The organism is Roseococcus pinisoli (assembly GCF_018413645.1).
GTDB lineage: Bacteria > Pseudomonadota > Alphaproteobacteria > Acetobacterales > Acetobacteraceae > Roseococcus > Roseococcus pinisoli.
In genome coordinates this window covers 333,185-388,521 of the sequence record NZ_JAHCDA010000001.1, presented here as the reverse complement: position 1 = coordinate 388,521, position 55,337 = coordinate 333,185, and the positions used below count along the sequence as shown (strand labels likewise).

55 protein-coding genes and 1 tRNA gene (1 of these 56 cut by a window edge) are annotated in these 55,337 nt (G+C 69.7%); 34 read left to right on the top strand and 22 right to left on the bottom strand.

Features of this window, described 5'->3' with window-relative positions; all coding sequences use genetic code 11:
* Positions 1-76 precede the first annotated feature (76 nt).
* The 3 genes from KHU32_RS01860 to KHU32_RS01850 all read right to left on the bottom strand — a co-directional run bounded on the left by KHU32_RS01860 (position 77) and on the right by KHU32_RS01850 (position 4,349).
* On the bottom strand, positions 77-1,600 hold the full coding sequence (locus tag KHU32_RS01860) for an ABC transporter substrate-binding protein (RefSeq protein WP_347265493.1): 1,524 nt from the start codon (positions 1,598-1,600) through the stop codon (positions 77-79).
* 290 nt (positions 1,601-1,890) lie between these two features.
* The gene (locus KHU32_RS01855) at positions 1,891-3,483 is read right to left on the bottom strand and encodes an ABC transporter substrate-binding protein (RefSeq protein ID WP_213669724.1); all 1,593 of its coding nucleotides are present in this window, start codon (positions 3,481-3,483) and stop codon (positions 1,891-1,893) included.
* A gap of 50 nt (positions 3,484-3,533) precedes the next feature.
* Complete coding sequence (locus tag KHU32_RS01850) at positions 3,534-4,349, bottom strand: N-acetylmuramoyl-L-alanine amidase family protein (RefSeq protein ID WP_213668340.1); 816 nt, start codon at positions 4,347-4,349, stop codon at positions 3,534-3,536.
* 619 nt (positions 4,350-4,968) lie between these two features.
* Between KHU32_RS01850 and KHU32_RS01845 the strand changes: the two genes are divergently transcribed.
* Together KHU32_RS01845 and KHU32_RS01840 are read left to right on the top strand one after the other, a co-directional pair.
* The gene (locus KHU32_RS01845) at positions 4,969-7,821 is read left to right on the top strand and encodes an Rne/Rng family ribonuclease (RefSeq protein ID WP_213668339.1); all 2,853 of its coding nucleotides are present in this window, start codon (positions 4,969-4,971) and stop codon (positions 7,819-7,821) included.
* Positions 7,818-8,612 carry an enoyl-CoA hydratase/isomerase family protein gene (locus KHU32_RS01840; protein WP_213668338.1) on the top strand — a complete coding sequence of 265 codons (795 nt, stop codon included), beginning with the start codon at positions 7,818-7,820 and terminating at the stop codon, positions 8,610-8,612. Before KHU32_RS01845 ends, KHU32_RS01840 begins: the two co-directional genes overlap by 4 nt.
* 177 nt (positions 8,613-8,789) lie before the next feature.
* Here the strand turns inward: KHU32_RS01840 and KHU32_RS01835 are convergent, their stop codons facing one another.
* From KHU32_RS01835 to KHU32_RS01820, 4 genes are all read right to left on the bottom strand, one after another.
* Positions 8,790-9,155 (bottom strand): hypothetical protein, encoded by a 366-nt coding sequence (locus tag KHU32_RS01835; protein WP_213668337.1) that lies wholly within the window; start codon positions 9,153-9,155, stop codon positions 8,790-8,792.
* A gap of 46 nt (positions 9,156-9,201) precedes the next feature.
* A complete protein-coding gene (pyk, locus tag KHU32_RS01830; protein WP_213668336.1) occupies positions 9,202-10,854 on the bottom strand; it encodes a pyruvate kinase in 1,653 nt (550 codons plus the stop codon).
* Positions 10,855-10,918: 64 nt separating this feature from the next.
* Complete coding sequence (locus KHU32_RS01825; RefSeq protein ID WP_213669625.1) at positions 10,919-12,220, bottom strand: glycerate kinase type-2 family protein; 1,302 nt, start codon at positions 12,218-12,220, stop codon at positions 10,919-10,921.
* A gap of 57 nt (positions 12,221-12,277) precedes the next feature.
* On the bottom strand, positions 12,278-12,700 hold the full coding sequence (locus KHU32_RS01820; RefSeq protein WP_347265492.1) for a winged helix-turn-helix transcriptional regulator: 423 nt from the start codon (positions 12,698-12,700) through the stop codon (positions 12,278-12,280).
* 67 nt (positions 12,701-12,767) lie between these two features.
* Between KHU32_RS01820 and KHU32_RS01815 the strand changes: the two genes are divergently transcribed.
* The 9 genes from KHU32_RS01815 (at position 12,768) to KHU32_RS01775 (ending at position 21,092) form a co-directional block, all read left to right on the top strand.
* Positions 12,768-13,670 (top strand): aromatic alcohol reductase, encoded by a 903-nt coding sequence (locus tag KHU32_RS01815; RefSeq protein ID WP_213668334.1) that lies wholly within the window; start codon positions 12,768-12,770, stop codon positions 13,668-13,670.
* 80 nt (positions 13,671-13,750) lie between these two features.
* A complete protein-coding gene (locus tag KHU32_RS01810; protein ID WP_213668333.1) occupies positions 13,751-14,824 on the top strand; it encodes a tartrate dehydrogenase in 1,074 nt (357 codons plus the stop codon).
* A gap of 41 nt (positions 14,825-14,865) precedes the next feature.
* Entirely contained in the window at positions 14,866-15,837 is a 972-nt protein-coding gene (locus tag KHU32_RS01805) for a tripartite tricarboxylate transporter substrate-binding protein (RefSeq protein WP_249680486.1), read from the top strand.
* 168 nt (positions 15,838-16,005) lie between these two features.
* A complete protein-coding gene (locus tag KHU32_RS01800; protein WP_213668332.1) occupies positions 16,006-17,088 on the top strand; it encodes a branched-chain amino acid aminotransferase in 1,083 nt (360 codons plus the stop codon).
* Between the two features lie 114 nt (positions 17,089-17,202).
* Positions 17,203-17,553 carry a DUF1244 domain-containing protein gene (locus KHU32_RS01795; RefSeq protein WP_213668331.1) on the top strand — a complete coding sequence of 117 codons (351 nt, stop codon included), beginning with the start codon at positions 17,203-17,205 and terminating at the stop codon, positions 17,551-17,553.
* 45 nt (positions 17,554-17,598) lie between these two features.
* Complete coding sequence (locus tag KHU32_RS01790) at positions 17,599-17,898, top strand: DUF2312 domain-containing protein (protein ID WP_213668330.1); 300 nt, start codon at positions 17,599-17,601, stop codon at positions 17,896-17,898.
* A gap of 169 nt (positions 17,899-18,067) precedes the next feature.
* Entirely contained in the window at positions 18,068-18,838 is a 771-nt protein-coding gene (locus KHU32_RS01785; RefSeq protein WP_213668329.1) for a TerC family protein, read from the top strand.
* Positions 18,839-18,877: 39 nt separating this feature from the next.
* Entirely contained in the window at positions 18,878-20,011 is a 1,134-nt protein-coding gene (locus KHU32_RS01780; protein ID WP_213668328.1) for a mandelate racemase/muconate lactonizing enzyme family protein, read from the top strand.
* Positions 20,012-20,090: 79 nt separating this feature from the next.
* Entirely contained in the window at positions 20,091-21,092 is a 1,002-nt protein-coding gene (locus KHU32_RS01775; RefSeq protein WP_213668327.1) for an NAD(P)H-dependent flavin oxidoreductase, read from the top strand.
* A gap of 51 nt (positions 21,093-21,143) precedes the next feature.
* Here the strand turns inward: KHU32_RS01775 and KHU32_RS01770 are convergent, their stop codons facing one another.
* The 3 genes from KHU32_RS01770 to KHU32_RS01760 all read right to left on the bottom strand — a co-directional run bounded on the left by KHU32_RS01770 (position 21,144) and on the right by KHU32_RS01760 (position 23,808).
* Complete coding sequence (locus KHU32_RS01770) at positions 21,144-21,650, bottom strand: Spy/CpxP family protein refolding chaperone (RefSeq protein WP_213668326.1); 507 nt, start codon at positions 21,648-21,650, stop codon at positions 21,144-21,146.
* Positions 21,651-21,661: 11 nt separating this feature from the next.
* A complete protein-coding gene (locus KHU32_RS01765) occupies positions 21,662-22,024 on the bottom strand; it encodes a hypothetical protein (RefSeq protein WP_213668325.1) in 363 nt (120 codons plus the stop codon).
* Positions 22,025-22,098: 74 nt separating this feature from the next.
* Positions 22,099-23,808, bottom strand: a complete 1,710-nt coding sequence (locus tag KHU32_RS01760) for an AMP-dependent synthetase/ligase (RefSeq protein ID WP_213668324.1) — start codon at positions 23,806-23,808, stop codon at positions 22,099-22,101.
* A gap of 53 nt (positions 23,809-23,861) precedes the next feature.
* Here KHU32_RS01760 and KHU32_RS01755 point away from each other — a divergent pair, with 53 nt between their 5' ends.
* The 5 genes from KHU32_RS01755 (at position 23,862) to KHU32_RS01735 (ending at position 30,168) form a co-directional block, all read left to right on the top strand.
* Positions 23,862-25,712 (top strand): M3 family oligoendopeptidase, encoded by a 1,851-nt coding sequence (locus KHU32_RS01755; protein ID WP_408887822.1) that lies wholly within the window; start codon positions 23,862-23,864, stop codon positions 25,710-25,712.
* Positions 25,709-27,064, top strand: coding sequence for an ABC1 kinase family protein (locus KHU32_RS01750; RefSeq protein WP_213668322.1), 1,356 nt, complete (start codon positions 25,709-25,711; stop codon positions 27,062-27,064). Before KHU32_RS01755 ends, KHU32_RS01750 begins: the two co-directional genes overlap by 4 nt.
* A 156-nt stretch (positions 27,065-27,220) precedes the next feature.
* Entirely contained in the window at positions 27,221-28,348 is a 1,128-nt protein-coding gene (locus KHU32_RS01745) for an NAD(P) transhydrogenase subunit alpha (protein WP_213668321.1), read from the top strand.
* Between the two features lie 10 nt (positions 28,349-28,358).
* Entirely contained in the window at positions 28,359-28,760 is a 402-nt protein-coding gene (locus KHU32_RS01740; protein WP_213668320.1) for an NAD(P) transhydrogenase subunit alpha, read from the top strand.
* A 4-nt stretch (positions 28,761-28,764) separates the two neighbouring features.
* Positions 28,765-30,168: an NAD(P)(+) transhydrogenase (Re/Si-specific) subunit beta gene (locus tag KHU32_RS01735; protein WP_213668319.1), complete on the top strand. Its 1,404-nt coding sequence runs from the start codon at positions 28,765-28,767 to the stop codon at positions 30,166-30,168.
* Between the two features lie 260 nt (positions 30,169-30,428).
* Here KHU32_RS01735 and rpsU read toward each other — a convergent pair whose 3' ends face one another.
* Entirely contained in the window at positions 30,429-30,632 is a 204-nt protein-coding gene (rpsU, locus tag KHU32_RS01730; RefSeq protein ID WP_027286066.1) for a 30S ribosomal protein S21, read from the bottom strand.
* A gap of 176 nt (positions 30,633-30,808) precedes the next feature.
* Between rpsU and def the strand changes: the two genes are divergently transcribed.
* The 3 genes from def (at position 30,809) to KHU32_RS01715 (ending at position 32,563) form a co-directional block, all read left to right on the top strand.
* Positions 30,809-31,309, top strand: a complete 501-nt coding sequence (def, locus tag KHU32_RS01725; protein ID WP_213668318.1) for a peptide deformylase — start codon at positions 30,809-30,811, stop codon at positions 31,307-31,309.
* A complete protein-coding gene (locus KHU32_RS01720; RefSeq protein WP_213668317.1) occupies positions 31,306-31,863 on the top strand; it encodes a COQ9 family protein in 558 nt (185 codons plus the stop codon). The genes def and KHU32_RS01720 overlap by 4 nt, the downstream gene beginning before the upstream one ends.
* Before the next feature lie 121 nt (positions 31,864-31,984).
* Positions 31,985-32,563, top strand: a complete 579-nt coding sequence (locus KHU32_RS01715) for a hypothetical protein (RefSeq protein ID WP_213668316.1) — start codon at positions 31,985-31,987, stop codon at positions 32,561-32,563.
* Positions 32,564-33,138: 575 nt separating this feature from the next.
* On the opposite strand, the gene KHU32_RS01710 is transcribed toward KHU32_RS01715, so the two are convergent.
* From KHU32_RS01710 to KHU32_RS01695, 4 genes are all read right to left on the bottom strand, one after another.
* Positions 33,139-34,230 (bottom strand): OmpA family protein, encoded by a 1,092-nt coding sequence (locus KHU32_RS01710; protein ID WP_213668315.1) that lies wholly within the window; start codon positions 34,228-34,230, stop codon positions 33,139-33,141.
* Positions 34,231-34,412: 182 nt separating this feature from the next.
* Entirely contained in the window at positions 34,413-35,549 is a 1,137-nt protein-coding gene (locus KHU32_RS01705; protein ID WP_249680484.1) for a 5-(carboxyamino)imidazole ribonucleotide synthase, read from the bottom strand.
* Complete coding sequence (gene purE / locus KHU32_RS01700) at positions 35,536-36,030, bottom strand: 5-(carboxyamino)imidazole ribonucleotide mutase (protein WP_213668314.1); 495 nt, start codon at positions 36,028-36,030, stop codon at positions 35,536-35,538. The genes KHU32_RS01705 and purE overlap by 14 nt, the downstream gene beginning before the upstream one ends.
* Positions 36,031-36,045: 15 nt before the next feature.
* Complete coding sequence (locus tag KHU32_RS01695) at positions 36,046-36,246, bottom strand: YdcH family protein (RefSeq protein WP_213668313.1); 201 nt, start codon at positions 36,244-36,246, stop codon at positions 36,046-36,048.
* 194 nt (positions 36,247-36,440) lie between these two features.
* On the opposite strand from KHU32_RS01695, the gene KHU32_RS01690 reads away from it, so the two are divergent.
* On the top strand, positions 36,441-36,593 hold the full coding sequence (locus tag KHU32_RS01690; RefSeq protein WP_347265521.1) for a YdcH family protein: 153 nt from the start codon (positions 36,441-36,443) through the stop codon (positions 36,591-36,593).
* Positions 36,594-36,687: 94 nt separating this feature from the next.
* Here KHU32_RS01690 and KHU32_RS01685 read toward each other — a convergent pair whose 3' ends face one another.
* The gene (locus KHU32_RS01685) at positions 36,688-37,269 is read right to left on the bottom strand and encodes a DUF1013 domain-containing protein (RefSeq protein ID WP_213668311.1); all 582 of its coding nucleotides are present in this window, start codon (positions 37,267-37,269) and stop codon (positions 36,688-36,690) included.
* 121 nt (positions 37,270-37,390) lie between these two features.
* Here KHU32_RS01685 and KHU32_RS01680 point away from each other — a divergent pair, with 121 nt between their 5' ends.
* Positions 37,391-37,582 carry a DUF1192 family protein gene (locus KHU32_RS01680; RefSeq protein WP_213668310.1) on the top strand — a complete coding sequence of 64 codons (192 nt, stop codon included), beginning with the start codon at positions 37,391-37,393 and terminating at the stop codon, positions 37,580-37,582.
* 64 nt (positions 37,583-37,646) lie between these two features.
* Here the strand turns inward: KHU32_RS01680 and KHU32_RS01675 are convergent, their stop codons facing one another.
* The gene (locus KHU32_RS01675) at positions 37,647-38,114 is read right to left on the bottom strand and encodes an Hsp20 family protein (RefSeq protein ID WP_213668309.1); all 468 of its coding nucleotides are present in this window, start codon (positions 38,112-38,114) and stop codon (positions 37,647-37,649) included.
* A 221-nt stretch (positions 38,115-38,335) separates the two neighbouring features.
* Entirely contained in the window at positions 38,336-38,563 is a 228-nt protein-coding gene (gene rpmE / locus KHU32_RS01670) for a 50S ribosomal protein L31 (protein WP_213668308.1), read from the bottom strand.
* 230 nt (positions 38,564-38,793) lie between these two features.
* Between rpmE and KHU32_RS01665 the strand changes: the two genes are divergently transcribed.
* Positions 38,794-39,714 carry a hypothetical protein gene (locus tag KHU32_RS01665; RefSeq protein WP_213668307.1) on the top strand — a complete coding sequence of 307 codons (921 nt, stop codon included), beginning with the start codon at positions 38,794-38,796 and terminating at the stop codon, positions 39,712-39,714.
* 17 nt (positions 39,715-39,731) lie between these two features.
* Here the strand turns inward: KHU32_RS01665 and KHU32_RS01660 are convergent, their stop codons facing one another.
* Positions 39,732-39,980: a hypothetical protein gene (locus KHU32_RS01660; RefSeq protein ID WP_213668306.1), complete on the bottom strand. Its 249-nt coding sequence runs from the start codon at positions 39,978-39,980 to the stop codon at positions 39,732-39,734.
* A gap of 78 nt (positions 39,981-40,058) precedes the next feature.
* Positions 40,059-40,133, bottom strand: a tRNA-Val gene (locus tag KHU32_RS01655).
* 85 nt (positions 40,134-40,218) lie between these two features.
* Here KHU32_RS01655 and KHU32_RS01650 point away from each other — a divergent pair.
* The gene (locus KHU32_RS01650) at positions 40,219-40,977 is read left to right on the top strand and encodes a DUF3108 domain-containing protein (protein WP_213668305.1); all 759 of its coding nucleotides are present in this window, start codon (positions 40,219-40,221) and stop codon (positions 40,975-40,977) included.
* A gap of 16 nt (positions 40,978-40,993) precedes the next feature.
* Here KHU32_RS01650 and gph read toward each other — a convergent pair whose 3' ends face one another.
* A complete protein-coding gene (gene gph, locus KHU32_RS01645) occupies positions 40,994-41,638 on the bottom strand; it encodes a phosphoglycolate phosphatase (protein WP_213668304.1) in 645 nt (214 codons plus the stop codon).
* A 90-nt stretch (positions 41,639-41,728) separates the two neighbouring features.
* Between gph and glmU the strand changes: the two genes are divergently transcribed.
* Positions 41,729-43,030: a bifunctional UDP-N-acetylglucosamine diphosphorylase/glucosamine-1-phosphate N-acetyltransferase GlmU gene (glmU, locus tag KHU32_RS01640; protein ID WP_213669622.1), complete on the top strand. Its 1,302-nt coding sequence runs from the start codon at positions 41,729-41,731 to the stop codon at positions 43,028-43,030.
* Positions 43,031-43,238: 208 nt separating this feature from the next.
* On the top strand, positions 43,239-45,062 hold the full coding sequence (gene glmS / locus KHU32_RS01635) for a glutamine--fructose-6-phosphate transaminase (isomerizing) (protein ID WP_213668303.1): 1,824 nt from the start codon (positions 43,239-43,241) through the stop codon (positions 45,060-45,062).
* Positions 45,063-45,089: 27 nt separating this feature from the next.
* Here glmS and KHU32_RS01630 read toward each other — a convergent pair whose 3' ends face one another.
* Positions 45,090-45,941 carry a LysR family transcriptional regulator gene (locus KHU32_RS01630; RefSeq protein ID WP_347265491.1) on the bottom strand — a complete coding sequence of 284 codons (852 nt, stop codon included), beginning with the start codon at positions 45,939-45,941 and terminating at the stop codon, positions 45,090-45,092.
* An 88-nt stretch (positions 45,942-46,029) separates the two neighbouring features.
* Between KHU32_RS01630 and KHU32_RS01625 the strand changes: the two genes are divergently transcribed.
* The 9 genes from KHU32_RS01625 to KHU32_RS01585 all read left to right on the top strand — a co-directional run.
* Positions 46,030-47,013: a bile acid:sodium symporter family protein gene (locus KHU32_RS01625; RefSeq protein WP_213668301.1), complete on the top strand. Its 984-nt coding sequence runs from the start codon at positions 46,030-46,032 to the stop codon at positions 47,011-47,013.
* 156 nt (positions 47,014-47,169) lie between these two features.
* Positions 47,170-48,642, top strand: a complete 1,473-nt coding sequence (locus tag KHU32_RS01620; protein WP_213668300.1) for an NAD-dependent succinate-semialdehyde dehydrogenase — start codon at positions 47,170-47,172, stop codon at positions 48,640-48,642.
* Entirely contained in the window at positions 48,642-49,034 is a 393-nt protein-coding gene (locus KHU32_RS01615) for a VOC family protein (RefSeq protein WP_213668299.1), read from the top strand. Before KHU32_RS01620 ends, KHU32_RS01615 begins: the two co-directional genes overlap by 1 nt.
* Positions 49,035-49,051: 17 nt before the next feature.
* Complete coding sequence (gorA, locus tag KHU32_RS01610; RefSeq protein WP_213668298.1) at positions 49,052-50,446, top strand: glutathione-disulfide reductase; 1,395 nt, start codon at positions 49,052-49,054, stop codon at positions 50,444-50,446.
* 55 nt (positions 50,447-50,501) lie between these two features.
* A complete protein-coding gene (locus tag KHU32_RS01605) occupies positions 50,502-51,887 on the top strand; it encodes a class II 3-deoxy-7-phosphoheptulonate synthase (protein ID WP_213668297.1) in 1,386 nt (461 codons plus the stop codon).
* A gap of 80 nt (positions 51,888-51,967) precedes the next feature.
* Positions 51,968-53,101: a beta/alpha barrel domain-containing protein gene (locus KHU32_RS01600; protein WP_213669621.1), complete on the top strand. Its 1,134-nt coding sequence runs from the start codon at positions 51,968-51,970 to the stop codon at positions 53,099-53,101.
* 80 nt (positions 53,102-53,181) lie between these two features.
* Positions 53,182-54,846 (top strand): NAD+ synthase, encoded by a 1,665-nt coding sequence (locus KHU32_RS01595; protein ID WP_213668296.1) that lies wholly within the window; start codon positions 53,182-53,184, stop codon positions 54,844-54,846.
* Entirely contained in the window at positions 54,843-55,259 is a 417-nt protein-coding gene (locus tag KHU32_RS01590) for a hypothetical protein (protein WP_249680481.1), read from the top strand. The genes KHU32_RS01595 and KHU32_RS01590 overlap by 4 nt, the downstream gene beginning before the upstream one ends.
* Positions 55,256-55,337 carry the 5' end (the start) of a glutamate--tRNA ligase gene (locus KHU32_RS01585; protein ID WP_213668295.1) on the top strand. It continues 1,247 nt past the right edge of the window, so only the first 82 of its 1,329 coding nucleotides appear in the window; it begins with the start codon at positions 55,256-55,258; its stop codon lies off the right edge, out of view. Before KHU32_RS01590 ends, KHU32_RS01585 begins: the two co-directional genes overlap by 4 nt.

The window sequence follows — 55,337 nt, the reverse complement described above, 5'->3', positions numbered from 1 at the left end:
TACCCGGAGGAACGTTGCGGTCCATGCGCGGACCGCAACGAAACGGGAAGGGGTCTGCGCCCCTTCCCGATCAGGCTCAGGCCGGGCGGACGTTCATCGCGACGGTCCGCTCGTCCATGCGCGCGGTATAGGTCAGGCCGCGACGCGTGGCCCAGGTGTGGTTGAGCTGGATCAGCGGCATGACCGGCACCTCGCGCGCCACCCAGCGCACCAGATCCTGCAGGCCGCGCTCCCGGGCGGCGTTGTCCACGTTCGAGGCGGCGGCGTTGGTCAGCTGGTCCAGCTCGGCGGAGGAGAAGCGGCCGGCATTGCTGGCGCCCGTCCGCTTCTCGCGGTCATAGGTCATCATGACGTTGGAGATCATGAAGCTGGCCTCGCCGGTCACGCTGCCCCAGCTGTTCAGGCGCATGGCGTAGTCCTGGCGGTTGCTGCGGGCGGAGAAGTTCGCCCAGGGCACGGCCTCGACCTGCGTCTGCACGCCGATGCGCGTCCAGAACTGCGCGACGGCCTGCGCGATGCGGCTGTCATTCGGGAAACGGTCGTTCGGCGTATGCAGGACGAGCTTGAAGCCGTTCGGATAGCCGGCCTCGGCCAGCAGGCGGCGCGAATGCTCCACATTGGGCACCGGCACGGCCACATCAGGCGTGTGGCTGAAGACGCCGGGCGGCAGCCATTGGTTGGTGGCGGTGGCCTGGCCCTCCATCACGCGCTCGGCGATGTTCTGACGGTTGATGATGCTCGTCAGCGCCTGGCGGACGCGGACATCCTTGAAGGGATTCTGCGGCAGCGGCTGGCCGTTGTTGTCGGTGACGAAAGGCAGGTTTCCGTCACGCGAGAAGTCCGCCATCAGGTAGACGCAGCGCAGGCCCACCGTCTCGTGCACGCTGGTGCGCGGCTCCCGCCTGAAGCGGGCGAGATCGCTGCTGGCGACCTGGTCGATCATGTCGACATCGCCCGAGAGCAGGGCGGCCGAGCGCGCGGCGGGGCTCGCGATGAAGCGGTAGGAGACGCGGGCCCAGGGCTCGCGCTCACCCCAATAGTCGTCGTTGCGCACGAGCTCCGTGCGGTTGTTCGGCTGGTAGCTGACGAGCTTGTAGGGGCCGGTGCCGATCGCCGCCTTGCCGCTGTTGTAGTCCTCGGTGGTGGCACCCTCGGCCGCGTGCTTGGCGACGATGAAGATCGAGGCGAGGTCGGTCGACAGGATCGGGTTGGGCGCGTGGGTATGCAGGCGCACGGTCAGCGGATCGACGATCTCGACGCGCTTGATGCTGCGGAGGTAGCCGCCGAAGCCGCCCGGGCTGTTCGGCACGTCCGGCGCGCGGGCATAGGTGAAGGCGACGTCCTCGGCGGTGAACGGCCGGCCGTCATGCCACTTCACGTTTTCGCGCAGCTTGAATTCCCACAGCGTGGGCTCGATCACGCGCCAGGAAGTGGCGAGGCCGGGGACGAACTTCACGTCCGGCGTGCGCTGGACCAGCGCCTCGAAGATATGCACCGCGAGCGCCGAGTTGGGCGTGGCGTTGAAGAAGTGCGGATCGATCGCGGTGATCGAGCCGCCGGTGGCGATCGTCAGGCTGCGTTCGGACTGCGACTGCGCCACGGCCTGAGTGGCCAGGGCGCTGGAAACGGCGGCGGCGCCGAGCGCGCGGCGGCTGAGACGGATAGGGATGGGAAATTCCTCCGGACGGACGTTTTTATGAGGTTGCCGCTCCTGCCGGGAGCGGCGGGCCGATCTGCGCCGGTCTTGATGACCGTGGACGTCCTGGATCGAGGCCTGGGCCAGCTTTGCGCGGCAAAGGGCCCGGCGCAACAGTTTCTGTCGCACGGAATTGCGGGAACGCGGGGTCCCCGCCGAAGGCGAAGGAGGGGCCCTTGGGGCCCCTCTTTTTGTCAGGCCGGGCGGACGCCCATGGCGATCGTCCGCTCGTCCATGCGCGCGGTGTAGGTCAGGCCGCGGCGCGTGGCCCAGGTGTGATTGAGCTGGATCAGCGGGATGATCGGCACTTCGCGGCTCACCCAGCGCACCAGATCCTGCAGCGCCTTCTCGCGCGCCGTATTGTCGATGATGGCGACCGCCTCGTTGGTCATCCGATCCAGCTCGGGCGAGGAGAAGCGGCCCGAATTGCTGGCGCCCGTCCGGTTCTCGCGGCTGTAGGTCATCATGATGTTGGTCAGCATGTAGCCGGCCTCGGCCGTGGTGCTGCCCCAGCTCGTCAGGCGGATGGCGAAGTCCTGGCGGTTGCTGCGGCCGGAGAAGCTGGCCCAGGGCACGGCCTCGACCTGCGTCTGCACGCCGATGCGCGTCCAGAACTGCGCGACGGCCTGCGCGATGCGGCTGTCGTTCGGGAAGCGGTCGTTCGGCGTGTGCAGCGTCAGCTTGAAGCCGTTGGGGAAGCCGGCCTCGGCCAGCAGGCGACGTGAATGCTCCACATTGGGCACGGGAACCGTCACGTCGGGCGCGTAGCCGAAGGTGCCCGGGGGCAGCCACTGGTTGGTGGCAGTGGCCTGGCCCTCCATCACGCGCTCGGCGATGTTCTGGCGGTTGATGATGCTCGTCAGCGCCTGGCGGACGCGGACATCCTTGAAGGGGTTCTGCGCCAGCGGCTGGCCATTGTTGTCGGTGACGAAGGGCACGTTTCCGTCACGCGAGAAGTCCGCCATCAGATAGGCGCAGCGCAGGCCGACGGTCTCATGCACGCTGGTGCGCGGCTCGCGCGTCAGGCGGGCGAGGTCGCTGCTGGCGACCTGGTCGATCATGTCGATGTCGCCCGAGAGCAGGGCGGCGGAACGCGCGGCGTCATTGGCGATGAAGCGGTAGGAGACCGCGGACCAGGGCTCGCGCCCGCCCCAGTAGTCGTCGTTGCGGACGAGCTCGGTGCGGTTGTTCGGCTGGTAGCTGACGAACTTGTAGGGGCCGGTGCCGATCGCGGCCTTGCCGCTGTTGTAGTCCTCGGTCCCCGCGCCCTCGCCGGCATGCTTGGACACGATGAAGATGGCCGCGAGGTCAGTCGGCAGGATCGGGTTGGGCGCGTGGGTATGGAAGCGCATAGTCAGCGGATCGACGATCTCGATCTGCTTGAGGCTGCGCAGGAAGCCGCCGAAGCCGCCCGGGCTGTTGGGCACATTGGGCGCGCGGCCATAGGTGAAGGCGACGTCCTCGGCGGTGAAGGGCCGGCCGTCATGCCACTTCACGTTCTCGCGCAGCTTGAATTCCCACAGCGTGGGCTCGATCACGCGCCAGGAGGTGGCGAGGCCGGGGACGAACTTCGCATCCGGCGTGCGCTGGACCAGCGCCTCGAAGATATGCAGCGCCAGCGAGGAATTGGGCGCCGCGTTGAAGAAATGCGGGTCGACCGAGGTGATCGAGCCGCCGGTGGCGATCGTCAGGGTGCGGTTGGTTTGCGATTGCGCCACGGCCTGGGTGGCCAGGGCGCTGGAGACGGCGGCAGCGCCCAGGGCGCGGCGGCTGAGGGATGTAGCCAATTCGGGAAGCCTCCGGATCGTATTGGGAATGATCCTCCCGTCGGGGAGGGTCAGGCCGAACTGCGCCGACCGATGAAGCCGTGGACGGCTTCGGTCAAGGCAGCGGCCACCTTCGCGCGGTGGTCGGCCCGGCGCAACAGAGCTTCGTCGCGCGGATTGGAGATGAAGCCGCATTCCACGAGGGCGGAGGGCACATCCGGCGATTTCAGCACCACGAACTGGGCGCGGCGCAGCGGGGTGTTCAGCAGCAGGACCTCGCCGTCCAGGGCGTTCACCGCCAGCCGCGCCAGCCGCTCGGACCCCGCGCGGGTCTCCTGCCGCATGAGGCTGAGCAGGATGCGCTGGACCTCGGGCGAGACGGAGGGCAGCCGCAGACCGCCGGCGCGGTCCGCCAGGTTCTCGCGCCGGGCGAGCGCGGCCGAGAGCGAATCCGTGGCGGATTCGGCCCCGGTATAGACGGAGGCCCCCCGCAGGGAGCGCGCCTGCCCGGCGGGCACGGCATCGGCATGGATGGAAAGGAGCAGCGCCGCCTCGCGGCTGCGCGCGATGTCGACCCGGCGGGCGAGCGGGACGAAGACGTCGCTGCTGCGGGTCAGCGCCACGCGGCAGCGGCCGCCCGCCTCCAGCCGGCGCTTGAGCTCCAGCGCCAGCGGCAGGGTGACGCGCTTCTCGAGCGTGCCGTTGGCGCCGATCGCGCCCGGATCCGCCCCGCCATGTCCCGGATCGAGAACCACCAGCGGCAGGCGCGCGGCCGGGCGCGGCGGCGGTGGCCGGCGCCGGTTGGCCGAAGTCTGGGCGTCAGCATCCGGTGCGGCGGCCAGGCCGGCCAGCGCCAGAAGCAACGCTCTGCGATCAATCCCCCTCATAGGCCGCAACCCCCATCGCGGTGCCCGGAACCTAGTCCCGGGAGGCCCGAAAAGCCAGAGGAAGTGCTTCCTAAATAGGCAATCCCGGGGTCGGGCGCCCCGAAATGTATCGGGATCGTGACGTCATCCTGTGGCTTTTCCACAGCATGCCTTGTGACAGCGCGCAGGGACGCTTATGCTTTTAAGGCCCCAGCGATAGGTGCTGCGGGCGGAACAGGGGCGAGCGGTGCGGCTTTAGCGCGCCACGCCCTGGTCGTGGTCCGCCGGATGGACGCCCCCCAACGGAAATTCCGGGGGAGGCGCTTCGAAGAAAGGGCCCTCCGGTTCCGCCGGCGCGCCCGCGGTGCAGGCTGGCCCTGCCGAGATGCTTGTCCAGTCTGCCGCAATATCGTCCGCCCGCGTAGGGCGCACATCCGTGGGGGTGAGCCATTGGGCGCGACGCCCCGTTGCCTGCAGACCGCCTGAGCGGCGCAGGACAAGGGCTTCCGCGCCCCCGAGTGAGGACGCAAGCGCATGTCACGGACATCGCCGCCCATCGGCCCGCACCCGGAATCCACACACCTTTTCCGCCGCCGGCCGGGTGCTCCCATGCCCCACCGCGGTGCGGAGTTTTCCTCACATGACCAAGCGCATGTTGATCGATGCGGCACACCCGGAAGAGACCCGGGTGGTCGTGATGGACGGCCATCGCGTCGATGAATTCGACCTGGAGGCCGCCAACCGGCTGCCTCTCAAGGGTAATATCTATCTCGCCCGCGTCGTCCGCGTGGAGCCGAGCCTCCAGGCCGCCTTCGTGGAATACGGCGGCAACCGCCACGGCTTCCTGGCCTTCGGCGAAATCCACCCCGATTATTACCAGATCCCCGTCGCCGACCGTCAGCGGCTGATCGAGGCCCAGGAGGCCGAGGCCCGCGAGGAAGCCGAGGCCGAGGCCCGCGACGAGGAGCGCCGGGCGCAGGCCCAGGCCGCCCGCGCCGCCGCCCAGGCCGCGCGCGTCGCCAAGGCAGAGGCCGGCGAGGAAGCCCCCGCCGAGGAGCTCCCCGAGGCCCTGCCGGAAGAGCTGACCTCCGAGCAGCCCACCGCCGAGGAGATGGAAGCCGACATCGTCGCCCAGCTCGAATCGCAGGGCCAGCCGGAAGCCGCGGAAGCCTCCGACGGGAATGACGACGAGAATGGCAGCCGGGTTGAGATTCTTCCCCCCTCCGACGCCCCGCCGCCCGAGACCATCGGCGCCAGCGAGGGCGATGCCGAGGGCGAGGCCGAGGCCGAGCGGGAAGAGGAGCGCCGCGAGCGCCGTTCCTCCCCGCGCTTCCTGCGCAACTACAAGATCCAGGAGGTCATCCGCCGCCGGCAGATCCTCCTCATCCAGGTCGTGAAGGAGGAGCGCGGCACCAAGGGCGCGGCGCTCACCACTTATATCTCGCTGGCCGGCCGCTTCTCCGTGCTGATGCCCAACAGCCCGCGCGGCGGCGGCGTCTCCCGCAAGATCACCTCCAGCTCCGACCGCCGCCGCCTGCGCGAGGTGATCGACGAGCTGGAGATGCCGTCGGGCATGTCGCTCATCGTCCGCACCGCGGGCGCGCAGCGGCCGAAGCCCGAGATCAAGCGCGACTGCGAGTACCTGCTGCGCCTCTGGGACGACATCCGCGAGCGGACGCTGGCCAGCACGGCGCCGGCGCTGATCTACGAGGAAGCCGACCTCATCAAGCGCTCCATCCGCGACGGCTATGCCCGCGACATGGACGAGATCATCGTCGAGGGCGACCAGGCCTACAGCCAGGCGCGCGAGTTCATGCGCATGCTGATGCCGGAGCACGCCCGCAAGATCCAGGCGTACCGCGACGGCACGGTGCCGCTCTTCTCGCGCTACCAGGCCGAGGCGCAGCTCGATGCCATGCACGAGCCGAACTGCCAGCTCCGCTCGGGCGGCTACCTCGTCATCAACCAGACCGAGGCGCTGGTCGCCATCGACGTGAACTCCGGCCGCTCGACGCGTGAGCGCAGCATCGAGGACACGGCGCTCCGCACCAACCTCGAGGCCGCCGACGAGATCGCCCGGCAGCTTCGCCTGCGCGACCTCGCGGGCCTGATCGTCATCGACTTCATCGACATGGACTCCAATCGCCACAACGCGATGGTGGAGAAGCGGATGAAGGACGCGCTGCGGACGGATCGCGCGCGCATCCAGGTCGGCCGCATCAGCCATTTCGGCCTGCTCGAGCTGTCGCGGCAGCGGCTGCGCCCGTCGCTGGCCGAGACGACCTTCGTCACCTGCCCGCATTGCCTGGGCCGCGGCACCGTCCGGGGCCTCGAGAGCAGCGCGCTGGCCGTGCTGCGCGCGGTCGAGGAGGAGTGCGCCAAGCGCCGCGCCGCCGAGATCACGGTGCGCGTGACCTCGCCCGTCGCCCTCTACCTGCTGAACAAGAAGCGTGACCGCCTGGCCGATATTGAAGGCCGGTGGGGCGTGACCGTCCTCTTCGATCCGGACGACACGCTGCACGGCGCCGAGACGCGCATCGAGCGCAGCAAGGCCCCGCCGCCGCCGATCGAGGAGCGCCCCGCGGCGCTGCGCATGGATTACGCCGCCGAGGAAGAGACCGAGGAAGCCGAGGAGGCCGAGACGGCCGAGAGCCCCGAGGCCGCCGCGGCGAATGTCGAGGGCGAGGGCTCACGCCGTCCGCGCCGCCGCCGTGGCCGTGGCCGCAGCCGCAACGGCACGGGCAACGGCACGTCGTCGGATGCCGAGGGCGAGGAGGGTTCGGGCGAGGCTTCCGGTGAAGCGGAGGCTCCGGCCGAGGCCGTCGCCGATTCGCCAGCCGAGGGCGAGCCCGTCGCCGCCGCCCAGGAGGAGGCCGAGGCCGAGCCGAAGCCGGCCGCCCAGTCCGAGGAAGAGGCGGCTCCCGCCGGCGCTCGCCGCCGTGGCAGCCGGGGCGGCAACCGCCGCCGTGGCACGCCCGCCGAGGCGGCGGTTGCCGCCCAGGCCGCCGCGCCGGCCTATGCCGGGCCCACGCCGGCGGATCCCTTCTCCAACACGGGCGACAGCCTGCTCGCGGTGATGGAGGCGGCCGAGGCCGCCGCCGAGGCCGCGCTCGCGCCGCGCCGCGCCGTGGAGGCCCCGGTGGTCTCCGAGGCACCGGTCGCGTCGGAGGCCGTCGTGGCCCCTGCCGAGGCCGTGGCTGCCGAGCCGGTGCCGGTTGAGGCCGCGCCTGTCGAAGCGCCGGCCGTCGAGGCCGCGCCCGTCGCCATCGTCGAGGCTGCGGCCCCCGAGGCCGCGCCGGAAACGGCACCGGTCCCCGAGCCGGTCGCGGCTGCGCCGGAGCCCGTGGCCGCCGCGCCCGAGCCTGCGCCGGTCGTTGCCGCGCCGCAGCCCGAGCCGGTCGCCGAGGTGGTGATCGGACCGGCCATCCTGCCCAAGACGGTTGAGGAAGTGGCCGCGGCCGCGCCCCGCCGTGGTGGCTGGTGGAAGCGGTGAGCGGCGCCGAACCGCCGGTCCTCGTTCGCCGCGAAGGGCCGGTCGTCCATGTGACGCTCAATCGCCCCGCCCGCCGCAACGCCATCGGCGGCGGCATGGGCGAGGCGCTCGACGAGCTCATCGCCGGTCTGCGGACCGATCCGGAGGCCCGCGTGGTGGTGCTGCGCGGGGCCGGCGGGCATTTCTGCGCCGGCCTCGACCTCTCGGAGATGGCGCAGGGCACGCCGGAGGAGCGGCTGGCGGCGCAGCTCACGCGCAACCGCCGCATCGGCGCACGCTACCAGGAGCTGTCCGAGCTGCCGCAGGTGGTGATCGCGGCGATCGAGGGCTCGGCGCATGCCGGCGGCCTCGGCTTCGTCTGCTGCGCGGACATCGCCTTCGCGAGCGGGGATGCCCGCTTCTCAGCGCCCGAGACCCGGCGCGGGCTGGTTCCCGCGCAGATCCTGCCCTGGGTCGCCCGGCGGATCGGCCGTGCCAAGGCCACCCGCCTGGTGCTGGAGGCGAGCGTCATCGACGCCGCCACGGCGCTGCGCTGGGGCCTGGTGCATGAGGTCGGCGAGGACCGCGAGGCGCTCGAGGCGCTGGTGGCGCAGAGCGTGGCGCTGATCCTGGAGGGCGCGCCCCGCGCGCTCGCCGAGACCAAGGGCCTGCTGGCCGCGCTCGGCCCGTTGGCGCCGGAGAGCTATGCGGAGGAGGGCGCCAAGGCCTTCGCCCGCACGGGCTCCAGCCCCGAATCCGCCGAAGGCATCGCGGCCTTCAAGGAAAAGCGGAAGCCGAGCTGGGCCGTCTAGGGCGTTTTACCCGACCGGATGATTCCATCTGGTCGGGCGATGCTCCAAGGCCTTTCCGTCCGGGCGGGCCCATGCCGGCCGCCTTGGTTTTTCGTTCCCGAACCTCTTCACCCGATCGTGCCGGGCGGCGCGATCGGAGCCGTTCCGGCCGGCTGGTCTGAAGTAGAGTGCCCTACTCTACTGCGGGCGGATGACTTCCGTGCCGCTGCCGAAGGCGCCCATGATGGTCCACTGGCCGGCCATCTCGCCGTCGGGCTTGATCTCGTAGATGCCCATGCTGGGCTGGCCGCCCAGGCTGAAGGCGGTGGCGAAGGTCAGGCCGCTCACCATTCCCACGCCCTCGATGGTCTCTGAGCCGATGGTCCAGGTGAGCCGGAAGCTCAGCAGGCCGATCTGCTCCAGCTCCAGGGAGCCGGTGTACTGCGTCCCGTCCGGATTGGCGCCGGTGACGTTGTAGGTCCCGGCCCGCTGCGCCGAGGCCGGCGCCGCCAGCACGGGAGCGAGGCCCAAGGTCAGGCAGGCGGCCAAGATCAGTCGCTTCATCGACACCACAGTCCCGTTGGCGAACGGCCGACGGGACCGCTCGCGGCTATTTCACGGTGGCGACCCTGAGCGAGTTGGTGGTGCCGGGCGTCCCGAAGGGAACACCCGCCGTCACCACCACCTCGTCGCCGGTCTGCACGAAGCCTTCCTGCTGTGCTGCCCGGCAGGCCCGCGCCACCATCTCCGTCATGGAGTGGATATCCTGAACCACCAGCGGATGCACCCCCCAGACGACCGCAAGCCGTCGCGCCGACTGGATGCGGGGCGTCAGGCCCAGGATGGGGCAGTCCGGCCGCTCCCGCGCCACGCGCTGCGTGGTGGAGGCGGTGCTGGTGAAGGTCACGATGACACGGGCGCCGATGGTATGCGCCACCTGGCGGGCCGCGGCGGCGATGGCGCCGGCGCTGGACACTTCCGGCTCCGGCCGGCGGGCATCCGTCTGGGCGCGCCAGTCCGGGTCCTGCTCCACCCGGGCCACGATGCGGTCCATGATGTTGACGGCCTCGAGCGGGAACTGGCCCGCCGCCGTCTCGGCCGAGAGCATCACGGCATCGGCGCCGTCGAAGACCGCGGTCGCGACGTCGGAGGCCTCGGCGCGGGTGGGGGAGGGCGAGGAGATCATGCTCTCCAGCATCTGCGTCGCCACCACGACCGGCTTGCCCAGGGCGCGGGCGGCGCGGACGATCCGCTTCTGGACGAGCGGCACCTCCTCGGGCGGCATCTCCACGCCGAGATCGCCGCGGGCGACCATCACGCAATCGGTCAGCGCCAGGATGCCGTCGAGATTCTCGACCGCCTGCGGCTTCTCCATCTTCACCATCACCCAGGCGCGATCGCCGCAGATGGCCTTGGCCTCGGCCACGTCTTCGGGCCGCTGCACGAAGGAGAGGCCGATATATTCCACCCCCAGCGGCAGGACGAATTCCAGGTCCGCCCGGTCCTTGGCGGTGAGGGCGGGGATGGGCAGCGCCACGTCGGGCACGTTCACGCCCTTGCGGTCGGAGAGCGGGCCGCCGACGACGACCTCGGTCTCCAGGTGGTCGCCCTCGACCTGGCGGACGACGCGCAGGCGCAGCTTGCCGTCGTCCAGCAGCAGGGTGGTGCCGATGCGCGCGGCGGCGATGATCTCGGGATGCGGCAGCTGGACGCGCTTCACGTCGCCCGGCGTGGGGTTGAGGTCGAGGCGGAAGCGGCTGCCGGTGGCGAGCTGCACGCGGCCGGCGGCGAACTGGCCCACGCGGAGCTTGGGGCCCTGCACGTCGGCCAGGATGCCGATGGGGCGGCCGGTCTTGCGCTCGACCTCGCGGATGGCCGCGATGCGCGCGGCGTGATCCTCATGGGTGCCGTGGGAGAAGTTGAGCCGGAAGACGTCCGCACCCTGGCGGAAGAGCTTCTCGATCATCTCGACCGAGGAGCTGGAGGGGCCCAGCGTCGCGACGATGCGCGTGCGCCGGTGGCGGTGCATGGGGATGCGCGGCCGGGCTGCGCCTTCGGAGCTGCGGCTGGAGGGGGCGGGCGGCGCGCCGGGCGAGCGGAGCGAGTCCGCCTCGATGCCGAAGAGTGCGGCCACGTCCTCCACGCGGTCGGCCGGGACGCGCTTCCATTGGCTGACGGCCGCAGTGGAGATGTTGAGGGCGGTCGCGATGCGGGTGACCGCACCGCGGTGGGCGAGGATATCCTCGAGGACGGGATCGCGCATGGCCTTAAGTTATCATTTTTAAGTCCGACCGCAAGTGTCGAGTTCGTGACTTAATTTTGATAAGTTAAGTGACCAGTAAGATCCTGACATCATTCACATTCGTCAGGGTCGGGCCCGTCTTGATGAGGCTGCCGGCCTTCTCGAAGACGTCGTAGCTGCGGTGCTCCGCCAGGGCCGTGCGCGGATCCAGCCCCGCCCTGCGCGCCATGGCGAGGGTGTCGGGCCCCGCGATCGCCCCTGCCGCGTCCGACTTGCCGTCGATCCCGTCGGTATCGGCGCAGAGGGCCCAGGTACCGGGCGCGCCGTTCAGCGCCAGCGCCATGCCCAGCAGGCATTCGGTGCCGCGCCCGCCGGCGCCCGGGGTGCCCGGCGCCATGGTGACGGTGGTCTCGCCGCCCGAAAGCAGCACGCAGGGCGCGCCGAGCGGCAGGCCATGCGTGGCCGCGCTCCGGGCGATGCCGGCCAGCGCCTGGCCGACATGCCGGGCCTCGCCCTCCAGCGCGTCGCCGAGGATGAGGGGGAGGAGGTCCATGCCGCGCGCCGCCTCGGCCATGGCCTCCAGCGCCATCATGGGCGTCGCGATCATGCGGAGCTCGTTGCCGGCGAGGCGCGGATCGCCGGGCTTGGGCGTCTCGTCGCGGCCTTCGGCGAGGTGGCGCATCGCCGCCTCGGGCAGGCCCATGCGGTAATGCGCGACCAGCGCGCGCGCCTCGGCGTAGGTCGAGGGATCGGCCACCGTGGGCCCGGAAGCGATGACTTCCGGATCGTCGCCCGGCACGTCGGAGATGGCGAGCGTCAGCACGCGCGCCGGCGCGGCCGCCAGCGCCAGCCGGCCGCCGGAGAAGGCCGAAAGATGCTTGCGGATGCAGTTCATCTCGTGGATGGGCGCGCCGGAATCCAGCAGCGCCTGGTTCACGGCGATGAGCTCCTCCAGGGTCAGCCCCTCGGCCGGCAGGGTGGAGAGCGAGGAGCCGCCGCCCGAGATCAGCGCCAGCACCAGGTCGTCCGCCGTCAGGCCGCGCACGGCCTCCAGGATCTCGGCCGCCGCCGCCGCGCCCGAGGCGTCGGGGCGGGGATGCGCGCCGAAGCGCAACGCGATCCGGCGATGGGCCGGCGGCTCGGGCAGGTCGGCGCCATGGGGCGCGATGACGACACCGGTGAGCGGAACCTCGGGCCAGGCGCGCTCCACGGCCAGCGCCATCTTGGCCGCGGCCTTGCCGGCGCCGACCACCACCACGCGGCCGCTGCGCGGCGGCTCCGGCAGGTGCGCCGCCAGCACGGAAAGCGGATCCGCCGCGCGCACGCCCGCGTCGAACAGCGCGCGCAGCGCTGCCACGGCGCGTGTCTCATTCCAGTCCGACGTCATCTCACCCCTGCCCGTCAAGTCGCGCGCATCATGGGCGCGAGCCCGGGAGGGCGCAATTCACGGGGCATCCTGACCGTCGAAACGCCGGCGCGCGGCCCGGAAGGAGGCGGCATTGTCGATCACCCAGGTCCAGAGCGGCATCATGCCCATCAGCAGGCCACGCCCCAGTTCCGTCAGCGCGTAGTCGACCCGCGGGGGCACCTCGCGGTGATCATGCCGGAGGATCAGCCCGTCGCGCTCCAGCTGGCGGAGCGTCCGCGTCAGCATCCGCTGCGTGACGCCCTCCAGCCGGCGGGCCAGCTCAGCGTGGCGAAGCGTCCCGGCGACGCCCAGCGCATGGACCACGCCGAGCGGCCAGCGGTTGCCGGCATGGGCGAGCACCTCGCGCTTCAGCCCGTCCTCCTCTTCGCTCAGCGCGTCGCAGGCGGCCTGCGAGCGGGCGATCACCTCGTCGAAGCCTGGTCCGTCGCTCGGTATCACGCCTGTGCCTTCTTCCTGCCTCCGGCGGGGCCGCCCAACTGGACGATCTCTTCCACCGGAGATTCCCATGTCAAATACCGAATCCAGGCCGCAGGCCACCCTTGTCGTCGGCGCGGGCGAGCTCGGCCTCGCCATGTTGCGCTCGCTGTCCGAGTGGGCCGGCGCGGGTCGCCTCGGCGTCCTCCTGCGGCCCCTTCGCGACGGCGAGGCCGACGGCTCGGCCCTGTTGCGCGGGATGAGCGTGGCCATCGTCCGCGCTGATCTGGCGACGGAGACCGAGGCGGGGCTCGCCGCGATCTTCCGGGAGTTCGGCACGGTCATCTGCTGCTCGGGCTTCGTCGGCGGGCCGGGCACGCAGCGCAGGATCACCGCTGCCGTCCTGCGGGCCGGGGTGGGGCGCTACGTGCCCTGGCAGTTCGGCGTCGATTATGACGTCGTCGGCCGCGGCAGCGGGCAGGAGGTGTGGGACGAACAGCTCGACGTGCGTGACATGCTGCGCGCCCAGTCCCGCACGCGCTGGGTCATCGTCTCTACGGGGATGTTCACGAGCTTCCTGTTCGAGCCCTCCTTCGGCGTGGTCGATCTCGGGAAGGGCCGGGTCCATGCGCTCGGGAGCTGGGACAACCGGCTGACCCTCACCACCCCTGAGGATATCGGACGCCTGACGACCGCGATTCTGGCGCAGGAGCCGCCGATCGAGGATGAAGTGGTCCATGTCGCGGGCGACACGCTCTCCTACGCGCAACTGGCCGACACGGTGGAGAGCCATCTCGGCCGCCCCGTGGAGCGCAGGCTGTGGAGCCTGGACCGGCTCCGGGCGGCGGCGGCGGCGCATCCCGGCGACGGCATGCGGAAGTATCACCTAGCCTTCGCCCGCGATGCGGGGGTCGCCTGGGACAAGGAGCGAAGCTTCAACGCCGCGCGGGGCATCCCCGTTACCGACGTGCCGACCTGGCTGCGGGCCGGCTGAAAACCGCCCCGCCCCCTTCATGCGCTGGGACTTCCATGCGAGGAGGGATGCAAACGCCCCCCTCGTCCAGGAGCCCCCAAATGCGCAGTTACCGCATCGCCGCCATTGCCGGAGATGGCATCGGCAAGGAAGTCATCCCCGCCGGTCTTGAGGTCCTGCGGGCGCTTCAGGCCAGGGCAGGCGACTTCGAGCTGGAGGTGGTCGACTTCCCCTGGGGCAGCGATTTCTACCGCGAGACCGGCCGGATGATGCCGGAGGACGGGCTCGACCAGCTCCGCGGCTTCGACGCCATCTATTTCGGCGCGGTCGGTGACCCGCATCTGCCGGATTCGCTGACCCTCTGGGGCCTGCGGCTCAACATCTGCCAGGGCTTCGACCAGTACGCCAATATCCGCCCCACGCGCGTCCTGCCCGGCCTCGAGAGCCCGCTGCGCGGCGCCGGGCCCGGCTCCATCGACTGGGTCATCGTGCGCGAGAACAGCGAGGGCGAATATGCCGGCCATGGCGGCCGCGCCCATCGCGGCCACGAGATCGAGGTGGCGACCGAGACCTCGATCTTCACCCGCGTCGGCGTCGAGCGGATCATGCGCACGGCCTTCACCATCGCCGCGTCGCGCCCGCGCAAGCTGCTGACCGTCGTCACCAAGTCCAACGCCCAGCGCCACGGCATGGTCTTCTGGGACGAGGTGGCCGCCAAGGTCGCCGCGGAATTCCCCCAGGTGACCTGGGAGAAGGAGCTGGTGGACGCCATGGCCGCGCGCATGGTGCGCAAGCCCGACAGCATCGACACCGTGGTCGCCACCAACCTGCACGCCGATATCCTGAGCGACCTGGCGGGCGCGCTGGCCGGCTCGCTCGGCGTGGCGCCGACGGCGAATCTCGATCCGTCGCGCCAGGCGCCCTCCATGTTCGAGCCTATCCACGGCTCGGCCTTCGACATCACGGGCAAGGGCATCGCCAACCCGGTCGCCACCTTCTGGACCGCCTGCATGATGCTGGAGCACCTCGGCGAGAAGCCGGCGGCCGAGCGCCTCATGCGCGGCATCGAGGCGGCGACGGCCAAGGGCGTGACGACGCCCGACCTCGGCGGAAAGGCCAATACGGCGGAGGTGACGGCGGCCGTGGTCGACGCTATCCGTAGCAGCAACGACTAGATCGGCCGTGCCTTCGGTCGATCGCAAGAAAAACCGGGGGAATGTTCATGATCTCGCGCCGCGCCACCTTGGCCCTGCCGTGCCTGCTCGCTGCGCCCGCCCTGGCGCAGGGGGCCTTTCCGCAGCGCGCGCTGACGCTGCTCGTGCCCTTCGCGGCTGGCGGCCCGACCGACATGATCGGCCGCCTCGTGGCGGAGGGCATGTCCAAGGACCTCGGCCAGCCGGTGGCGGTGGAGAATGTGACGGGCGCCGGCGGCACCATCGCCGCGGCGCGCGTCGCCCAGAGCCGGCCGGACGGCTACACGCTGCTGCTGCACCATATCGGCCTGGCCAGCGCGGCGACGCTCTACCGGCGCCTGCCCTTCGACATCCAGCGTGGGCTGGCGCCGCTCGGCGTCGTTTCGCATACGGGCATGACCCTGGTGGCGCGGCCGGATTTCGAGGCGGCCGACCTCGCCGCCTATCTCGCCGCCATCCGGGCGCGGGGCGATGCGCTCAACCTCGGCCATAGCGGCCTCGGCGGCTCGAACCAGCTCTGCGGTATGCTGCTGCAGCACGCGGCGGGGCAGAGCGTCACCAACGTCGTCTTCCGCGGCAGCGCGCCCGCGATGACGGAGCTGATGGCCGGCCGGCTGGACATCACCTGCGACCAGGCGACGGTCACCGCGCCCTTCCTGCGCGACAACCGCATCCGCGGCTATGCGGTGACCCTGCCGCAGCGCATCCCGGGCCTGGATCTGCCGACCACGGCCGAGCTCGGCGTTCCGCTCGCCATGTCCGCCTGGCACGGGCTCTACACGGCCGGCGGCACGCCGCCCGAGGTGCAGCAGCGGCTGGCGCAGGCCATCCGCCTGGCGCTGCGCGAGGACCGGCTCAAGTCCCGCTTCGCGGATACCTTCACCACCGTCGCGACCCAGGAAGAGGCCGATCCCGCCCATCACACGGCCTTCCTGGCCAGCGAGATCGACCGGCTGCGGCCGCTCATCCTGGCCGCCGGGCAGTTCGCGGATTGAGGCCGCGCCGCGCCGCAACAAGGGCAGCAAGGTTGACCTATCCCGCGTCCAGCGCATGGGTGGCTTGCCGAGTTCCCAGGTTTGAGGCGCGGGTTGTTGCGATAATCTCCTGTGACGCGCAAGATCATTGCGTGCCGGAACGATAAAGAACCGACGAGAGCGAGTGACATGACCGAGATCACCACCACGCTGACCCGCACGCCGGCCGCCCGGCCCGCCGATGCCGCGCTGTCCTTCGGCAAGGTCCTGACGGACCACATGTTCATGATGAACTACACGGCCGGCAAAGGCTGGCACGACCCGCGCGTCGTCCCCTACGCGCCGCTGTCGCTGGATCCGGCGACGCAGGTGCTGCACTACGGCCAGGCGATCTTCGACGGGCTGAAGGCCTTCCGCGGCCCCGACGGCCAGATCCGCCTCTTCCGCGCCCAGCGCCATGCCGAGCGCCTGAACAAGTCCGCCCGCGCCCTCTGCATCCCCGAGCTGGACGCCGACCTCGTGCGTCGCTCCTTCGAGGCGATCGTGGCGGTGGACAACGAATGGGTGCCGCACGCCATGGGCACCTCGCTCTACATCCGCCCGACCGTGATCGCGACCGACGTGATGCTCGGCGTGCATCCTTCGGCCACCTACACCTACTTCGTGATCTGCTCGCCGGTGGGCGCCTACTACAAGGAGGGCGTGAAGCCCGTCCGCATCCTGGTGAGCGACAACCATGTGCGCGCGGTGCAGGGCGGCCTGGGCGAGGCCAAGACGGCGGCCAACTACGCCGCCTCGCTCTCGGCCCAGCTCGAGGCGGAGGAGGCCGGCTACACCCAGGTGCTCTGGCTCGACGGCGTGGAGCGCAAGTACATCGACGAGGTCGGCACCATGAACATCATGATGCAGATCGGCGACGAGGTGATCACGCCGCCGCTGGCCGGCACGATCCTGGACGGCGTGACCCGCAACTCCTGCCTGCAGCTCATGCGCGACTGGGGCCTCAAGGTCTCCGAGCGGAAGATCTCCATCGACGAGGTGATGGCCGCCGGCCGCGACGGCTCGCTGCGCGAGATGTGGGGCACGGGCACCGCGGCCGTGGTCTCGCCCGTGGGCGAGCTCGGCTACAAGGGCGAGAAGGTCAGCATCGGCAATGGCCAGACCGGCCTGCTGACGCAGAAGCTCTACGACTCGATCATCGGCATCCAGTACGGCACGGCGCCGGACGCGCATGGCTGGACGAGCGTCGTGAAGGTGCCGGCGAAGGTCTGACACGCGGGCGATACGGGCGCGCCCTGTGCGCGCCCGGACGCAGGCGGAACGAAGGCCCGGCGGGTTGAACCGCCGGGCCTTTTGCGTATCTCTGGCAGGCAAAGGAGTTCGTCCATGCCCGCACCGCAACCCGAAGCCGACCTCGCCCTCGGCGCCGCCGCCGGACTCGACCAGGCGGCCCGCGACCGCATCGAGGCCGCGGCCTTCCGCAAGCTGGTGGCTCATCTGCGCGAGCGCGGCGACGTCCAGAACATCGACCTCATGAACCTCGCCGGCTTTTGCCGGAACTGCATGAGTCGCTGGTACCAGGAGGCCGCCGCCGACGCCGGCCTCGCCCTGGAGACGCCCGCCGCGCGGGAGATCGTCTACGGGATGGACTACAAGGCCTGGCAGGCCGCGAATCAGAAGGAAGCCACGCCGGAGCAAAAGGCGGCCTTCGGTCAAGCCATGGCCAAGCACGGGTAGAGGGGCTACGTCCCTCCGCCGGTAACGCATCTGCGAGAGATATCCATGTCCGACACCGACCACGACGCCGCGGCCAGTCGCGCCCGGCAGGCCGCTGATCCCGATTCCGACGTGGGCGGCATCGCCGCCGACCGGCTGCGCTCCATCATCGAGCGCATCGAGCGGCTGGAGGAGGAGCGCAAGGCCCTCGCCGACGACATCAAGGACATCTTCAGCGAGGCCAAGTCCGCGGGCTTCGACGTGAAGGTGGTCCGCCAGATCATCCGCATCCGCAAGCAGGAGCCCGCCGAGGTGGAGGAGCAGGAGACGCTGCTCGACCTCTACCGCCGCGCGCTGGGCATGTGAGCCCTTCGCCCGGGACCGTTCAGGCGGTCCCGGGCGTTGCCGCTTCGGATGGATGCCGAAGCGAATCGATGAATGCGATCTTGGCCGGATGCAACCGGCCGGCCATGTCGGACATTCGATCGACCGAGCAGGCGCAATGGCGCGATCCTGCCCGGGAAATCAGGAGAAGATGGACGACATATTGGCGCTCGCCGGGGATCCGGCGGCTTGGGTGGCCCTCGGGACCCTCATCGTCATGGAAGTCGTGCTCGGCATCGACAACCTATTGTTCATCTCCATCCTGACGAACAAACTCCCTGAGCATCAGCGTGCCCGGGCGCGCTTCATCGGCATCGGCGCGGCGCTGGTCCTGCGCCTGGCGCTGCTTAGCCTGGTCTTCGTCATCGTCCGCCTCACCGAGCCGGTACTGACGCTCTTCGGCCAATCCTTCTCCTGGCGCGACCTGATCCTGATCGGCGGCGGGCTCTTCCTGGTCTGGAAGGCCACCAAGGAAATCCACCACAACGTCGATCCGGTGCCGGCGCCCGAGGCGACCCCGGCCGGCGGCGCAGCCCTGGCACAGGTGGGCTATGCCGCCGTGATCGGGCAGATCCTGCTGCTGGACCTCGTCTTCTCGCTCGACAGCATCATCACCGCCGTCGGCATGACCGATCACATCGAGATCATGGTGATCGCCGTCGTCGTCACCGTCGTGGTCATGCTCGTCGCCGCCAATCCGCTGGGCAACTTCATCAACGCCAATCCTTCCGTGGTGATGCTGGCGCTCTCCTTCCTCCTGATGATCGGCATGACGCTCATCGCGGAGGGCTTCGGCGTGAAGGTGCCGAAGGGCTACGTCTACGCAGCCATGGCCTTCTCGGCGGCGGTGGAAACGCTCAACATGGTCTCGCGGCGGGCGAAGGCGCGGAAGGCGGCGCCCAGGATGCCCGTCGCCCGCTGAGGCCCGAAGGGCCCACGGCGACAGGGGGAAGGGAGCGGCATGAAGATCGCCCGGGTGAGCACGCATGTGCTCGAGGCACGGCTGGCGGAGCCCTTCGCCTATTCGCGTGCCTGGTACGACACGCGCATGGCCATGATCGTCGAGATCGAGACCGATACGGGCCTCGTGGGCTGGGGTGAATGCTACGGCCCGGCCCGGATGACGGCGGCCGTGGTGCGCAACGTCGCCCCCTGGCTGATCGGCGAGGACCCGCTGCGGACCGAGGTCATCTGGCAGGACATCTATGCCCGGCTCAGGGATCACGGCCAGAAGGGCCTGGTCATCCAGGGGCTCAGCGGCATCGACATCGCGCTCTGGGACATCAAGGGCAAGCACTTTTCGGCGCCGGTGCACCAGCTCATGGGCGGGCCGGTGCGGACGGAGGTCCAGGCCTATGCCACCGGCCTCTACCGTCGCCGGGGCGGCGATCCCCTGCGCTACCTGCCCGAGGAGGCCGCCGGCTACGTGGCCGAGGGCTTCCGGGCCGTGAAGCTGAAGGTCGGCTTCGGAATCGCCGAGGACCTCGCCGCCACCCGCGCCGTGCGCGAGGCGATCGGCCCCGATATCGGGCTCATGGTCGATGCCAACCACGCCTACGACGCTGTCGCAGCCATCCGGCTGGGGCGGTTGATCGAACCGCTGGACATCGGCTGGTTCGAGGAGCCGGTGCCGCCCGAGGACCTGGCGGGCCACCGGGCGGTGAAGGCGGCGCTCGGCATCCCGGTCGCCAGCGGCGAGTGCGAGTTCACGCGCTTCGGCTTTCGCGAGATGCTGGTGCAGGGCGCGGTGGACATCATCCAGCCCGATACCTGCTCGGCCGGAGGACTGTCGGAATGCAAGAAGATCGCCGACATGGCGGCGGCCTTCGGCGTCCGGTACAATCCGCATTGCTGGGGCACCGGCATCGGCCTGGCCGCCGCCCTTCAGCTCTCAGCCGTTCTGCCGACGCACACGCCCACCTCCCTGGCGCCCGCCCAGCCCCTCTTCGAGTTCGACCGCACCGAGCATCCAATCCGCCAGGCCATCCTGAAGCAGCCGCTGGAGCCGGTCGGGGGCATGATGCGCATCCCCACGGGGCCGGGCCTCGGCATCGAGATCGACCGCGACGCCCTGGCCCGCTTCAGGGCCGGATAGAACCGGCCTCCGCCGGAGCCTGTTCGGGACCACCCGGCTGGGACTAAACTGCGCGGTATCGAAAGGTGAGGAACGAAGCATGGATCTGCGCGACAAGGTGAGGGGGCGCCTGCGGCTGCCGTTGATTGGCTCGCCGCTGTTCATCATCTCGGTGCCGGCGCTTGTCATCGCGCAGTGCAAGGCCGGCGTCATCGGCGCCATGCCGACGCTCAATGCGCGCCCCGTGGAGCAGCTGGACGACTGGCTGGCCGAGATCACCGAGACGCTGGCCGCGCATGACGCCGCCCACCCGGACCGGCCTTCCGCCCCCTTCGCCATGAACCTGATCGTCCACCGCTCGAACGACCGGCTGGAGCAGGATCTCGCCCTTTGCGAGAAGCACAAGGTACCGCTGATCATCAGCTCGCTGGGTGCGCGCGAGGAGGTGAATCACGCCGTCCATGCCTATGGCGGCCATGTAATGCACGACGTCATCAACCAGGTCTTCGCGCACAAGGCGATCGAGAAGGGCGCGGACGGGCTGGTGCTGGTCGCCGCCGGCGCGGGCGGCCATGCCGGCGCGCAGAGCCCCTTCGCCCTGCTGCAGGAGACGCGCAGCTGGTTCGATGGCCCGATCGCGCTGTCGGGCTCCATCGCGCATGGCCGCAGCATCCTGGCCGCCGAGGCCATGGGCGCGGACTTCGCCTATATGGGCACCGCCTTCATCGCGACCGAGGAAGCCCGCGCGATGGACGACTACAAGCGCATGATCACGGAATCGGGCGCGTCGGACATCGTCTACACGAACCTGATCACGGGCGTGCACGGCAACTACCTCAAGCCGTCGGTCCGCAATGCCGGCCTCGATCCCGACAATCTCGAGACCTCGGACAAGTCCGCCATGTCCTTCGGCTCCGACCGGAAGAAGAAGTGGAAGGACATCTGGGGCGCGGGGCAGAGCGTCTCCGGCATCAACGAGGTGGTGCCGGCGGCCGAGCTTATCGACCGGCTGCATGCCGAATACACCGAGGCGCGCCGGAAGATGGGGGCGCCGTCGCCGCTGCTCAACCCGAACTGGACGCGGGTGCCCCAGCCGGCCTGACGCGGCGCGGTCCGAGGTGGTGGCAGGGCCTCGCCGGCCCTGCCTTTCCGGTCAGCGGTGTTGCGGCCGGTTCTGCCGCGGCCGGTGCTGGTCGCGGAAGATGACGTCGGCCCTTTCCTTCTGGTCGGCCGACATCGTGTCGTAGAGGGCCCGGAAGGTCGTCGCGAGGCGCATCCGCTCCTGTGCGAGCTGCTCCGAGATCTGCGCGTAATCCAGCATGTTCTCCGCGGCGTTCATCTGCGCCAGCCGCGTCCCGCGCTGCGAGAAGCGCTGGCGCATGGCGATGGCGTTGTCGCGGGTCACCTTCGTGAATTCCTGCCATTGCGGCTCCTGCGCGGGCGTGATGCCGAGCAGGGTGCGCAGCCGGGCGAGATGCGCCTCCACATTCTGCATCATCTGTTCCTGCGTCAGATGAGGCGGTCGTCGCTGCTGGGTCGCGGCGGAAACTGGCGCGACCGCCGCAGGGGGGCGTGGTTCCTGCGCCTGCCCGGCGAGCGGCAGGGCCAGCATCACGGGAAGGCAGAGGGCCGCGAGGCGGCCGGTCCTGGTCATGATCATCGTGCGGACCCTCATTTGTAGCCGTAATAGCCGGGAGGCGGGGCATAGGAGGGCGGCGGCGCATAGCCGGGCGGCGGCTCGTAATAGGCCGGGGGCGGCGCCACCTGGGACTGCTGCAGCGCATAGGCGCCGCCGAGCAGGCCGAGGCCCAGAAGCGCGCCGCCGATGATGGCCCCCGTATTGTCGCTCCGGCCGTAGCCGCCGTAATACCCGCCGCCGCCGTGATAGCCGCGGTCGTAATGCCGGCCGGGGGGCGGCCCGCCATGTCGGCCATGGTCCCGGTGGTGCTGCGCCATCGCAGGTCCCGCCGACAGCGCCATGACGGCAGCCAGGCCCACCGCCAGCAGCGGCTTGCATCCGCTTCCGCGTGTCATCCGCGCGTTCCTCTCGATACGTTATGGGAGAGGAACGGATGGGCGGCCCGCGGGTTGCCGCGGGCGCCCGCCGCTCAGGCGAGGGCTTCGATCTCGCTGGCGTAGCGCTCGATCACCTGGCGCCGCTTCACCTTCATCGTCGGCGTCATCAGCCCGTTCTCGACCGTGAAGGGCTCGGTGACCGGCGTGAAGCGCCGGACGCGCTCGATGGTCGAGAGCCGGGCATTCACACGCTTCACCGCGTCGCCGACCTGCCCCTCGCGCCCCTCGGCGGGCACGATCAGCGCCACCACGCCCGTCAGCCCCTCGCCGGCGGCGACGACCTGCGCGACCTCGGGTTCGGCCGCGAGCAGGCTCTCGATCTTCGAGGGCGCGACCATGTCGCCGCCCTTCAGCTTGATGAAGTCGCGCTTGCGGTCGGTGATGTGGATGCGGCCCTCGCGCAGCTCCGCCACGTCGCCGGTATGGAGCCAGGCCAGGCCGTCATCGGGCGTGACGGTGATGGAGCGCGCAGTGGCCTCGGGGTTGTTCCAGTAGCCGTCCATCACGAGGTCGCCGCGCACCAGCAGCTCGCCATCGGCCGCGATCTTCACGTCCACCCCGTGCAGTGGCTTGCCCACGCTGCGGCGGTCGTTGTTCCAGGGCAGGTTCACGCTGACGACGGGGCCGGCCTCGGTCTGGCCGTAGCCCTGCAGCACCGTGACGCCCAGGGCGAGGAAGAAGCCCGAGAGATCGGGGTCGAGCCGCGCGCCGCCGGAGACCAGCGCCTTGATCCGCCCGCCGAAGCGCGCGCGGACCTTCTCGCGCACCAGCCGGTCCAGCACCTTGTCCATCACCCAGTCGATGGGGCCGAGGCGCCCGCCATCCAGGCGGCGCAGCCCCAGCTCCAGCGCCTTGTCGAAGAGGCGCTGCTTCGCGCCGCCTTCCTTGGCGACCTGGGCGGAGACGCGTTCGCGGATCACCTCGAATAGGCGGGGCACGGTGGTGATGAGGTGGGGCCGATGCTCGGCGAAATCGGCCAGTAGCTTGTCCGCCCCGCGCGAGAAGACGAGCTCCACGCCGGCGGAGGGCATGAGGTAGCCGCCCACCGTGTGTTCATAGGCATGGGACAGCGGCAGGAAGGAGAGGTAGCGGCCCTGACCCTCGATCCCGATCTTGCCGATGATCCGCCGCACCGCCGCGCAATTGGCGAGCATGGAACGGTGGGGCAGCATCACCCCCTTGGGCGGGCCGCCGGTGCCTGAGGTGTAGATCAGGCAGGCCAGCCGGCCCTCGGGGATGTGCTCCACCTCGGCCATGAGGGCGGCGAGGTCGGCGGGCGTCTCCAGCGCGGCCCAGGGCGTCGCGGCCTCGGCCTCCTCCATGCAGATCAGGATATCGAGGCCTTCCACCTGCGCCGCGGCCGAGCGGAGCCGGCCGACCAGCGCGGCGGTGGAGGCGATGACGGCCCGGGCGCCCGAATCCCGCAGGATATGCGCGTGGTCCGCGACCGTATTGGTCGTGTAGGTGGGCACAGAGACGGCGCCGATGGACATGATGGCCGTGTCGGCCACCAGGAATTCCGGGCGATTCTCGCTGACCAGCAGCACGCGGTCGCCCGGCATGACGCCGAGTTGCCTGAGGCCCGCCGCCGCATCCGCCACCTTCTGCGCGAAGGCGCCCCGGCTCATCTTCCGCCACCCGGCGTCCCGCCAATAACCGATCAATGGCAGGTCGGGCGCCTCGGCGGCCAGAGTGAAGAGCAAGGCGGGGAGGCTCTTCGCCCCCTCGATTCCTGTTGTCATTCCCGCTTCCCGCTTGGCCGTTCCGTCAGGGCGCATATATGGGAGAAATGCGAATGATCCCAGGCCGCGTGCCCGAAATGCTGCGCTCCCCCCTCGATGCCTCCTCGGGCGAGGCCGCCCTGCCGTCCTGGGACCTCTCCGATCTCTACAAGGGGCAGGACGATCCGGCGCTCGAGTCGGACCTGGCCCGCGTGGAGGCCGAGGCGCGCGCCTTCCAGGAGAAATATGCGGGCAAGCTGGCCGGCCTCTCCGGCGACGAGCTGGTCGGGGCCATCGAGGCCTGCGAGCGGATCGAGGAGGTGCTGGGTCGGGCGATGAGCTTCGCCTCGCTCATCTTCGCCGGGGATTCGCTGAGCGGCGGGAACGGGCGCTTCTACCAGACGATGCAGGAGCGCGTGACGACGGTCTCCTCGCACCTCGTCTTCTTCTCGCTGGAGCTGAACCACATCGCGGAGGCGGATCTCGAGAAGAAGATCGCTTCCAGCCCCCGGCTCGCCGGCTGGCGCTCCTGGCTGCGCGACCTGCGCGTCTGGCTGCCGCACCAGCTCTCCGACGAGATGGAGCGCCTGCTGCACGAGAAGGAGGTCACCGGCCGCGCCGCCTGGAACCGCCTCTTCGACGAGACGCTGGCCACCATGACCGTGAAGGTCGGCGAGGAGGAGCTCTCCGTCTCCGCCGCGCTGAACAAGCTCTCTGACACCGATCGCGCGGTGCGCCAGGCCGCGGCCAAGGGCGTCTCCGAGGCTTTCGGCAGCCGCATCCGCCTCTTCAGCCTCATCACCAATACGCTGGTGAAGGACAAGGAGGTGATGGACAAGTGGCGCCAGCACGCCCGTCCCGGCTCCTCCCGCAACCTCGCCAACATGGTCGAGGACGAGGTGGTGGACGCGCTGGTGAAGGCCGTCACCGACAGCTTTCCCCGTCTTTCGCACCGCTACTACACGCTGAAGGCCAAGTGGCTCGGGCTGGAGAAGCTGCAGCATTGGGACCGCAACGCGCCGCTGCCGCGCGACGACGACAGCCAGATCGCCTGGCCGGATGCGGTCAGCCGCGTGCGCCGCGCCTATGCCGGCTTCAGCCCCGAGATGGAGAAGCTGGCCGCGCCCTTCTTCGAGCAGGACTGGATCGACGCCGCGCTGCGCCCGGGCAAGGCCAGCGGCGCCTTTGCGCACCCGACGGTGCCCTCGGCGCATCCCTATCTGCTGCTGAACTACCACGGCAAGGCGCGGGACGTGATGACGCTGGCCCATGAGCTCGGCCATGGCGTGCACCAGCGTCTCGCCGCCGCGCAGGGCTATTTCCGCTCCTCGACGCCGCTGACCCTGGCCGAGACTGCCAGCGTCTTCGGCGAGATGCTGACCTTCCGCGCCCTGCTGGACGCGGAGAAGGATCCCGCCAAGCGCCGGCTGCTGCTGGCCGGCAAGGTGGAGGACATGCTGAACACGGTCGTCCGCCAGATCGCCTTCTACAAGTTCGAGACCCAGGTGCATGACGAGCGTCGCAACGGCGAGCTCTCGCCCGAGCGGATCGGCGAGATCTGGATGTCCATTCAGACCGAGAGCCTGGGGCCGATCTTCGAGTTCACGCCGGATTACTCGTCCTACTGGGCCTATATCCCGCACTTCGTGCACTCGCCCTTCTACGTCTATGCCTATGCCTTCGGGGATTGCTTGGTGAACGCGCTCTACGGCGTCTTCCGTGACGGCTCGGTGCCGGGCTTCGAAGGGAAGTACCTCGACATGCTCAAGGCCGGCGGCACGCTCCGCCATCAGGAGCTGCTGGCGCCCTTCGGCCTGGATGCCTCGGACCCCGACTTCTGGAAGAAGGGCCTCGACGTGATCTCGGGCTTCATTGACGAATTGGCGCGCGAAACGCGCGACGACGAATTGGAGGCTTCTTCTTGACCGATGAGCGGGAGACCAGCCTGTTCGGCGAGGTGCGCCGCATGGTGCGCACCTCCGGCGCCGTCACGGGCATCGCGGCCCGCGTGGCCGGCCAGCGCTTCCTCGGCCTCAAGACCGACAAGGGCGCGCATGCGGAGGACCTGAAGGCCATCCTCGGCGGCCTCAAGGGGCCGATGATGAAGGTGGCGCAGTTCCTCGCCACCGTGCCCGACGCGCTGCCCGAGGAATATGCGCGCGAGCTCGCCACGCTCCAGTCCAACGCGCCGCCCATGGGCGCGGCCTTCGTGCGGCGCCGCATGCAGACCGAGTTGGGCCCGCAATGGCAGTCGCGCTTCGCCAGCTTCGGGCTGGAGGCGGCCGCGGCGGCCAGCCTCGGCCAGGTACATCGCGGGACGCTGCATGACGGCCGCGAGGTCGCCTGCAAGCTGCAGTATCCGGACATGCCCTCGGTCGTGGAGGCGGATCTCCGCCAGCTCAAGATTGCGCTCAGCCTCTACCGGCGCATGGACAATGCGCTGGACAACGAGGAAGCCTTCGCCGAGCTGAAGGACCGCCTGCGCGAGGAGCTGGACTATGAGCGCGAGGCCTCCCAGCAGCGCCTCTACGGCCTCATGCTGGCCGATCAGCCGAACGTGCACGTGCCCACGCCGGTCGAGGAGCTGACCACGCGGCGGCTGCTGACCATGACTTGGCTGCCGGGCGAATCCATTCTCAAGCGCATCGAGGAAGGTGCCGACCAGGAGGAGCGCAACGCCTATGCGCGCGCGCTCTTCGCTGCCTGGTACGTGCCGCTCTACCGCTACGGCGTCATCCATGGCGACCCGCATCTGGGCAACTACCAGGTCCGCCCCTGGGACCTCGGCATCAACCTGCTGGACTTCGGCACCATCCGTGTCTTCCCGCCCAGTTTCATCACGGGCGTGCTGACGCTCTACGAGGCGGTGCGCGACGGCGACGACGAGAAGGCGGCCGAGGGCTTCCGCATCTGGGGCTTCCGCGACCTCTCGCGCGAAACGATGCTGATCCTGAAGAAGTGGGCCTCCTTCCTCTACGAACCCCTCATGCAGGACCGCGTGCGCCCGATCCAGGAGACCGACGACCCCATGTTCGGCCGCAAGGTCGCCGAGGAGGTGCATCAGGGCCTGAAGAAGACCGGCGGCGTGCGCGTCCCGCGCGAGTTCCCGCTGATGGACCGCTCGGCGATCGGACTCGGCAGCGTCTTCCTGCGGCTGGATGCGCGCCTCAACTGGCACCGGCTGTTCCACGAGCTGGTCGACGACTTCAACGAGCAGAAGCTGGCGGAACGGCAGGCGGCGGCGCTGGCCGAGGCCCGGGTCCCCGCGACCGTGTGAGGCGGGGAGGGGCCCGGCGGCCCCTCCTGCCCACCCCATGACTTAACTTCCCTGGACCTTCGAAGCTGGATTGTGTCACGCGCGGGTGACTTGCGTACTGCGATGCGGCATGCCTATGCAGAATCGAAGTTCTAAGTCTTGGGGGGTAATGCCGACATGCGTCTGGCTGTTCTGAAAGAAACGAAAGCGGGTGAGTCCCGCGTCGCCGCCACGCCCGAGACCGCCAAAAAACTCATTGCCCTCGGTCTCACCGTGGCCGTGGAAGCCGGAGCCGGCCTGGCTTCGGGCTTCCCCGATGCCGAATACGCCGCCGCGGGCGCCGAGGTTGCGCCCGATGCCGCCGCCGCGCTGGCCGGCGCCAAGATCGTCTTCTGCGTGCGCGCGCCCGATGCGCCGCTGCCCTCGGGCACGCTGCTCATCGGCACGCTGGCCGCTGATGCCGACGCCGTGGCCGGCTATGCCCAGGGTGGCATCGAAGCCTGCTCCATGGAGCTCGCCCCGCGCATCACCCGCGCCCAGAGCATGGACGTGCTGAGCAGCCAGGCGAACCTCGCCGGTTACCGCGCCGTCATCGAGGCCGCCGGCGTCTTCGACCGCGGCTTCCCCATGCTCATGACCGCCGCGGGCACCATCCCGGCCGCCAATGCCTTCATCATGGGCGCGGGCGTGGCCGGCCTGCAGGCCATCGCCACCGCGCGCCGCCTGGGCGGCCGCGTCTCGGCGACCGACGTGCGCCCGGCCGCCAAGGAGGAGATCAAGTCCCTTGGCGCCAGCTTCGTCGGCTATGAGGACGAGGAGAGCAAGTCGGCCCAGACCGCGGGCGGCTACGCGAAGCAGCTCTCCGCCGACTTCTACGCCAGGCAGGCCGAGGTGGTGGCCGCGCATATCGCCAAGCAGGACGTGGTGGTCTGCACGGCGCTGGTGCAGGGGCGCCGGGCGCCCATCCTCGTCACCGAGGCGATGGTGGCCAGCATGAAGCCGGGCTCCGTGATCGTGGACATCGCCTCCGATGCGGGCGGCAACTGCGCCGCGACGGTGCCGGGCCAGATGATCACGACGCCGAACGGCGTGAAGGTCCTGGGCTTCACCAACTGGCCCGGCCGTATCCCCGCCGCCGCCAGCGCCCTCTACGCGCGCAACCTGCTGACCTTCCTGACCACCTTCTGGGACAAGGAAGCGAAGGCGCCGAAGCTGCCGCCCGAGGACGACATCGTCGTCGGCGTGACGCTCACCCGCGGCGGCGCCGTGGTCCACAAGAATTTTCTCCCCGCGACCGCGGCCTGAGGAGACAGAGATGACCACCCAGACGGATATCGCCAACGCCGCCTCGGCCCTGGCCGTTCGCGCCAGCGAGCTGGCCGAGATGGCCCGCAACGCCGCCGTGGCCGTGCAGCCCGTGGCCGAGCATGCCGAGCCCTTCCTCCTCCTCCTGACCGTGTTCCTGATGGCCTGCTTCGTGGGCTACTACGTGGTCTGGAACGTCACGCCGGCGCTGCACTCGCCGCTGATGGGCGTGACCAACGCCATCTCCTCGGTGATCGTGGTGGGCGCCATCCATGCCGCCGCCTCGGCCGAGAGCGGCGCGGCGCGCTTCTTCGGCTTCCTTGCCGTGATGCTGGCCGCCGTGAACATCTTCGGCGGCTTCCTGGTCACGCGACGCATGCTCGCGATGTTCCAGAACAAGAAGAAGGCCTGATCCCATGGCGACGATCTCGAGCCTCGCCTACCTGGTGGCGTCGGTCCTCTTCATCCTGGCGCTGCGCGGCCTCTCGCACCCGACGACGTCCCGCCAGGGCAATATGTTTGGCATGATCGGCATGGGGATCGCGATCGTCGCGACCATGTTGAGCTCGCATATGGATGTCGGCGGCTTCGCGCTGATCATCGCGGGCCTGGCGATCGGCGGCACCGTCGGCGCCTATCTGGCCAGCAAGATCCAGATGACTTCGCTGCCACAGCTGGTCGCGGCCTTCCACAGCTTGGTGGGCATGGCGGCCGTCTTCGTGGCGGCCTCGGCCTTCTACAGCCCCGAGAGCTTCGGCATCGGCACGCGCGGGCATATCCACGCGCAGTCGCTGATCGAGATGTCGCTCGGCCTCGCCATCGGCGCCATCACCTTCTCGGGCTCGGTCATCGCCTTCGCGAAGCTGGACGGGCGGATGTCGGGCGCGCCGATCATCTTCAAGGGCCAGCACATGCTCAACGCGGCGCTCGGTGCGCTGCTGCTGGTGCTGGTGATCGCCTTCGTCGTGACGGGCTCGTCCTTCCTGTTCTGGACCATCGCGATCCTGGCCTTCGGCCTCGGCTTCCTGCTGATCATCCCGATCGGCGGCGCGGACATGCCGGTCGTGGTCTCCATGCTGAACAGCTACTCGGGCTGGGCGGCGGCGGGCATCGGCTTCACCATCGGCAACACGCTGCTGATCGTGACGGGCGCGCTGGTCGGCGCCTCGGGCGCCATCCTGAGCTACATCATGTGCAAGGGGATGAACCGCTCGATCATCAACGTGCTGCTCGGCGGCTTCGGCTCCGAGGCGGGCGGCGCGGCCGCGGCGGGTGCCGCCACGGATCGCGCGCCGGTGAAGGCCGGTTCCCCGGAGGACGCCGCCTTCATCATGAAGAACGCGCAGAAGATCATCGTGGTGCCGGGCTACGGCATGGCGGTCGCCCAGGCGCAGCAGGTGGTGCGCGAGATGGCGGATCTGCTGAAGAAGGAGGGTGTGGACGTCTCCTACGCCATCCACCCCGTGGCGGGCCGTATGCCCGGCCACATGAACGTCCTGCTGGCCGAGGCGAACGTTCCCTACGAGGACGTGCACGAGCTGGAGGAGATCAACCCCGAATTCGCCGATGCCGACGTGGCCTATGTGATCGGGGCGAACGACGTGACCAATCCCGCCGCGAAGACCGACAAGTCCAGCGCCATCTACGGCATGCCCATCCTGGACGTGGAGCGGGCGAAGACGGTGTTCTTCGTGAAGCGCGGCATGGCCAGCGGCTATGCCGGCGTGGACAACGAGCTGTTCTTCCGGCCGAACACGATGATGCTCTTCGGCGATGCGAAGAAGGTCACGCAGGAGATCGTGCAGGCGCTGCAGCGCTGAGGCTGACGCCGGGCCCCGGGCCCGGCGAACCAGGAAGCCAGGGCGGTTTTCGCGGTTATCCCGCGGAGAACGCCCTGGCTTTTTTGTGCCTGCGACTCGCGGGACGGCGTCGATCGCGGCGGCCGCACGGCTCCGAGTCCCGGACAGCTCACATCAGGCCATTCGTTCCCGGGCACAACGCCAAAAGCGCCGCCGGGCGAGCCCGGCGGCGCTTTGGTGTCGTCCATCTGGGAAGAGGGCCGGCGAACCGGCCCTGCGCCTCAGAAGCCTTCGCGCTCGATGCGCTTGCGCTCGACCTTGCGGGCGCGACGCACCGCCTCGGCCGCCTCGCGCGCACGGCGCTCGGAGGGCTTCTCATAGTGCCGACGCAGCTTCATCTCGCGGAACACGCCTTCACGCTGCAGCTTCTTCTTGAGCGCCTTCAGCGCCTGATCGACATTGTTGTCCCGAACGACGACTTGCACGCGGGCGTATCTCCTGCTGGCCTGGTCAGGCCCTGAAAATGCTGAAGGACCCCGATGCGTGGACGCACCGAGGCCGAGACAGCGACATAACACAACCTCCGCCGGGGCGGGAAGCCCTCAAATGCGGAAAGTGTCAGATCTGGTTCACCACTCAGGTAATGAGGAAATAGCGCAGCATGGCCATCCTGAAGATTGCCCGTCTTGGACACCCCGTTCTTCTCGCGCACGCCGAGGAAGTGCCTGATCCGACCGCGCCGGAGATTCAGCGACTCGTGTCCGACATGGCCGAGACTCTCGTCGATGCCGGCGGCATCGGTCTGGCCGCGCCGCAGGTGCATGTCCCGCTGCGCCTTTTCCTCTGGCGGGACGGGCCGTCGCTGCGGGTGCTCTTCAACCCGGTCATCACCCCGCTCGAGGGCGGCACCGAGGCGGCCTGGGAGGGGTGCCTTTCCATTCCCGGCCTGCGCGGCCGCGTGGATCGCCCTGCGCGTGTGGCCTGGAGCGGCCTCGACGAAACCGGCGCACCCGTCTCCGGCGAGGCGGAGGGCCTTTCGGCGCGCGTGCTGCAGCATGAGAATGACCATCTGGACGGCGTGCTGTATCTATCGCGCATGAAGGACCTCACCCAGCTGGGCTTCAACGAGGAACTGGCCCGCCTCGCGGAGGACCGCGCATGAGCGAGGCCGAACTGATCCGGGCAGTCGTCGCCCGCGCCGGACATGACGGATGGACGCCCGCCGTGCTGCGCCAGGCCCTGGAGGATCGCGGGGAGGCGCCGGAGCTGCTGTCCAACCATTTCCCCCGCGGCGTCCTTGGCGCCATCGAGGCCTGGATGGGGCTGGTGGACCAGGAAATGGCCGTGGCGGCCGCCGAGGAGGATCTGGCGGCGCTCCGGACGCCGGCCCGCATCCGCCGGCTGATCGAGCTCCGCCTGCAAGCGATGGAGCCGGACCGCGATGCGATGCGGCGGGCGGCGGCCGTGCTGGCGCTGCCCTGGAACATGGCGGCCGGGCTGCGCTGCACCTCCGCCTCGGCCTCCGCGATCTGGTACGCGGCCGGCGACGAATCGGCCGATTTCTCCTGGTACACGCGCCGCGCGACGCTCGTGGGCATCCTCGCGGCCGTGACGCTTTTTTGGCTACGCCCGAACCCTCCCACACTGGAAGAAACTTTGTCTTTTCTTGACAGGCGCTTATCAGAATTACCTAAGCCCGCGCCAAAAGTAGCATGATCGGGCTTCGCGCCTCGCTTCGATCCGTGTAAACGGCGATGCTGATAGGTCGATTCGTGCCACCCGCCTGGATGCGCCAGGAAGCGGAGGTCGGGCCAAACGAGATCGGGAGTATGGGCGCATGACGCCTTCACGTAAGGTTATGGCCGGCTTGGTCGCCGTCATGCTGACGCCCAGCGTTGCCTTCGCGCAGCGGGCCCCGGCTGCTGCGTGCCTCCAACCCGTCGAGAAGACGGCGTTCGACATCCGCGCGCTCCAGAGCCAGCTCATGGTGGTGGCTCTGACCTGCGGCCAGCAGGACGACTACAACGCTTTCGTGACGCGCCATCAGAGCGACCTCGCCTCGGCGTTCCGCAATGTTGCGGGCCACTTCCGCCGGACGGCCGGTGCGCAGCACCAGCGCCAGCTCGACCAGTACATCACCAACCTCGCGAACGGTCAGTCGCAGGTCGGCATCGCGCGCGGGTCGTTCTTCTGCCGCGAGCAGACCCCGCTGTTCCAGCAGGCCATCGCGGCGTCCTCGCCCGCGCAGCTCGCCGAGATCTCCGTGGCGCGCTCCATCCCGCAGGCCATCACCACCCCGGCCTGCCCGGAGCGCCCGGCGACGACCCAGGCGCGCACCAACAACCGCCGCGAGCACACGCCGGCCGCCCAGCCGCGCCGCACGGCTTCCAGCACGCCGGCCTCCGCGACGCGCTGAAGCTTCGCTTCTTTGTCGATCCGATGAGAGGGCGCCGCGAGGCGCCCTTTTTCGTGCGCGCATGAGAGGCCGACCGTTCCGGGCGCTGTACCGGACTGGCCGTGCTGCCGGCCGCTTTTAGGCAAGCATGCGGAGGCCCGTCAGGGGTTGTGATGCCTTGATTCCGCCCGATGCTTCTCTGCGTTCCTCGTGCACGGAAGAAGGGGCGAGGCGGCTTTCTGCTCCTATCGGCCGAAGCGCGCGCTTCCAGCAAATGGAGTCGGTCAGGTTTTCCTGTCACGAGCTCGAAGATGGTGGGGAGGACGGCCCATTCCGATGGGTATCCCTATCGATGAACCAGGGCCGCGTGGGCAAGATGCTTGCCGGGGGTGTCGACTACCGTTCACTGAAGCTGGTGCGGGCCTTAACCGATCGAGTCGGGGCGAGAAGTCTTCAGTGGGGCCAGCCTGTAGCTGCCGTCTTGGAGGTGACACGCCCTGCGCCTCTCGCCTGCCCAGATCTCGACGGGTTAGCCCACAAAAAGAAAGGGGCGCCTTTCGGCGCCCCCTCCCAATTCCTGCGAAGGAAAGTCCTGCTTAGCGCAGGACGATCTCGACGCGGCGGTTCTGCGGCTCGCGGACGCCCTGCGCCGTCGGAACGAGCGGACGATCGAAGCCGAAGCCCTGGATCGTGATCTCGTTGCGGGCGATACCACGGCGGACGAGCTCGGCGGCAACCGCCTCGGCGCGACGCACCGACAGGCGCTGGTTGTACTGAGCCGTACCGGTGCGGTCGGCGTGGCCGGACACCTCGATGCGGGTCGCCGACACGGCGCGGGCGTTCTGAGCCGCCTCGCCGATGATCTGGCGAGCGCGCTCGGTCAGGTCAGCGCGATCCCAGTCGAAGAAGACCAGGTAGGTGCGGGCCGGAGCCGGGGCGGCGGCGACGGGCGCGGCCACAACCGGAGCCGGGCGCGGCGCGTTAAACGCATAGCGCAGACCAGCCAGGATCGAGTGGTTGTAGTTGGTCGGCTTGTAGGTGCCGGCCGCAACCGCACGACCGTTCAGGTTCGCCGTCGCGCCCAGCTCGGGCTCGAGGGTGCCGTAGAAGCGGTATTCGGTGGTCAGCGCCAGGCCGGGGACAACCGAGTCGAGGCCGAAGGCCAGACCGGCGATGCCCTGATAGGCGAACTGGCCGTCACGGTCGTCAACGCGGACCTGCGCGCCGCCGTTGCGGCCGTTCACGTTGCGCCAGTCGTTCCAACCATAACCCACACCGGCGCCGACATAGGGGACAATGCCCACGCCGCCGACGTTCAGGTTGAGGAAGTTGAAGTCGTACAGGGCATTCGCCATCACACCGTACTGGTGGACGGTGCCGCCGCTGGTGACCGCACCGGAAACGCGGCGAACGGCGTTGTTGCGGTAGTTGCCTTCGATCTCAACGCGCAGGCCGTTGCCGAAGCCCCAGCCGATGCTGCCGAGAGCCGTCCAGCCCCAGTTGGTCTTGACGTCGAAGCCGCCGCTGGTGGCGCCACCGGGGCCGCGCAGGCTGAGGGTCTCGCTGCCGGGCTCGCGATAGTTCGCGCCGACGCCGCCGCCGATGTAGAGGCCGGTGATCGGCTGCGCCTGGGCAGCCACGGGCAGCGACAGAACGGTCGCGGCCAGAAGGGCCTTCTTGAGGCTCATCCTCGTTCTCCTTGAATACAAGTCGTTTGTTCGGTCGCTGCACAGTGCACCCGACGGGTACGATCCTGCGCTGCGTGACGGCAACCTAACAACAAGACCCGGCGATTGCATCACCTCGGCAATCAATTCCCCGGGGCCTGTGGCGAAAACGTCACATCCGCCCTGGCCTTTCAGCCACAGGGTCAGAAGCCCTCGGCTGCCGCCTTGTCCAGCGAGGCGAGAGAGTCCAGCGAAAGCAGGCGGTTGGCGTGCCCCAGCTTGCGGCCCGGCCGAGCTTCAGCCTTGCCGTACCAGTGCGCGACCACGTCCCGACGCGCGACCATATCGGGCCAGGCCGCCAGGCCTTCGGGGCCTACGAGGTTGTGCATGACCGCGTCCCGGTGGCGTGCCGGGCTGCCCAGTGGCAGGCCGGCAACGGCCCTGACATGCTGCTCGAACTGGCTGCAGAGGCAGGCGTCCATCGTCCAGTGGCCGGAATTGTGCGGCCGCGGGGCGATCTCGTTGCCGAGCAGGCTGCCGTCCGGCAGCAGGAACATCTCCAGCGCCACGACGCCCACCAGATCGAGCGCGGCCGCGACCTGCGCCACATGCGCGCGGACCGCCTCGGCCGCCGCCGCCGGCAGGCGGGCAGGCGCAAAGGAGAGGTCGAGGATGTGATGCCGGTGGCGATTCTCGATCGCGTCATAGGTCTCGACGGCACCGTCCAGGCCGCGGGCGGCGATGCCCGAGATCTCGGCGACGAAGGGAACGAAAGCTTCCAGAATCAGCGGCTTGGGCTCGAGTCGTGCGAAAGCCGCCGCGGCGTCCTCCGGCCGGCGCAGCACCGCCTGGCCCCGCCCGTCATAGCCGAGGCGCGTGGTCTTGAGCACGGCGGGCAGGCCGATCTCGGCGATCGCCGCCTGCAGCTCCGACTCGGTGCGGATTTCGCGCCAGGGCGCCACGGGCACGCCGGCCTCGGCCAGGAAACGCTTCTCGGTCACGCGGTCCTGGCAGATCGACAGGGCTTTGAGGCCGGGCCGGCAGGGCACGCGCCCGTCCAGCGCCTCGAGCGTCGCCAGCGGAACGTTCTCGAATTCGAAGGTCGCGACGTCGACCTCGCCGGCGAAGCGCCGCAGCGCCTCGACATCCTCATAGGCGGCCAGCGTGTGCGCCGTCGCCACCTGCATGCCGGGCGAATCGGGCTCGGGGCCGAAGACATGGGTCCGATAGCCGAGTCGCGCTGCCGCGATCGCGCTCATCCGGCCCAGCTGGCCGCTGCCGAGAATGCCGATCGTGGAGCCGGGGGGAAGGGGGGAGGAAGCCACGTCAGGCCGGGTCATTCGGAACGCTTTCGGTCTGGCGGGCGCGCCAGGCGTCCAGGCGCCCGGCAAGGGCGGGGTCGGACAGGGCCAGGATGGAGGCGGCGAGAAGCGCGGCATTGATGGCGCCGGCCTTGCCGATGGCCAGCGTGCCGACCGGCACGCCGCCCGGCATCTGGACGATGGAAAGCAGCGAATCCATGCCCTTGAGGGCATGGCTCTCCACAGGGACGCCGAGCACGGGCAGCGGCGTCATGCTGGCGGCCATGCCGGGCAGATGCGCGGCGCCGCCGGCGCCGGCGATGATCACCTTGAGCCCGCGGCCGCGGGCGGCATGGGCATAGTCGAACAGCCGGCCGGGGGTGCGGTGGGCCGAGACGACCTGGCATTCATGGGGGATGTCCAGCGCGGACAGGGTCTCGTCGGCATGGCGCATCGTCTCCCAGTCGGAGCGGCTGCCCATGATGATGCCGACGATCGGCGTGGTGTCGTTTGGAGTCATTCAACCGTAGCCTGCTCAGGCGATGATGTCGGGGACAAGCTGCCCCTCCAGCCAGGAAACCTCGTCCTTCAGCTTCAGCTTTCGCTTCTTGAGCCGCTGCAGCTGCAGCTGGTCGCCGAAGCCGCTTTCGAGGCGTAAGATGACGGTGTCGAGATCGCGGTGCTCGCTGCGCAACTCATGCAGGCGCCGCAACATGGCTTCTCGGTCTTCAAGCATCCGTTTCGCCGTATCCTCGGGCCGATTCATGCGAGGCGAGCGAATTCACTCGCCTACCCGGTTCGACGGGGGATAGCATGCCTGGATGCGGTCGCAACAGCCGCATCAACAGGCGATGCCAATGGCCCGCCCGTGATGGGTGGCCGAAGCAGGCGCCGAGCAGAGGAACCCACTGCATGATGCATGCCCCTAGGGTGCGAGCTTTGGAATCCCGACACGCAGAGCTGGAGACGCGCATCTCCGCCGAAGGCGCCCGCCCTCGGCCGAACGACGTCGCGTTGACCCGCCTGAAGCTCGAGAAGCTCCAACTCAAGGAAGAAATGGAGAAGCTCCGCCGCGCTTCCTAGCGCGGATCGGAAGAGGCGGGGCTAACCCCGCCGCCAGCGGGCCCGGCCTGATTTGGGCCCCAACCTATCGCGGGGCGGAAATCCGCCCCGCCCCTCACTCGCTGTCGAAGGTCGTCGGCACAGGGGTGGGGATGGGCGCGCCCTCGGCGCGCAGACGCTCCTGCGCCGCGCTCACCGCGGCGTTCAGGGTGCCCTGGCTGCACAGACCCAGGATCACCGGATCGCGCGGCTTGATGTTCGCGCTGTTCCAATGCGTGCGGTCGCGCACCTTCTGGATGGTTTCCTTGGTGGTGCCGACCAGCTTGCCGATCTGCGCCTCGGTGAGCTCCGGATGGTTGCGCAGCAGCCAGGCAATGCCGTCGGGGCGATCGTTGCGCTTGGCGACCGGCGTGTAGCGGCCGCCCTTGCCGCGTCCCTTGGCCACCGGAAGGGCGTTCGGCGCCAGCGTCAGCCGCGCCGCGCCATTGGCCTCCGCGCGGGCGATGTCCTCACGCGTCACCTGGCCGTTGGCGACCGGGTCATAGCCGATGATGCCCTGCGCCACCTCGCCATCGGCGATGGCCTGAACCTCGAGCGGGTGCATCTGGACGAAATCGGCGATCTGCTCGAAGGACAGCGAGGTCTTCTCGATCAGCCAGACGGCGGTGGCCTTGGGCATCAGGGGCGGCTGGGCCATGACGGTGCTTCCATGGTGGCAGGGGGCTGGGACGGCGCCCGGACGGGACAGCCCTTCGTGGCAAGCCCTATAGTGGCAGGCCAGCCCTGGGCCAAGCCCTATGAGGAAATGGAGGATCGCGATGTTCGATGAAGAGCCGGCGCGCGGAAAATTTCAGAGGTTCACGCCCGCCGCCCTGCAGGATTGGTCCGAGACGGACCTGCAGGCCTATATCGCGGAGCTGAAGGAGGAGATCGCGCGGGCGGAGGCGGCCATTCAGGCGCGGGCCCATCAGCGCGCGGCGGCCGACGCCTTCTTCCGCAAGAGCGGCTAAGCGAGGCCCGGAAAAGGAAAGGGCCGGCAGTTTCCCGCCGGCCCGACCGATCAGGCCGCCTGGTTCAGGCCGCCTGGGCGACCTGCTCGATGGCAGCCTGGCGCGGCGCCGGCGCCTGGATCTCGATCCGGCGGGGCTTCAGCGCCTCGGGCACCTCGCGCTTCAGCGCGACATGCAGCAGGCCGTTCTCCATCCGCGCGCCCTGGACCACGAGGTGGTCGGCCAGCACGAAGCGACGCTCGAAGGCCCGGCCCGCGATGCCGCGATGGACGAAGCGGCGCTCCTGGCCCTCGGGCTGCGGCGCCTTGCCGCTGATCACGAGCGTGTCCTCGCGGACGATCATCTCGATGTCCTCGGGGCCGAAGCCGGCCACGGCCATGGTCAGCACGTAGCTGTCATCGCCGGTCGCTTCGATGTTGTACGGGGGATAGGCCTGCGCCTCCGCCTGGCTGCGCACGCCGTCGAGCAGGCGCGCAACGCGGTCGAAACCAATGGCGGTGCGGAAAAGGGGCGAGAAATCAATGGTGTTCACGTTGAACCTCCTTGAGGAGCAAGGTCCGGTTGAAGCGTCCCGACCGGCGCCGTCCCCATGCGGGCGACAGGCCTTCGGATCCGCGCCGAAGCCCCAGGGGGCGCCTCGACAAAGCGGAGATGTGACGCCGCAAAGGGCGGTTCAAGAGGGTCCGCGCTAAAACGAAAAAAGCCGCCCAGGTCGTTGACCGGGCGGCTCTTTCCAGCAGCAGAGGGCGGAGATCAGCCCTTGCGCATGCCGATGCCGGCGAACTTCTTGTTGAACTTCGCGACCTGGCCGCCCGTGTCCATGATGCGCTGCACGCCGGTCCAGACCGGGTGGCTCTTCGGATCGATGTCAAGGCGCAGCGTCTCGCCCGGCTTGCCGCCCGCGGTGCGGGTCTTGAAGGTCGTCCCGTCCGTCATGATGATCGTCAGGTCGTGATAGGCGGGGTGGATATCGGGCTTCATGGCGCGGGGCTTTCGGAAAAGCGGCAGGCGCGATGGCTCCCGCCGTGGGTCGGCGGCGTTTAGGCCATCGGTCCGGCCTGCGCAAGCGAGGATTTCCGCCGGTCCTGCCCGATGAGGGAGACCCCGCCGGCCTGGGCGAGGGCCGTTCCTCCTTAATCCGATCTTCATTCGCTGTCCCCTGAATGATCTCCCGCGCAGGCGAGCGCCGGCGCCGAGCAAGGGAGGGGGAGGTGAAGGGCAGGCGGCCGCAGGGTGGCGCCGCGGCGGAGCTCCAGGAACTGGTGGCACGGCTGGAGCAAAGTGGCCTAGCCGAGCGGCGGGAGGACGTCCGGCACCTGCTGGAGCATTCGCGCCTCCTGTTGCGGGAAGCGCGCCGGCCGAGGGCCAAGCCGGCGATGCGCTGGGGCGTGATGCCGAGGCTCCTCGAAGCATTGCTGCTGGCGGCATTTCTCTGGGGTGTCTGGGGGGCGATGATGCGGGGCTGGGGCCATCCCCTGTCCCTTTTGGCTTTGGCCGCGCCGGGGCTGGCTCTTCTCTGGCGGTCCGGGGCGCGCGAGTTACTGCGCGAGGCCGGATCTCGTCTCCTCTACGCCCTGGCCTGGGGCGGCGATTGGGTGGCCGAGGCCTTCAGCGCCTCGGCAATGCATCGGCTTGCGGTGCGCAGCACCGCCTGGGGGCTGATGCGGGCCTGGCGCCGCCATGCGCGGGCCCACCCGTCGCGGCCGGGGCTGCGCGAGGTCGAGGCTTTCCTCGAACTGACGGTCGGGCCACGTGCTGCGGCAGCATTCCGCCGGGCCGCGGACGATAGGCTCGGCCGGGACGCGGACCGCCTCGCGACGCTGCGCTGGTCAGTCCTGATCCGACTCTTCGAACAGATGGCGGTATCGGGCGCGCTCGCGCCGGACATCGCACCGCCTGAGGCCGTGCCGCTGCCTGAGATACCGGTCGCGTTCGATGCCGAATCGGCTGGTGCGACGTCACGCCGCCCGGAGCTCGCCGAACTCATCCGCCGCAAGCGCCAGGACATCGCGACCGCCCATGGCTGGCCCCTGAAATCCGTGGCGGAGGTCGCGCAGCGCGACGCCTATCTGCGCCAGCTGCGGGAGGAGGTCGCGGCACTCGAGCGGGAGCTCACATCCGCCGGCCGGTGAGGCCGGGTCCGAAAGGATCAGTCGTCCGTCGGCCGGGTCGGTGGTTCCGAGGCTTCCGGGCCGCCCCTTGCTTCGTCCTCGGGGCCGACCTCGTGGGGCGAGAGAGGCGATTCGAGGAGGCCCGCCTCCCGCAGCACGAGGCGTTCGATCCAGTCGCGGGGCGAAAGGCCTGCGGCCCGCGCGGCGGCCTCGGCAGCGGCGATGACGTCCAGGGAAAGGCGGATCGGGGCGTCGGGAAGGGGCATGTCCGCGAAACGCGACGGCACGCCCCGCGTTGCCGCGGCTCGAGACGCGATTTGGGCCTGTGGTTCAGGCTATCAGAAGGTCTTGGGAGTGGGATGGAATGGTGGGCGCGACAGGGATTGAACCTGTGACCCCTGCCGTGTGAAGGCAGTGCTCTACCGCTGAGCTACGCGCCCATCCGAGGACGCTGCGTTTGCGGCGAATTGGACGAAGTGTCAATACGGTTGCCTCGCCTATCCGATGCCCCCAACTATGGTTTTCATGTTGCAACGCATCGTCCTGGGTTTCGTGCTGCTTGCCGCGCCGGCCAAGGCCGTGACGTGGCATGCGGATTATGTCTTCACCGCCGCCGGCGTGACGGTGATGGAGGCCCGGGTGGACATCTCGCCCGGCGGTCCTGGCGTGCCCTATATGATCGAGACGCGCACGCGCCCCCGCGGCCTCGCCACGATCTTCTTCCGTGGCGAGCAGGTTTCGCATAGCGAGGGCGTCTGGCAGGGCGCCAGGCCGCTGCCCCGCCTGCATCGCAGCAGCGGTAACTGGCGCGGCAGCCCGCGTCGCACCCTGCTGGAATATTCGGCCTCCGGCGCCCCGAGAATCCTGACGCTGGAGCCCGCGCAGGATCGGGAGCGGACGCCCATCCCCCCGGAAGCCCTACCGGGCAGCCTCGATGCGCTTTCGGCCATGCTCCTGCTGGCGCGCCAGGTGCGCGACACGGGGCGCTGCGAGGCGCGGGCCCAGATCTTCGACGGGCGGCGGCTGACGCGGCTGGACCTCACCACCGATCCGGTGCGTCAGGCCGATAGCGGTGGACAGCCCAGCTGCGTAATCGAAAGCCGGCTGGTGGCCGGCATTCCCCTCGACCGGCCGGAAGACGCCCAGCCGGCGCGCAGCGTGGTGCATTTCGGCAACCCGGTGCAGCCGGACGCGCCGATGATTCCCCTGCGGGTCGAGCTGGCGAGCCGCTGGTGGGGCACCATCCAGGTGGTGCTGATGCAGGTCTCGCGGGGTGCGCCCTGAACCCGCCCCGGCGCCGTCAGGCCGTGGCGGGCGAGGTGATCAGCAGGTCGGGCAGGTCGGCCGCCGTCGCGCAGGCCAGGTCCGCGCCCGCGCCGTCACCGTAGCCCCAGGCCGCGAAGACGCTCCGCACGCCGGCGCCGGCCGCCGCGCGGATATCGTTCTGGTGGTCGCCGATCATGACGGCATCGCTGGCCGACATGCCGAGCCCTTCGAGCACGCCGCGCACATGGCCGGGATCGGGCTTCTTCACCGGCAGGCTGTCGCCGCCGAGCACCAGCTCGAAATAGCCGCGCAGGTCGAGCGCATCGAGCATCACCCAGGTCGCTGCGATCGGCTTGTTGGTGCAGATCGCCCGCCGCCAGCCCGCCTGCCCGAAGGCCTCGAGCGCCTCGACCATGCCGGGATAGGGCCGGGTGAGGACGGTGCTGTTCGGCTCGTAATCGGTGAGGAAGCGCTTCACCGCCTCCTCCTGGAAGGCGGCGCCGCGGGCGGCGAAGGCCTTCTCGACGAGGGTGCGTGCCCCGTCGCCGATCATTTTCGTCACCTCCGCCAGCGTGAAGGGCGCGAGGGCGTACCCCTCCAGCACCCGGTTGAGGGAAGCGTGGATGTCGGGCGCGCTGTCCAGCAACGTGCCGTCGAGGTCGAAGATCGCGAGGGGCATACCGACTGGGTAGCCGCAGGCGAAACGCTCGGCAAGAAAGCGTCAGGCGGTCCAGGGTTGCGGTCCGCCCGCCTGGGCGGCTAGGCCATGATGATGCGCACGGCGATCATTTTGGCGGCGGGTCAGGGAACCCGCATGAAATCGGCGATGCCGAAGGTGATGCACCGCCTGGCGGGCCGCCCGATGGTGAACCACCTCATCGCCTCCTGCGCGGGGGTCTTCGATCGGGTGGTCGTGGTCGTCGGGCCCGGCATGCCGGAGCTGGAGCGCGCGGTCGCCCCCCATGCGACCGTCGTGCAGGCCGAGCGCCTGGGCACGGGCCATGCCGCGCGGATGGCGGCGCCGCAGCTGGAAGGCTTCTCCGGCGACGTGGCGGTCCTCTACGGCGACAATCCCCTGATCACGGCGGCGACGCTGGAGCGCCTGGTGGCGGCGCGCGCCGGTGCGGACCTAACCCTGCTGGCCATGCGCCCGGCCGATCCGGCGCGCTACGGCCGTTTGGTCCAGGCCGCGGACGGCGCGGTGGAGCGCATCGTCGAATGGGCGGATGCGAGCGAGGCCGAGCGCGCCATCGGCCTCTGCAACGCGGGCGTTGTCTGCGGGGCCTGGGCGGATCTCTCGCGCTGGCTGGCCGCCCTGAAGAACGACAACCGGCAGGGCGAATTCTACCTGACCGACGTGGTCGGCGCGGCGCATGCCGAGGGGCGGCGCACGGAGGCCGTGGAGGCGCCGGAGGCGGAGCTCAGGGGCATCAACACGCGGGTCGAGCTGGCGCAGGCGGAGGCCGAGGTGCAGGCCCGGCTGCGGGAGGCCGCCATGCTGGGCGGCGCGACGCTGGTCCAGCCCGGCAGCGTCACGCTGAGCTGGGACACGCGGCTCGGCCAGGACGTGGTCGTCGAGCCCCAGGTGGTCTTCAGCCCCGGCGTGACGGTCGAGGACGGCGTGGCTATCCGCGCCTTCAGCCATCTGGAGCAATGCGTCGTGCGGCGCGGGGCGATCATCGGCCCCTATGCGCGGCTGCGCCCGGGCACGGAGGTGGGCGAGGGCGCCCATGTGGGGAATTTCGTGGAGCTCAAGGCCGCCCATCTCGGCGCCGGGGCCAAGGCGAACCACCTGAGTTATCTCGGCGATGCGACGATCGGCGCGGGCGCGAATATCGGGGCGGGCACCATCACCTGCAATTATGATGGGGTGAACAAGCACCGCACGGAGATCGGCGCGGGTGCTTTCATCGGCAGCGACACTGCGCTGGTGGCGCCGGTGCGCGTGGGCGCGCGGGCGATCACCGCGGCCGGCTCGGTGGTGACGGAAGAGGTGCCGGACGACGCGATGGCGATCGCGCGGGGGCGGCAGGTGAACAAGCCGGGGCGGGGGGTGAAGGGGAAATCGTGACCGAGCGATTTTCCCGGCGACTGGCGCCGGCGGGTCTGAATCGGCCGCTTCGGCGGAAGGGAGTCACGAGCGTCCGATGGTCGGAGGGCCTTGAGCCCGGAGACCTGAATCGGCCGCTTCGGCGGAAGGGAGTCACGAGCGTCCGATGGTCGGAGGGCCTTGAGCCCGGAGACCTGAATCGGCCGCTGCGACCGAAGGGAGCCTAGATATGTGCGGGATCGTTGGGGTGGTGGGCCGCGCGGACGCGGCGCCGCGGCTGCTCGATGCGCTGAAGCGCCTGGAGTATCGCGGCTATGACAGCGCGGGCATCGCGACGCTGGTCGACGGGCATGTCGAGCGGCGGCGGGCCGAGGGCAAGCTCGGCAATCTCGCTGCCGTGCTCGAAGCCTCGCCCCTGCCGGGGACGACGGGCATCGGCCACACCCGCTGGGCGACCCATGGCGCGCCCGTGGAGCGCAACGCGCATCCGCATGCGACAGCGCGCGTGGCGGTCGTTCACAACGGCATCTTCGAGAATTACGCCGAGCTGCGCGCCGAGCTGGAGCAGAAGGGCCAGGTCTTCGAGACGGAGACCGACACGGAGACCTTCTGCCGGCTGCTGGATGATCTGCTGGCGAACGGCGCCACGCCCGAGCAGGCGGCCGCCGCCGCGCTCAAGCGCGTGCATGGCGCCTTCGCGGTGGCGATGATGTTCGCCGGCGAGCACAAGACGCTGATCGCCGCCCGCCAAGGCGCGCCGCTGGCCATCGGCTTCGGCGAGGGCGAGATGTTCGTGGGCTCGGACGCGCTGGCGCTGGCCCCGCTCACGCGCCGCATCGCCTATCTCGAGGAGGGCGACTGGGTCGTCCTGAACGAGGACGGTGCGCGCTTCTTCGACGTGCAGGACAACTCCGTCTCGCGCCAGGTGCGGACGACGGCGGTCTCGGGCGCGGCGACGGGCAAGGGCAACTACCGCCACTTCATGGAGAAGGAGCTGCACGAGCACCCCGCCGTGATCGGAGATACGCTCCGGCAGTATCTCGACCCGCGCACGCTGGAGGTGAACCTCCCGCGGCTGCCCTTCGATCCCGTGAAGGTGCCGCGCCTGACCATGACGGCCTGCGGCAGCGCCTTCCTGGCGGCGCAGGTGGGCCGCTACTGGATCGAGCATCTGGCGCGCATCCCCGTGGACGCGGATGTCGCGAGCGAGCTGCGCTACCGCGATCCGCCGCTGCCCGAGGGCGGCGCGGCGATCCTCGTCAGCCAGTCCGGCGAGACGGCCGATACCATGGCCGCGCTCAAGCTGCTGCGCGAGAAGGGCCAGAGCGTGCTGGCCGTGGTGAACGTGCCCGAGAGCAGCATGGCGCGCGAGAGCGACGCCACGGTGCTGACGGTGGCGGGCCCCGAGATCGGCGTGGCCTCGACCAAGGCCTTCACCGCGCAGCTTTCCGTCCTCGCTTGCCTGGCGATCGGCCTCGGCCGCAAGCGCCGCGAGCTCAGCACGCTGGATGAGGGGCGGCTGACCAAGGCGCTGCTGGAGGTGCCGCACAAGGCTGCCGAGGTGCTGGAGCGCGACGCCGAGATCCATGCCCTGGCGTCCGAGGTCGCGAAGGCGCGCGACGTGCTGTTCCTCGGCCGCGGCTCGCTTTTCCCCATCGCGATGGAAGGCGCGCTGAAGCTGAAGGAGATCAGCTACATCCACGCCGAGGGCTATGCGGCGGGCGAGATGAAGCACGGCCCCATCGCGCTGATCGACAGCCAGGTGCCGGTGATCGCGATCTGCCCCTCCGGGCCGCTCTACGAAAAGACGCTGTCCAATCTGCAGGAGGCTTCGGCCCGCGGCGGGCGGATCATGGCCTTCACGGATGCGGCGGGCGCGCCGAGCCTGGAGCGCTTCGCGGAACGGGTGATCGTGCTGCCGGAGATCGACCCCTTCGCGCAGCCGATCCTCTACGCCATCCCGGTGCAGCTGCTGGCCTATCACGTGGCCGTGCTCAAGGGCACGGATGTCGACCAGCCGCGCAACCTCGCGAAGAGCGTGACGGTCGAATAGGTCGACGGGACCGGCCGGCGCATCCGCTCAGGAGGCGGGGCGCCGCAGCCGGTCCGCGCTTTCCTCGATCAGCGCGGAAAGCGCCAGCGCCGGCCCGCGCCGGGCGCCCATCACCACGAACTCCACCTCGCCCAGGGCCGGCAGGCCGCGGCCCTGCAGCGTGACGAGCCCGGCCGGCACGAGGCTGGCCGCATGGGGCGCGACGCCGAGGCCCGCGAGCGCCGCTGCATCCACGCCGCTCTGCGAGCTGCTGCTGCAGACGAGCCGCCAGGCGCGCCCCGCGCGCTCCATCGCCTCCAGCACGCGCAGCCGCGTGATGCTGGGCGGTGCCAGCAGGATCAACGGCAGCGGCTCGGCCGGGTCGGGCTCGAAGCCCGGGCGCGCGATCCAGACCAGCGGTTCCTTCCAGACGCCGCGGCCGCGGGGATCGCCCTCCTGCCGCTTGGCGAAGAGCAGGTCCAGCTCGCCCGCCTCCAGCCGGGCATGCAGCGCGCCGCTCTGGCCGACGGTGAGCTCCAGGTCCACATGCGGATTCTCGCGGGTGAAGTCACGCAGGATCCCCGGCAGGCCCTGGAGCAGCACATCCTCGGAGGCGCCGAAGCGCAGCTTTCCGCGCAGCTTGCCGGCCGTGAAATGCCGCCGCGCCCTGGCATCGGCGTCCAGCACCGAGCGCGCGAAGCCCAGCATCGCCTCGCCATCTGGCGTGAGCTGCACGCGATGCGTGTCGCGCAGGAAGAGGCGCCGGCCGCAGCTCTCCTCGAGCTTGCGGACATGGCCGCTCACCGTCGACTGGCGCAGGCCGAGCTGCTGGGCGGCGGCGGAGAAGCCCCGCCGCTCCGCCACGGCCTGGAAGCTCCGGAGAAGCACAGGTTCGAGCACGCCATTCTCCTGGTAAACGTAATTCGTGATCACCATCAACATGGTGAGCGTACTTCACAATACAGTCACGCGGCGCAAATTGTCGCCCATGCGCTTCAAGCTCCCCATCGACGGCTTCGTCCTCGCCCTGCTCTCCACCGTCGCGCTGGCTTCTGTCCTGCCGGCGCAGGGGCGGGGGGCGGAGGTGATGGGCCAGGCCGCCAACGTCGCCATCGCCTTCCTCTTCTTCCTCTACGGGCTTCGCCTGGCGCCGCGGGCGGCGCTGCAGGGGCTGGCGCAATGGCGGCTGCACCTGGCGGTCATCGCCGCCACCTTCGTGGTCTTTCCATTGCTCGGCCTGGCGACGGGTCTGCTGCCGGAATCGGTGCTGCCGCCGGGCCTCTATGCGGGCATCCTCTTCCTTTGCGTCCTGCCCTCGACGGTGCAGTCCTCCATCGCCTTCACCTCCATCGCCGGCGGCAATGTCGCGGCGGCGATCTGCAGCGCCTCCGCCTCCAACCTGCTCGGCATCCTGCTGACGCCGGCGCTGGTGGCGCTGCTGATGCACGGGGCGGGGGCGGGGATTTCGCTGGGTGTGCTGGGCGATATCGCGATGCAGCTCTTCCTGCCCTTCGCGCTCGGCCAGCTCCTGCGGCCCCGGCTCGGCGCCTGGGCGGAGCGCCACCGCTGGTTGCTCGGCCGCATGGACCGGCTCTCGATCCTGATGGTCGTCTATGTCGCCTTCAGCGAGGGCGTGGTCAGCGGCATCTGGCATCGCCTCGACGCCGCGCAACTCGGCGTGCTGCTGGTGATCTGCCTGGCCCTGCTGGGCGCGGTGCTCGGCGTCACGGTGCTGATGGCCCGCCTTCTGGGCCTCGGCCGGGTCGATGAGATCGTGCTGGTCTTCTGCGGCTCGAAGAAGAGCCTCGCGAGCGGCCTGCCCATGGCGAGCGTGATCTTCGCCGGCAGCCAGGTCGGGCTGATCGTGCTGCCGCTGATGCTCTTCCATCAGGTCCAGCTGATGGTCTGCGCCTGGCTGGCCCGCCGCTACGCCGAGGGCAGCCGCGAGACCGTTGCGCTGCCGGCCGAATAGCCTCTCCGGGGTGAGCGCCGCCGGGGTGGAATCTCGCCGGCGCGACCTGTCATCCGCGGCATCTTCCCCATATGCGGGGGAAGCCGGATACGCCCGCCCGGCGCTGACAACCAGCGCGGATGGTCCTATCCTTATCCGGAAAGCGGAGGATCTCCCATGCTCGATTCAATCTCCAAACTCACCCTCAAGGATCCTGACCTGCTGCGTCAGGCCAACTACATCGGCGGCCAGTGGGTCCAGGCGGATTCCGGAAAGACCGTTGCGGTGCGCAACCCCGCCACCGGCGAAGTGGTCGGCCACGTGCCCGCCATGGGCAAGGCCGAGACGCGCCGCGCCATCGAGGCTTCCGAGGCCGCGCTGCCGGCCTGGCGCAAGATGCTGGCGAAGGACCGCGCCACGCTGCTGCGCAAGCTCTTCGACCTGATGCTCGCCAATGCCGATGACCTCGCGACCATCCTCACGGCCGAGCAGGGCAAGCCCCTCACCGAGGCCAAGGGCGAGATCGTCTACGCCGCCAGCTTCATCGAGTGGTTCGCCGAGGAAGGGAAGCGCGTCTACGGCGACATCATCCCGCAGAACGCCCCCGGCCGCCGCATCCTGGTCACCAAGGAGCCGATCGGCGTCTTCGCCGCGATCACGCCCTGGAACTTCCCCTCCGCGATGATCACCCGCAAGGCCGGCCCGGCCTGGGCCGCGGGCTGCACCGGCGTGATCCGCCCGGCGAGCCAGACGCCCTTCTCGGCCCTGGCCCTGGCCGTGCTGGCCGAGCGCGCCGGCATTCCGGCGGGCGTCTGCAACGTCATCACCGGCCCGGCCGGCGAGACGGGCGGCGAGCTGACCTCCAACCCGATCGTGCGCAAGCTGACCTTCACGGGCTCGACCGAGGTGGGCCGCGTGCTCCTCGCCCAGTGCGCGCCGACGATCAAGAAGACGAGCATGGAGCTCGGCGGCAACGCGCCGTTCCTGGTCTTCGACGATGCCGACCTCGACGCCGCGGTGCAGGGCGTGATGGCCAGCAAGTACCGCAACACCGGACAGACCTGCGTCTGCGCCAACCGCGTGCTGGTGCAGGAAGGCGTCTACGAGGCCTTCGCCGCCAAGCTGAAGGCCGCCGTAGAGGCGCTGAAGGTCGGCAACGGCATGGAGCCGGGCGTGACCCAGGGTCCGCTCATCAATGCCGATGCGGTGCTGAAGGTGGAGGAGCACATCGCCGACGCCACCAAGCACGGCGCCAAGGTGCTGAGCGGCGGCAAGCGTCACGAGAAGGGCGGCAACTTCTTCCAGCCGACCATCCTGACCGACGTGCCGCACGACGCGCTGATCTTCCGCGAGGAGACCTTCGGTCCCGTCGCGCCGCTCTTCAAGTTCAAGACCGAGGAAGAGGGCGTGAAGCTCGCCAATGACAGCGAGTTCGGCCTGGCGGCGTATTTCTATGCCCGCGACGTCGGCCGCATCTTCCGCGTGGCCGAGGGCATCGAGGCCGGCATCATCGGCATTAACGAGGGCATCATCTCCACCGAGGTGGCGCCCTTCGGCGGCGTGAAGCAGTCCGGCCTCGGCCGCGAGGGCAGCAAGTACGGCATCGAGGACTACCTCGAGGTCAAGTACCTGGCGCTCGGCGGCATCTGATGCGGCTCGCCTGGATCATCCACTACGTCCCGGACGTCCAGGCGACCGTCGACTTCTATACGAGGGCCTTCGGGCTCTCGGTCCGCTTCGTCTCCGGCGCCGATTTCGCGGCGATGGAGACGGGCGGCACCGTCCTCGCCTTCGCCCGCGAGGGCTTCGTGGCGCCGCAGGGCATCCCCTTCGCGCCGACCCGGCCCGACGGGCCGCCGCCCGCGCAGGAGATCGCCTTCGAGGCGGAGGATGTCGCCGCCGCGCATGCCAAGGCGCTGGCCGCCGGCGCGGCCGAGGTTTCCGCTCCCCAGCTCAAGCCATGGGGGCAGAGCGTGTCATATCTGCGCGACCCGAATGGCGCGCTGGTCGAAATCTGCTCGCCGCTTCCCACATCGGCATAGTTCTTCAGAGGCGTCCCATGACCTACGACTTCGACCTCTTCGTCATCGGCGGTGGCTCGGGCGGCGTCCGCGCCGCGCGCATCTCGGCGGGCCACGGCGCCCGCGTGGGCGTGGCCGAGGAGCGCTTCTGGGGTGGCACCTGCGTAAATGTCGGCTGCGTGCCGAAGAAGCTCATGGTGAATGCCGCCGAATACGGCCAATGGGCGGAAGACGCCGCGGGCTTCGGCTGGAACATCGAGAATCACGGCCACGACTGGAAGAAGCTGGCCACGGCCCGCGACGCCGAGGTGGCGCGGCTCTCCGGCATCTATGACCGCCTGCTCAAGGGCGCCGGCGTCACCACTTTCGACGCGCGCGCGACCTTCCTCGACGCCCATACCCTCCAGGTCGGCGATCAGAAGATCACGGCCGAGCGCATCGTGATCGCGACCGGCGGCCGCGCCACGCGGCCCGACATCCCCGGCGCCGAGCTGGGCATGATCTCAGACGGCCTCTTCACCCTGGCCGAGCTGCCGAAGCAGATCGCCGTCATCGGCTCGGGCTATATCGCCCTGGAGTTCGCCTGCCTGCTGCGGGGCCTGGGCGCGGAGGTCGAGGTCTTCTTCCGTGCAGAGCAGCCGCTGCGCGGCTTCGACGGCGATATCCGCCTCGCCGTCTCCGAGGCCATGACCGCCCAGGGCATCGTGATGAATTCGGGCTGCGCGCCGACGCGCATCACCGAGGTCGAGGGCCGGCTGATGCTGACCCTGACCAACAACTACACGCGCGAGGTGGACGCCGTCTTCTTCTGCACGGGCCGCGAGGCCTATACGCAGGGCCTCGGCCTGGACAAGGCGGGCGTGACCGTGAAGCCCGGCGGGGCCATCCCCGTCGACGAGCATCACGCGACCAACCAGCCGCATATCTTCGCCCTTGGCGACGTGATCGACCGCGTGAACCTCACCCCCATGGCGACGGCGGTCGGGCATGCGCTGGCCGACACGCTCTTCGGCAAGAACCCACGTCAGGTCAGCTATGAGAACGTGCCGACGGCCATCTTCACCTCGCCGCCCATCGGCACGGTGGGCCTGTCCGAGGAGGAGGCCGCCAGCCGCGGCCCCGTCGACGTCTATGTCAGCCGGTTCACGCCCATGCGGCACACCATCACCAAGCGCGAGGGCCGCAAGACCCTGATGAAGCTGGTGGTCGACCAGAAGACCCAGAAGGTCCTCGGCGCCCATATGCTGGGCGAGGATGCGGCGGAGATCATGCAGGGCATCGGCATCGCCATGGTGATGGGCGCGACCAAGCAGGATTTCGACCGGACCATCGGAATCCACCCGACGGCGGCCGAGGAGTTCGTCACGCTTCGCACCCGGACCCGCGTTTCCGGCATGCCTGCCGTTGAATCTGAGAAAACCGCGGCCGAGTAGCGTTTCCGGCAAGCCTGCCGTAACCTGACCGGCCCATTACCTGGAGTTCCGTATCATGGCGCGTGAATGGCGCCCTGCCTCCTGGCGGCAGATGCCCATCCGGCAAGTGCCGGAATATAGCGATCCCGCGGCCCTGGCCGCGATGGAGGCCAAGGTCGCGACCTTTCCGCCCCTCGTTTTTGCAGGCGAGTGCGAGCGACTCAAGGCCGCGCTCGCCGAAGCTTCCAGAGGCCAGGCTTTCGTGCTCCAGGGCGGCGATTGCGCCGAGAGCTTTGCGGATTTCCGCGCCGATACCATCCGCGACACCTTCAAGGTGCTGCTGCAGATGGCCGTCGTCCTGACCTTCGGCGCCGGCATGCCGGTGGTGAAGCTCGGCCGGATGGCCGGCCAGTTCGCCAAGCCGCGCTCCTCCGACGTGGAGAAGGTCGGCGATGCGACGCTGCCGTCCTATCGGGGCGACATCATCAATGGCTCGGCCTTCACCGAGGCCGCCCGTTCGCCCGATCCGGCGCGGATGGAATTCGCCTATCTGCAGTCGGCCGCGACGCTGAACCTGCTGCGCGCCTTCGCGACCGGCGGCTTCGCCGATCTGCACCAGGTGCACCGCTGGAACCTCGACTTCGTGGCGCGCTCGCCGCTCTCGAAGCAGTATGAGGGCCTGGCGACGCGCATCGACGAGACGCTGAGCTTCATGGCCGCCTGTGGCATGAGCAGCGACAACGCCCCGCAGATCCGCGAGACCGCCTTCTACACGAGCCATGAGAGCCTGCTCCTCCCCTATGAGGAGGCGCTGACGCGCGAAAGCTCGACGCATCTGGGCCGGACCTACGCCTGCTCGGCGCACTTCCTCTGGATCGGCGACCGCACGCGGCAGTTCGACGGCGCGCATGTCGAGTTCCTGCGCGGCGTGGCCAATCCGATCGGCATGAAGGTCGGCCCGAGCATGGAGGTCGACGACCTCCTGCGCCTGACCGAGATCCTGAACCCGAAGAACGAGGCCGGCCGCCTGACCCTCATCGCCCGCATGGGTCATGAGAAGGTCGAGGCCAAGCTGGCCCCGCTGGTGCGGGCGGTGACGGCCGCCGGGCGTCAGGTGGTCTGGCTGACCGACCCGATGCACGGCAACACCACGACCCAGAACGGCTACAAGACGCGCAGCTTCGACGCGATCCTCTCCGAGGTGCGTCGCTTCTTCGACGTCATGGCGGGCGAGGGCGCGGTCGCGGGCGGCGTGCATGTCGAGATGACCGGCAACAACGTCACCGAATGCATCGGCGGCGCGCACCGGCTTACACCGGCGGATCTCGGCGCGAACTACGCCACCTTCTGCGACCCGCGGCTCAATGCCGAGCAGTCGCTGGAGCTGGCCTTCCTTATCGCTGAGGAGCTGAAGGCCCATCGCCAGCGGCCGGATCGCGGTCTGGTGCAAGCCGCGCAATGAGCGCGGCGTCGGGCCGGCCACGAGACACCTCGGGCCGGCCAGCAAGCGAAGGTGGCGCGGAGGAAAGCGCGCCACCCCAACTGGAGCGCGACATCACGGCGCGCACCGACAGCTATTTCAATCGCACGCGGGGGATCGTCGAGAAATTCGGCGACAGCCGCGTCACCTATGCCGTCTTCCTGCGCCGGCCCGTGATTTCGGCGCCGCGCATCGCGGTCGACTGGCTGGAGACGGTGTCGAAGGCGCGGGGCACCCCCTTCGAGATCGACGTGAAGTACCCCGAGGGCACCTGGGTCGGCGCGGGTGACCCGCTGATCTACCTCACCGGCTCCTTCGCCGCCCTATCCGACCTCGAGACGATTTATCTGCAGAAGCTGGGCTCGCCCTGCGTGGCGGCGCACAACGCCTATCAGATGTGCCTGGAGCTTCCCGAGGCCGCCTTCCTCGCCATGGATGCCCGCCACTGCGCGGGCTTCGAGATGCAGGACATGATGGCCTATGCCGCCTCCGTCGGCGGCGCGGCCGCGCAGCGGGAGGGCGCCAAGGGCTTCGTCGGCAATGCCACGGACGCCACGGCGCATTGGTTCGGCGCCCCCGCCGGGCGCGGGACCATGCCGCATGCCCTGATCGGCTATGCCGGCTCCACCCTGCGGGCCGCCGAGATGTTCCACGAGACCTTCCCGGACGAGCCGCTGACCGTCCTGGTCGATTATTTCGGCCTGGAGGTCACGGACGCCCTGGCGGTGGCCGCCCGCTTCCCCGAGCACGCGGCCGCCGGCCGCCTCTCCGTTCGCCTCGACACCCATGGTGGCCGCTTCCTCGAGGGGCTCGACCCTGCCGAGAGCTATGCGGTGCTGGAGCGTCACGCGCCGGCGGCGATCCGCCGCTACCGCAGCGATGCCGAGCTGCGCCACCTGGTCGGCACCGGCGTTTCGGCCGCCGCCATCTGGCATATGCGCGATGCGCTGGACGCGGCCGGCTACGACAAGGTCCGCATCGTCGCCTCCTCCGGCTTCTCGGTGAGCAAGTGCCGCGTGATGAACGAGGCGCATGCCCCGGTCGACGTGGTGGGCACCGGCAGCTTCATTCCGGACAGCTGGAGCGAGACCTACGCCACGGCGGATATCGTCGATTACGACGGCACGCCGCGGGTGAAGGTGGGCCGCGAATTCCTGCTGCGGCGGGACAGCCGGCGCCGCAACGGCCATTCCTGAGCCATGCGGCCGCGCCTCCCCATCGCATCGGGAGGCGCGGCCTCGTTGACCCTGCCCCCCCGCCCGCTTACTTCGGGGGAATGACCGACCGCATCCGCATCGCCCTGGCGCAGATGAACCCTCACGAGGGCCAACTGCATGCGAACGCCGCGAAGATCCGCGCGCTTCGGGCCGAGGCCGCCGCGGGCGGCGCCGACCTGCTCGTGACGCCGGAATTCAGCATCGCGGGCTATCCGCCCGAGGACCTGGTGCTGAAGCCCGCCTTCCGCGCCATGGCCGAGGCGGAGATCGCCGCTCTCGCCGCCGAGACGGCCGATGGCGGCCCGGGGCTGATCGTGGGCGGCCCCTGGTGCGAGGACGGGAAGCTCTACAACGCGGCCTTCCTGCTGGATGGGGGCAAGATCGTCGCCCGCCGCGCCAAGCACGAGCTGCCCAATTACGGCGTCTTCGACGACAAGCGCGTCTTCGATCCCGGCCCGGCGCCGGGCCCCGTGGTCTTCCGTGGCCTGCGCCTCGGCCTGATGATCTGCGAGGATTGGTGGTTCCCCGCCGTCTCCGAGACGCTGGGCGAGAGCGGGGCGGAGCTGCTGCTCTCCATCAACGGCTCCCCCTTCGAGGTGGGCAAGGCGCAGTCGCGCGTCGACCTCGCGGTCGCCCGGGTGGTGGAGACGGGGCTGCCCTTCGTCTTCCTCAACCAGAATTGCGGCCAGGACGAGCTGGTCTTCGACGGCGCGAGCTTCGTGCTCAATGCCGACCGCAGTCTGGCGCTCCGCATGCCGGCCTTCCAGGAGACGCTGACCTTCACCGACTGGTCGCGCGAGAATGACGGCTGGCGCTGCGCGCCGCAGGCCATCGCGCCGGCGATGGAGCGGCCCGCGCAGATCTACGCCGCCATGGTGCTGGGCCTGCGCGACTACGTGAACAAGAACGGCTTCCCGGGCGTGGTGCTGGGCCTGTCGGGCGGCATCGATTCCGCCATCTCGGCTGCCGTCGCGGCCGATGCGCTCGGGCCCGACCGTGTGCGCGCTGTCATGCTGCCCTCGCCCTATACCAGCCAGGAAAGCCTGGAGGACGCGGCCGAATGCGCGCGCCTGCTGGGCATCCAATACGACACCATCCCCATCGGCCCGGCGATGGACGCCTTCCACACGATGCTGGCGCCGTCCTTCGCGAACCGCGCGCCGGACATCACGGAAGAGAACATCCAGTCCCGCATCCGCGGCGTCACGCTCATGGCGCTCTCGAACAAGTTCGGGAACATGCTGCTGACCACCGGCAACAAGAGCGAGATGAGCACCGGCTACGCCACCATCTACGGCGACATGTGCGGCGGCTACTCGGTATTGAAGGACGTCTACAAGACGGACGTCTTCGCCGTCTGCCGCTGGCGCAACGAGAATTTCCCCGCGGGCGCCCTCGGGCCCCAGGGCGCGGTCATGCCGGAGCGCGTCATCACCAAGCCGCCCAGCGCCGAGCTCAAGCCCGACCAGAAGGACCAGGACACGCTGCCGCCCTACGAGGTGCTGGACGCCATCCTGAACGGCCTCGTCGAGGAGGAGCGCAGCGTGGACGAGCTGGTCGCGCAGGGCTTCGACCGCGCGCTGATCCTGCGCGTCTGGCGCATGCTGGACCGCGCCGAGTACAAGCGCCGCCAGGCGCCCCCGGGCGTGAAGATCGGCCGCCGCGCCTTCGGCCGCGACCGGCGCTACCCCATCACCAACGGCTTCACCGGACTGATCAATTGAGCATCACGGACGACATCCTGGGCGGGGCCGAGGGCCTCGAGGTCCGGATCATGGACCTCTCCGGCGCCAATGGCTCGGAGCCGCTGGAGACCGTGCGCGGCTTCTCCTCCCTGGCCCATGCCAATGCCTTCGCGCGCCGCTACGTGCGCGATTCCATGGAGGTGTGCCGCCCGCGCGGCGGCGATGCCGAGGCCGCGCGCGAGGCCTGGTTCGCCTTCGGCGAGGATGCCGTGGTCGGCGGGCCCGAGGGCAAGACCATCGAGGGCGCCTGGTCCAGCGGCAGCGAGCTCGCGGAGTTCGCGGCCCAGCCGCCGCGCGACCGCGAGGACCGCAACTGGCGGATCATCGACCCGCGCAAGCTGGCCGATGAGGAAGACGGGCAGGACGAGCCGGAAGAGGGAGACGAGGCATGAAGCTCCGCTTCGCCCCTTCGCCCACGGGCCACCTGCACGTCGGCAATGCCCGCATCGCGCTCGCCAACTGGCTGGTCG

Coding starts and splice junctions, on each gene's coding strand:
- KHU32_RS01850 (WP_213668340.1), bottom strand. CDS start 4,349: ATGAGGGGGATTGATCGCAGAGCGTTGCTTCTGGCGCTGGCCGGCCTG.
- KHU32_RS01845 (WP_213668339.1), top strand. CDS start 4,969: ATGACCAAGCGCATGTTGATCGATGCGGCACACCCGGAAGAGACCCGG.
- KHU32_RS01835 (WP_213668337.1), bottom strand. CDS start 9,155: ATGAAGCGACTGATCTTGGCCGCCTGCCTGACCTTGGGCCTCGCTCCC.
- pyk (WP_213668336.1), bottom strand. CDS start 10,854: ATGCGCGATCCCGTCCTCGAGGATATCCTCGCCCACCGCGGTGCGGTC.
- KHU32_RS01825 (WP_213669625.1), bottom strand. CDS start 12,220: ATGACGTCGGACTGGAATGAGACACGCGCCGTGGCAGCGCTGCGCGCG.
- KHU32_RS01815 (WP_213668334.1), top strand. CDS start 12,768: ATGTCAAATACCGAATCCAGGCCGCAGGCCACCCTTGTCGTCGGCGCG.
- KHU32_RS01810 (WP_213668333.1), top strand. CDS start 13,751: ATGCGCAGTTACCGCATCGCCGCCATTGCCGGAGATGGCATCGGCAAG.
- KHU32_RS01805 (WP_249680486.1), top strand. CDS start 14,866: ATGTTCATGATCTCGCGCCGCGCCACCTTGGCCCTGCCGTGCCTGCTC.
- KHU32_RS01800 (WP_213668332.1), top strand. CDS start 16,006: ATGACCGAGATCACCACCACGCTGACCCGCACGCCGGCCGCCCGGCCC.
- KHU32_RS01795 (WP_213668331.1), top strand. CDS start 17,203: ATGCCCGCACCGCAACCCGAAGCCGACCTCGCCCTCGGCGCCGCCGCC.
- KHU32_RS01790 (WP_213668330.1), top strand. CDS start 17,599: ATGTCCGACACCGACCACGACGCCGCGGCCAGTCGCGCCCGGCAGGCC.
- KHU32_RS01785 (WP_213668329.1), top strand. CDS start 18,068: ATGGACGACATATTGGCGCTCGCCGGGGATCCGGCGGCTTGGGTGGCC.
- KHU32_RS01780 (WP_213668328.1), top strand. CDS start 18,878: ATGAAGATCGCCCGGGTGAGCACGCATGTGCTCGAGGCACGGCTGGCG.
- KHU32_RS01775 (WP_213668327.1), top strand. CDS start 20,091: ATGGATCTGCGCGACAAGGTGAGGGGGCGCCTGCGGCTGCCGTTGATT.
- KHU32_RS01770 (WP_213668326.1), bottom strand. CDS start 21,650: ATGATCATGACCAGGACCGGCCGCCTCGCGGCCCTCTGCCTTCCCGTG.
- KHU32_RS01765 (WP_213668325.1), bottom strand. CDS start 22,024: ATGACACGCGGAAGCGGATGCAAGCCGCTGCTGGCGGTGGGCCTGGCT.
- KHU32_RS01760 (WP_213668324.1), bottom strand. CDS start 23,808: ATGACAACAGGAATCGAGGGGGCGAAGAGCCTCCCCGCCTTGCTCTTC.
- KHU32_RS01755 (WP_408887822.1), top strand. CDS start 23,862: ATGATCCCAGGCCGCGTGCCCGAAATGCTGCGCTCCCCCCTCGATGCC.
- KHU32_RS01745 (WP_213668321.1), top strand. CDS start 27,221: ATGCGTCTGGCTGTTCTGAAAGAAACGAAAGCGGGTGAGTCCCGCGTC.
- KHU32_RS01740 (WP_213668320.1), top strand. CDS start 28,359: ATGACCACCCAGACGGATATCGCCAACGCCGCCTCGGCCCTGGCCGTT.
- KHU32_RS01735 (WP_213668319.1), top strand. CDS start 28,765: ATGGCGACGATCTCGAGCCTCGCCTACCTGGTGGCGTCGGTCCTCTTC.
- def (WP_213668318.1), top strand. CDS start 30,809: ATGGCCATCCTGAAGATTGCCCGTCTTGGACACCCCGTTCTTCTCGCG.
- KHU32_RS01720 (WP_213668317.1), top strand. CDS start 31,306: ATGAGCGAGGCCGAACTGATCCGGGCAGTCGTCGCCCGCGCCGGACAT.
- KHU32_RS01715 (WP_213668316.1), top strand. CDS start 31,985: ATGACGCCTTCACGTAAGGTTATGGCCGGCTTGGTCGCCGTCATGCTG.
- KHU32_RS01710 (WP_213668315.1), bottom strand. CDS start 34,230: ATGAGCCTCAAGAAGGCCCTTCTGGCCGCGACCGTTCTGTCGCTGCCC.
- KHU32_RS01705 (WP_249680484.1), bottom strand. CDS start 35,549: ATGACCCGGCCTGACGTGGCTTCCTCCCCCCTTCCCCCCGGCTCCACG.
- purE (WP_213668314.1), bottom strand. CDS start 36,030: ATGACTCCAAACGACACCACGCCGATCGTCGGCATCATCATGGGCAGC.
- KHU32_RS01695 (WP_213668313.1), bottom strand. CDS start 36,246: ATGCTTGAAGACCGAGAAGCCATGTTGCGGCGCCTGCATGAGTTGCGC.
- KHU32_RS01685 (WP_213668311.1), bottom strand. CDS start 37,269: ATGGCCCAGCCGCCCCTGATGCCCAAGGCCACCGCCGTCTGGCTGATC.
- KHU32_RS01680 (WP_213668310.1), top strand. CDS start 37,391: ATGTTCGATGAAGAGCCGGCGCGCGGAAAATTTCAGAGGTTCACGCCC.
- rpmE (WP_213668308.1), bottom strand. CDS start 38,563: ATGAAGCCCGATATCCACCCCGCCTATCACGACCTGACGATCATCATG.
- KHU32_RS01650 (WP_213668305.1), top strand. CDS start 40,219: ATGTTGCAACGCATCGTCCTGGGTTTCGTGCTGCTTGCCGCGCCGGCC.
- gph (WP_213668304.1), bottom strand. CDS start 41,638: ATGCCCCTCGCGATCTTCGACCTCGACGGCACGTTGCTGGACAGCGCG.
- glmU (WP_213669622.1), top strand. CDS start 41,729: ATGATGCGCACGGCGATCATTTTGGCGGCGGGTCAGGGAACCCGCATG.
- glmS (WP_213668303.1), top strand. CDS start 43,239: ATGTGCGGGATCGTTGGGGTGGTGGGCCGCGCGGACGCGGCGCCGCGG.
- KHU32_RS01625 (WP_213668301.1), top strand. CDS start 46,030: ATGCGCTTCAAGCTCCCCATCGACGGCTTCGTCCTCGCCCTGCTCTCC.
- KHU32_RS01620 (WP_213668300.1), top strand. CDS start 47,170: ATGCTCGATTCAATCTCCAAACTCACCCTCAAGGATCCTGACCTGCTG.
- KHU32_RS01615 (WP_213668299.1), top strand. CDS start 48,642: ATGCGGCTCGCCTGGATCATCCACTACGTCCCGGACGTCCAGGCGACC.
- gorA (WP_213668298.1), top strand. CDS start 49,052: ATGACCTACGACTTCGACCTCTTCGTCATCGGCGGTGGCTCGGGCGGC.
- KHU32_RS01605 (WP_213668297.1), top strand. CDS start 50,502: ATGGCGCGTGAATGGCGCCCTGCCTCCTGGCGGCAGATGCCCATCCGG.
- KHU32_RS01595 (WP_213668296.1), top strand. CDS start 53,182: ATGACCGACCGCATCCGCATCGCCCTGGCGCAGATGAACCCTCACGAG.